Below are 40,602 nucleotides of genomic sequence, written 5' to 3'. Positions count from 1 at the left end.
GGTCGGCTTCGCCGACCGCTCCTCGAAAAATCTGGACCAAAAAGGCGGCGCGGCGAAGCCGCGCCGAACGAAACCGAGAGTGAATCGCAACCGCACCGCCGCGGCCGCACCGCCACGAGCGGCTACCATCTCGCTACGAGTCGATTGCCGTCTGCATCGCCACCTTTTCCAGCCTCACTCCGTTCGGCTGCAAAACCTGGAGGGAAAAGACCGCTGCCGCGCCGCTATCGCGTACTCGTCTGCATCGCCACCTTTTCCAGCCTCACTCCGTTCGGCTGCAAAACCTGGAGGGAAAAGACCGCTGCCGCACCGCTATCGCGTGCTCGTCTGCATCGCCTCCGAGTTGTACGCTCGGCCGGCGTTCCCGTCGGTGTCGAGGACGATGACGCCGGCGCTGGAGCCGGTGAGTTCCGCGAACTCGTCGATTGCGCGGTCCGCGGCAGCCTGTGCGTCCAGCCCGGATTCGAGGTGGCGGACCGCGCGCCGGGTGAGCGTCGTCTTCGCGATGTCCTCGCCCGCGCCGGTCGCGGACGCCGCGCCCGCGGGGGCGGCGTAGAATCCCGAGCCGATCTGGGGCACGTCACCGACTCGACCCGCGAGCGCGAGCCACCGGCCGCCCGTCGAGGTCGCCGTCGCGAAACGATCCCCATCGAACGCGACCGCGCCCACCGTGTCGTGGTCGTGCTCGTCGCCGCGACCCGCCGAGGGGGCTTCGTCGTCGGCTTCGTCGGGGCTCCCGCCGAACTTGTCTTCGAGCCACGCGACGTGTTCGAGCGGGCTGCCGTCGGGGTGGCTGTCGAGGTCGTCCCATTGCTCGCGCGACCGCTCCGTCCACAGGTCGACCTCGGTACCGACGCCGATGTCGTCTGCGAAGTCGACGGCGTGAACGCCGTTCAGGAAGACGTGCGGGGTCTCCTCCATCACGCCGCGCGCGACCGACACCGCGTGCTCGACGCCCGGCATCCCCGCAGCCGCACCCGCGTTCCGCCGGCTCACGGGTTCCCCGTTCGCTCGTTCGGCGGGACTGTCGCCCCGCCCGCTCGTCATCACGCCCGCGTCGGTGCGGATGATTCCGTCCGACTGCACCGCGCCGCCGACGCCCGCGTTGAACCGCTCGTCGGACTCGAGAATGCGCACCGCCGCCTCCACCGCGTCCACGGGGTCGTCCTCGCGTACGCCCGCGGCCGCCGCGTCATCCAGGACCACCTGTCGAGGCTCCGGCTCGTCGGGCGCGCCACCCGCGCCGCCGTGCACGATGACTTTCATGCGGAGTGGTTTCGAACCGGCGCTGATAAACCGTCGGCTTCCGGAAGACCGCCGCGTCGCGCGGAAACAGCAGTCCTTTTACGCGCTCCACGGAATTTTCAAGGCGAGATGAGCTACGATCAGATCGACGCTCCCACCGAGGGAGAGAAGATCACGTTCGACGAGGAGTCCGGTCTCGAAGTCCCCGACAACCCGGTCATTCCCATTATCTACGGGGACGGCATCGGGAAGGACGTCGCGCCCGTCGCGCAGGACGTACTGAGCGCCGCCGCCGAAGCGACCGGCCGCGACATCAACTGGTTCCGACTGTACGCCGGCGAGTCCGCCCGCGAGAAGTACGGCGAGAACCTCCCCGAGGACACCGTACAGGCCCTCAAGGACTACCGCGTCTCCATCAAGGGCCCGCTCACGACGCCCGTCGGCGCAGGCTTCCGCAGCCTGAACGTCGCGCTCCGCAAGAAGCTCGACCTCTACACGAACATCCGGCCGACCTACTACCTCGACGGCGTCCCCTCCCCCGTCTCCGACCCCGAGGAGATGGACATGGTGAACTTCCGCGAGAACACGGAGGACGTCTACGCCGGTATCGAGTGGGAAGCCGGCACCGAGGAAGTCGAGCAGGTCCGCGAGTTCGTCGAGGACGAGATGGGCTTCGACTCCACCATCCACGACGGCCCCGTCGGCATCGGCGTGAAACCCATCAGCGAGTTCGGCACCAAGCGCCTCGTCCGCCAGGCCATCGAGTACGCCATCGAGAACGACCGTGACTCCGTCACGCTCGTCCACAAGGGCAACATCATGAAGTTCACCGAGGGCGCGTTCCGCGACTGGGGCTACGAACTCGCCGAGGAGGAGTTCCCAGAGCAGACCATCGACGAGGACACCCTCTGGGAGGAGTACGACGGCGAAGCCCCCGAGGACAAAGTCGTCGTCAAGGACCGCATCGCGGACAACATGCTCCAGCAGCTCCTCACGCGCACGTCGAACTACGACGTGCTCGCGATGCCGAACCTCAACGGCGACTACCTCAGCGACGCCGCGGGCGCCCAGATCGGCGGCCTCGGTATCGCGCCCGGCGCGAACATCGGCGACGGCCGCTTCCTCGCCGAGCCCGTTCACGGCAGCGCACCGAAGCACGCCGGTAAGGACAAGGCGAACCCGAGCGCGCTCATCCTCTCCGGGAAAATCCTCCTCGAACACATCGGCTGGCAGGACGCCGCGGACCTCGTTCACGACGCCGTCGAACAGCAGATCTCCTCGAAGCGCGTCACCTACGACCTCGAACGCCAGGTCGAGGGCGGCGAGAAACTCGCGGCCAGCGAGTACGCCGACGAAATCATCGACCGGATCCACGACCTCGCGTAAGCGAGTCGTGGGTTAGCCGGGCTTCGCTCGGCGAAATTCACGAGCTGGCGTAAGCGAGTCGTGGGTAGCGGCGTCGGCCGATTCGACCCTGTTTTTCTTGAGGCTCGGCTGTGTAGTCGTGGGTGTGAGTGAGGACGACGTCTTCGAGAACGTTCCCGGTATCGAGGAGGATTTGGCGCGCGCCGAACAGCAGTTGACGGTGCGTGTCGAGCGTCGGACGTACGATAAGCCGGTGACGATAGTCGAGGGGTTCGAGGACGAGTCGGTGGATCTCTCCGCGCTCGCGTCGGAGTTGAAGTCGAACCTGGGCGCGGGCGGCACCGTCGACGACGGCGCTATCGAGGTGCAGGGCGACCACGCCGACCGTGTGCGCGATTTGCTGGAGGAGCGCGGGTTCTCCGTCGCGGAGTAGACCAGTCGAACGCCCGTCTCGACGTAACTCAGGAACACGATGTTGTCCGCGACGTAACTCCCATTCGCGCTCGTCGGCTGGGACGCCCGCGACTTCCTCGATTTCGTCCACGAGACGGACGGTGACGCCAATGTTCGGGAGAGCGCACGAGCGTGAAGTTTCGCGTCGAGCGCGGTCTCGTTCCCCTGCGGGGGCCTCTTGGATCCCTCGACGACGTCGAGAAGCCCGTCCGGTTCGGGGACGCCGGACGGGACGGGCTACAGGTCCGCCAGTAGCCCGGAGGACTACTGAGACTCGGTTAAGGTATCGGGCTATTCGCTCCAGTCGGGGTTCTCTCGGGGTGGACTGAACACGTCGATGCCGTCCACGGGCGTGTCCCCGACGGCCCGCGCGGCGTGCGGTTCGTCGGCCGGAATCACGTACGACTCGCCGGTCGTCACCACGTGCTCTTCGCCCTCGACCTCGAACGCGAGCGTGCCGTCGTACACGAACCCCACCTGCTCGTGGGGATGACTGTGCTCGGGGACGCTCGCGCCCGGCTGGATGTGGAAGTGCTGAACGCTCATGTTCTCGCCCGCGGAGAGCTCCGCGAGGTAGACGCCCTCGACGGCCTCGACGATGCGCTCCGCGGACAGGTCGTGCGTCTCCATACGTCCACGACGGCGGCCCGCCGCCCTAAACAGTTCGACTGAAGTGCCTTCCCGCTCCCGCTCGCGTATGGACGCACCCCACTACGTCGTGAACGCGGAGGCGGCCGTCCACCGTGACGGCGAGTACCTGGTCGTCGAGCGCGCGGCCGCGGAGGAGCACGCGGCGGGCGCGCTCGCGCTCGTCGGCGGGACGGTCGAGGTCTCGGAGGGCCGCGACGTGCTCGAAGCCACGGTCCGCCGCGAAGTCGAGGAGGAAGTCGGCGTCACCGTCGGCTTGGTGGCGTACGTGACGAACAGCGCGTTCGAGACGCCGGACGACCGCGTCGTCAACACCGTCTTCCTCGCGGAGTACGCCTCTGGAACCGCACGCCCCCGCGACCCCGACGAGGTCGCGGCGGTGCACTGGCTCACCCCGGATGAGGTGCGCGACCACCCGGACGCGCCCCAGTTCACCGCCGACTACGTCGACGCCGTGGACGCCCATCGTATCGAGCGCCGGCAGTCCTAACGTTCAAACCCCGGGAGGGCGGAGTTCGGTGCGTGTACGCCGTCGTCGGCTGCAGCGAGTGCAGCGCGCTCTGGATCGTCGAAGGCCGCCCCGAGACCACGGAGTGCCCGCGCTGCGGCTCCACTCGGCAGTTCTCGAAGCGCCGGAAGTTCGTCACGACGGAGGACGAGGACCACGCCCGCGAAGTCCGGTCGTCGATGCTCGCGAACCGCTCGGGGTACGGCGACGCGTTCGCGGACCTCGACTCGTTCGCCGAGATGGGGGACGCGGCCGAGGACGCGGTCGTGGACGACGACGAGTACCTCGAAGCCGCCGGTATCGACCCCGGCGAGGTCGCGGCCGCGGGCGACCGCGCCGAATCCGGTGGGAGCGGCGGGTCGGTGAGCAAGAAAGAGCGCGTCCGCGAAGCAGTCCGGGAACTCGACCAGCCAACCGAGGACGACATCGTAGACTACTGCACCGACCACGGCGTGGGCGCGGAGTACGCGCGCCGGACGCTCGAAAAACTCGCGCGCTCGGGCGAGGTCTCCGAGTCGCGTGGCGTCTATCGACTGCTCTGACTACGTGACAAGCGGGAATGTCGCCGCGCCCCAGGCGACGAGGCCGGCGAAGTAGACGGCGAACACGACGCGACTGGCGAGCGGGAGCGCGTCCGGCCGGTACTGCGCCGCGTTCCCGCCGCTGAATCCCGTTTCGGCGCCGGTGCTCGCGGTGTCGACGCCCACGTCCGTCCGGCCGAGCGAGAACGCCACGAGGACGCCGCCGCCGAGCACGAGCCCGATGGACACCCAGGGGAGCGCGACGCCCGCGAACGACGCTACGGCGAACAGGACGCCCGCGGTCGCGCCGGCCGCAAGCACGCCGTAGACGCCGACGACTTTCGCGAACAGACGCCAGTTCATGTCGTATCACGTCCCCGTGCGGACATAACGCCTTCGGCAGTCGGGCCTACAGGAGCGCGCCCGTGAGCGCCTGGTAGAGCGTCACGGCGAGCAGGAGCACGGTGAGAATGAGTTTGAGCACGCGGAGGTAGCGGACGCTCGGCGTGTCCGGGAGCGGGGTGCCGCCGCTATCGGTGGGTGGCTTCTCCGGCATACCGTCCACTACTGGTTTCGGGGAAATAAAGTCGCGCCGGACGCGCGGTGAAAGTGAAACTTATCGCCCGAGTTCCTCGTGCGCGGAGGAGAGGTTCCGCGACGCGAGCGCGGACACGAGGGAGAGTTCGCCGGCGAGCACGCCCGTCGCAATGACCTCCGCGAGCGCGTCCGCGTTCGCCCCCGCGGGGTCGCCGCCGCCCCGCACGCCGAGCACGTCCAGCGCCTCGGCCTGCGTCGGGAGTTTCGTCCCGCCGCCGACGGTGCCGACTTCGAGGCTCGCGAGGTTGACGCTCGCGTACAGTTCGTCCTCGCGTGCTTCGACGGTCGTGATGGTGTTCGAGCCCTCCACGACCTGCGCGATGTCCTGGCCGGTCGCGAGGAACATCGCGGCGACGACGTTCGCGGCGTGCGCGTTGAACCCGAGCGCGCCCGCCTTCGCCGACCCGACGAGGTTCTTCCGCGTGTTCGCCTCCTCGATGGCCTCCGGCGTCGTGTTGAACCGCTCCTCCACGACCTCGCGCGGAATGCGCACGTCCGCGGAGACGGTGCGGCCGCGGCCTTCGACGGCGTTGATGGCGGCGGGCTTCTTGTCGGAACAGAGGTTGCCGGAGAGCGCGACCAGTTCCGCGGGCGTCTCGGCCTCGACGAGGTCCGCGGCCTCGCCGGTGGCGATGGTGGCCATGTTCATCCCCATCGCGTCCTTCGTGTCGTAGGAAAAGCGGAGGAAGACGGAGTCGCCGACGACGTAGGGCGTGACGGACTGGAGTTCGCCGTGGCTCGTCGTGGACTCCGCGGCGTCCGCGAGCGCGTCCTCGTTCTCGCGCACCCACTCCGCGACCGCCTTCGCTTCCGCCACGTCGGCGACGCGGAAGACCGGCGCGCGCGTCATCCCGTTCTTCAGAACGCGAGCGGTCGCGCCGCCGCCCGCCCGAATCGCGGAACACCCCCGGTTGACGGACGCGACGAGCGCGCCCTCCGACGTGGCGAGCGGGAGGTAGTACTCGCCGTCGGCGGCCTCCCCGTTCACCGACACCGGCCCGGCGACACCCAGGGGTACCTGCACGCCGCCGACGAGGTTCTCGATGTTCGACCCGTGTACGTCCCCGGCGTCGAACGAGAACTCGCCCACAGCGTCGGGGTCGCTCTCGGTCTCCCGGCGGAGGAGTTCGCGGCGGGCGGCCGCCGCGGTCGCCTCGTCCGCGTGGTCTTCGAGTTCGTACAGCCGGAGCTCGCCGGACTGCACGCGGTCCGCGAGGTCGGAAACGTCACTCATACCCCGGGATTCCCCGGCGGCGACCCTAACGGTTGTCCTTCCCGGCCGCCCCGACGAACAGCTATATCACCCAGTAGTAAGATGGTGTGGTATGACCGTGACCGCGATGCTCTCGGTGTCGCCCGTGGACAGCCCCGACGTTGACTTCGACGCGGAAATCGCGAAGGCCGTGGATGCCCTCGACGACTACGACGTGCGCTACGAGACGCACCCGATGGAGACCACCATCGAATCCGAGTCGCTCAGCGAGGTGTTCGCCGCCGCGCAGGCCGCCCACGAAGCCGTGGACGCGAGCCGCGTCGGCACGACCCTGAAAATCGACCACTACCGCGAGGAGACGCTGGACGCCGACGAGAAAGTCGACCGCGTCGAACACCACCTCGGCCGCGACGCCCGCGGCGGCGAGTAGCCGTCTTTCCCGAACGTCTTTGCCCGCGGCCGCCCCACGCTCGGGTATGACAGCGGCCGCAGACCTCGTCCTCACCAACGGCGAGGTTCACACGCTCACCGACCCCGACGAGACGTACGAGGCAGTCGCCGTCCGCGACGGCGAAATCGTCCGCGTCGACTCCGACTACGAAATCGACTTCCTGAACGGCGTCGAAACCCGCGAAATCGACCTCGGCGGCCGCGTCCTCCTCCCCGGGTTCGTGGACGCGCACGTCCACATGGAGACCGTCGGCCGCCACCGCCTCCGCGGCGACCTCCGCGACGCCACCTCTCCCGCGGACGCCGTCGACATCCTCCGCGACTCGGACACCGGCGGCGAGTGGATCCTCGGGTTCGGTTTCGACGAATCCACCTGGGACGACTCGCGCTACCTCACCCGCGACGACCTCGACCAAGTCAGCACCGAGCGTCCCGTGGTCGCGTTCCGCGAGGACCTCCACACCGCCGCGCTCAACGGCGTCGCGCTCGACCGCCTCCGCGCCGACCTCCCCGAGAGCGACGTGCAGACCGCGGGCGGCGAACCCACCGGTGTCGTCGTCGAGGACGCCGCTGAAGTCGTTCGAAACGCCGTCGAACCCGGCCCCGCGGAGACCGCGGACCTCCTCCTCGCCGCCCAGCGAGACGCCCACGAGAAGGGCGTGACCAGCGTTCACGACATGGTTCGGCGCTCGCACGCCCCCCGCGTCTACCGCGAACTCGAAGCCGCCGGCGACCTCGCGCTCCGCGTCCGCCTGAACTACTGGAGCGACCACCTCGACGCCGCCCGCGAACTCGGTCTTTCCACCAACCACGGCAGCGAGTTCGTCCGCACGGGCGCAATCAAGACCTTCACCGACGGCAGCCTCGGCGGCCGCACCGCGAAACTCAGCTACGAGTACGCGGACGGCGACGGCTCCGGCCAGTGGGTCGTCCCGCCCCGGGAACTCCACGACCTCGTCCGCGACGCGGACGACGCGGGGTTCCAGCTCGCCGTGCACGCCATCGGCGACGAAGCCATCGAGGAGACCATCGACGCCCTCACGGAGACGGACGACCCGGCGGGCGCGCGCCACCGCATCGAACACCTCGAACTCGCGACCGACGACCAAATCGAGCGCATGGCCGACCTCGGCCTCGTCGCCTCGATGCAGCCGAACTTCCTCAAGTGGTCGCGCGAGGGCGGCCTCTACGACTCGCGGCTCGGCCCCGCGCGCCGCGACGAGAACAACCGCTTCCCCGCCTACCTCGCGGCCGGCGTGCCGCTCGCGTTCTCCTCGGACTCGATGCCCATCGACCCCCTGTTCGGCGTCCACCAGACCGTCAACCCCCCCGAGGAAACCCAGCGGCTCTCCGTCACCGACGCGCTGCGCGCGTACACCAGCGGCGCGGCCTACGCCGGATTCGACGAGGACAGACTCGGAACTGTCGAGGTCGGGAAGGAAGCAGACCTCGTCGTTCTGGAGGGGTCGCCCTGGGAGCGCCCCGGGTCCATCGCGGACATCGACGTGACGTACACCATCGTGGACGGCGAGGTCGTCTACGAGGACCGCTAGTCGAGCGGGTCCGCGGCCGTCCACGCGCGCTCGAACAGGTCGCTGAGGCGCACGAGAAGGTCGCCGTCCCGGACTTCGACCGCGCCGAGGCGGTCGCCGTCGTCGAGCGGGTGGGGGAAGTGGACGTACGCGCTGGCGTCGTCCACGAGGTCGAACGTGACCGCGAGATCGGTCGTCACGCGGATGTCGACCTCCTCTCGATCCCGGTACCGCTCGCGCACCCGTCGCGGCGCGCCGTCGAGCACGCGCTCGTCGATCAGCGCTCGAACCGTGTGGGTTCCCAGCGTTTCGTCGAACGCGCGCATCTCGGGTTCGTAGCGCTCCCACGGTGCGGCGGCGTACGGTTCGGCCATCGCGGACCGCACCGTCTCGTCCGCGTTCGCGAACGCCCGCCGGGTGAGCGAGACGGCCGCGTCGCTCCCGAGCGGCGCGGTCCAAAACCGGCCTTCCGATGGTGCGACTGCGGTGAGTTCGCTGCCGAGTTCGTCCGCGAGCCGCTCGTATCGCGCCGCGCGCTCGTCCAGTTCCCGCTGTCGCTCCGCGAGCAATCGGTCCGTCGCCGCCTTCGGGTCGACCGCGGTGTACCGCGTCGGGTCGTCCCCGCGGGACGTCACGAGGTCGCGGGCGGCGAGTCCGTTGAGCACGTCGTACACGCGTCCCATCGGCACGCCGCTCGCCTCCGAGACGCCGCGTGCGGTGAGCGGTCCACGTCCGAGCAGGCTCCGGTACGCCTTCTCCTCGTAGGCGGACAGCCCGAGTTCGGTGAGTCGGGACACGTCACCGGCTACGCCGGGCCGGAACGAAGTAGGTGGCGGTGTCAATGAACGAACTGGAAGTGGCGCGGCGTTCGAAAACAGCCTTGTTCCACCCGGCCCCACCTCAATTCATGCGTGCCCCGCTCCTCCTCGTGGCCGCCATCGCCGCCGAAGTCGTCGGAACGACCGCCCTCAAACTCTCGAACGGGTTCACCGACCCCGCGCCGTCGCTCGTCGTCGTCGCCGGGTACGGCGCGTCCTTCTACCTCCTCTCGCTCGTCCTCACCGACCTCCCGGTCGGCGTCGTGTACGCGACGTGGGCCGCGCTCGGTATCGTCGCCACTGCGAGCGTCGGCGTCCTCGTGTTCGACGAGACGCTCGACCTCGCGGGCGTCGCCGGGATGGCGCTCATCGTCGCCGGCGTCGTGGTTCTCGCCCTCTTCTCGGACGCCTACACGCCAGCGCACTGACTACTCAAGCAGCGACGCACCCGTCATCGCCGCCGGTTTCTCGACGTCGAGCAGCGAGAGCAGGGTCGGCGCGATATCTCGGAGCGCGTCGCCCACCCAAAGAACCATGCCGGTCGCGTCGTGAGGTCGTGTCAATGGCTCACACTGGATTCGTGGTGGTGGGTCGTGGGTGACGATGCCGTCGCCGCCTGCTGTGAGACGGCTCGGGACGGACGATACAGCGGGGAACGCGAGCGCGCGCTCGACCGGCTCAACGACCTCTACGTCGACGCAACGGACGCGAACCGAGAACGGATACTGCGCACGCTCTCCACCGTGGCGCAGGACGCGATGCGGTCGACGGAACGGCAGACCGCGCGCGAGACGCTCGTCGACCTCACGGCGGACTCCCCGCGCGCTGCAGCCACAGTGGAGACGCTGCGTGCGATAGCAACGGGCGACCGGCGGGGGCGTGACCGGCTCGACGCACTGAACGCGCTCGCCCGCGTCGCCGACGAGACGGCCGACCCGGGCGTTCGGGAGTCAGTCCGGGACGCGCTCACGGAGGTGGCGACGGGGGCGACGCGGCGGCGGGAACGCGAGCGCGCGCAGGACCTCCTTCACACTCTCGACGCGGGCGGTACGCCGAGCAGTTCGGGGTCCGAGAGTGGGGCCGACGCGTATCTCGCGCAGTCGCTCGCCGAACACCTTGCGGCGGCCGCCGACGACGGTCGGTCGAGTGCCCGGGAGCGTGCCGGGGAACTGCGCGAGTTCGTCGCAGAACACCCCGTGGAGGACGGCGCGTACGCGGACGTACTGGACGACCTCGCCAGTCTCGATTCGCAGCTGGCCGCCCTCTCGGATGCGCCGATGGACGAGGACCGCCGCCGCCGGATTCGGGCGGTCGCCGACCGGGTCGTTCGCCTCTACCGGCGCGCAGACGCCGACATCTGACACTACGGAGACAAAACTTAAGGGATACGCTACAGAGTGTCTAGCAAAACTGGGGCGATGCCCCCGATCCGGTGAGTACGATGCCATCAACGTGTCCACACTGCGGCGATACGGTACAGGGCGGGAACTTCTGCGGCTCGTGCGGCGACCCTCTCACGAAAGTGTGTCCGGACTGCGGGCAATCCTACGGCGGAGAGAAGGGGTTTTGCGGTCGCTGCGGGGTCGAGCTCGTCCTGCCGTCCGCCGCCGACGACGGCAGTCCGGCGGAGGGGCGGACGGACGGGTCGATGCGGCTCGCGGACAACGAACTCGCGAAACGCGTCGACGAGGACGTGCTCGGCGAGGGCGGTCTCATCGGCCGCCTCACGCAGAAGAAGAGCGTGCAGATAGAGGCCGGTAATCGGGCGTTACTCCTCGAACACGGCGAACTCGTGAAGGCGCTCGGCCCGGGCAAACACACGCTCGACAGTCTCGGAGAGCGACTGCTCGAACGCCGGCGCTCGAAGGACATCACGGTCGTGCTCGTGGAGGACGCCGACGTGCCGCTGTCGCTGACCGTGGACGACGTGCGGACCGCGGACGGGTTCCCCGTCTCCGTCACGGTCGACCTCGACGTGTCCCTCGATGACGCCGAGGCGTTCTTCCGCGCGGCGATGGCTGACCGGAACGCCGTCACGACGGAAGCCGTCAAGCGCCTGCTGGAGGACGCGCTCCGTGACGAGGTTCGCGCAACGCTCTCTTCGGTCGAACGCGACAACCTCTACGGGAACCGCGATGTCAAGCAATCGCTCCAGTCTGACATCGACGAGGAGTGCCGCGCGGTGCTCTCAGACCTCGGGCTCTCCCTCGTGCGACTCCGCGCGTTCGACTACGACGACGGCCGCGACGAGATTCGGTCGGACCAGCGGGACGTGGCGGTCCGGGAGGAACGCGAGGACATCCGGGACGACGAGTCCCGGCTCGACCGCCGCGAGCGCGAGCGCGAAACCGAGGATTCGGTCCACGAGACCAAACAGGAGTTCCGCGAGGAGTCCGCCGAGGCGTCGGCGGACCACGAACTCGAACGGCAGCGACAGGAACAGCGCCACGAGGTCGAGGACGCGGGCCGCCAACACGAACACACGGCCGAACGGGAGACCGTGGAGCACGAGGAGGAGTTGAAGACGACGCGGACGGAGAGCGAGGTGGAGCGCCGGGAGGTCGAGCACGAGCAGGACGTCTCGGAGATGGAGGACTTGCTCGATGTCAAGTCGAAGAAGGACGAGCAGAAGCTCGAGCGCGAGCGCCGCGAGCAGGAGATGGAGATGGACCGCGAGGAGCACGACCTCGACCTCGAAAAGGAACGCCTCGACGCCCGCGACGACGTGGACGCGCAGACGCTCGCCAGCCTCGACGATACCGATGACGGAATGACCGACCTGGCGAAGATGGACAAGGCCGAGAACCTCTCCGCCGACCAACTCGACTCGCTCGGCGCGCAGAACTCGGACGAGCTAGCGAAGGCGCGGCAGGAGGCGAACAGCGCCGAGAAGGAGCGAGAACGCGTGGAAGACCAGAAGGAGTTCCGGGAGGAGCTGAAGGAGATGGCGTCGGATTCGATGGACCGCATGGAGTCGACGACGGAGACCGCGATGGACCAGATGGGGGACGCGGCGTCAGCGGCCGCCGAGGACACGTCGGACAACGTCATCGTCAGCGGGGATTCGGGGTCGAGCGGCGGTGACACGACTATCGTGCAGGGGGGAGACCCCGGCGGATCGGATGGTGGGGCCGCCGAGCCGAGTGGCGGCCGGGAGACCGTGCTGTGCTCCGAGTGCGGCTCGGAACAGCCGCCTGGAAACAACTTCTGTACGTCCTGCCGCGCGGAACTCCCTCACTCCTCGTAGAACACGAACACGAGCAATTCGTCCTCGCGCCGGGTTATCGTCGTGTCGACCACGTCGTAGTGGGACAGGACGGTGTTGAGTTTGTCTTCCATCTCGGCTATTTTGGTCGCGTCGTAGTCGAACGATTGGATCTGAACTTGCATCCTCGAAACGTTCACGCCGTCCCCGGGTAAGCGTTCTCCCACCCTAGCTTTATCTATCACGTTATCAGACATTACTCTGTTACACAATGGCACGCAGGCTACCAGGGATTATCGAACGAGGGGACGGTGTCGACGAGGCACGCGCCAGCACCGAAGTCCTCGCGAGCGCATTCGACACGGCGGCAGGCGGGTTTTTCGAACGTCGCGCGAGCTACGAGGACGACATCGCGGACGCGGAGGACCGCCGCGACCGTATGCGAAAACTCGGCGCTGGCGGGGTCGCTATCGGCGTGCTCGTCCTCGTCGCCGGCGTCTTCCTCGAGTTCGCCCTTATCGGGGCGGTTGTCGGCGTCCTCACCGCCGCTGCCTCGGCGGCGTACGCGTACCGCGAGTACCAGAACGCCGAAGACGCCATCGAAGACGCCGAACAGAACCTCGCGGAGAACGAACCCGACGGGAGCGTTTCGTTCATCTCTCAGGTGACGTACCCGTTCCACCTCGTCCCGTACGGCGACCGACACATGATTTTCGACGGGCGGAACGCCGCGCCCGTCACCGACCTGGAACTCGCGAATGTCGACGGTGCCGCGCTCGCGGACGCGTCGAGCGCGCTCGCGGACGCCGCGAGCGTCTACGACGACGGATTATCGGACGCGGGCGTCCTCGACCCCGCTGTCGCGAGCGAAATCGCGCCCGGCGTGCGAGAGCACGGCCGATTGGAGAAACCGCTGACGGACGAGATCGACCGGATGGCCGCAATCGCGCGCGACCTCCACACTGAATCCGTGCAGGTTCGGGTGCACGCGAACGATACCGTGTCGAACAGCCTCTCGACCGCCGGTGACCAGGGAACGTTCCTGAACACGAACGAACTCCCGGCGGTGGAGACGACGAACTCGCTCGCGGAGAGCGAGAACGTCGTCTCGACGATTCGTGGACTCGAAGAGCAGGCGACGAGCGGCGACCTCCTCGACGAGGCGCGCGCTCACCGCGACCGCGTGGACTCCCTGTCACGCTCCGTCGCGTCACGCCTCCAGCAGAACGAGCGCGTACTCACCGAGCATTTCGACGCGTACGAGCGAACGCTCGACCAGAGCGTGAAAAAACACGTCGACGCGGCCGAGCACGCGGACCGCCTCGCCGCCATCGACGACGAACTCGACCTGACGAGCGAGATACTGAGCCCGGACTCCGGCAGTCTCGGCACAGCGCTGAGCGACCGCGACCTCGACCGACTCGATGTCGACGGCGAGGGGTCGTTCACGGAGCAGATACGCGCGGACATCGAGAACCGCATCCCGACACTGAACGACGACCTCGCGGACGCGTACACGACCGCGCCCGACATCGGACCGGACGGCACGTACGACCGAGCGTACGACGGTGACGGGACGCACAGCGTGCACCGCGACGGCGTCGTGTTCGGGGAGGTGTGGCGCAGCCTCTTCTACTCCTTCCGCGAACCGATCATGGACAGCGTGGACGACTTGGAGCGCGACGCGGAGGACATCCGGCAGAACAAAGAACAGAAGATGATAGACGTGAGCCAGTTCGAGCAGATGAAGGACGCGGCGGAGCGGGAGTACAGCACGGTGAAATCGGAGTACGAGGCGGCGCGAACCGTCGAGGAGGAACTCTGAGATGGCGGACGACACGCAGCCGGTGGAACTCACGAAGCGGAGTTCGAGCGACCTTGCCCAACGCATCGGGAGTCGCGTGGACGTGGACACGACCGGGCTCGAAAACCAAGTCAACTCGCTCGACACCACGGTCTCGGACGAACTGGAGCGCACGCGTCAATCCATCGAGTCCCTGCAGACCAACATCGAACAGCTGGAGAACCGCGTCACGCAGATAGAGCGGACGAAGGCGCGCGCGCAGCGGGAAGCGACCGCCGACCTGAAGGACGACCTGAAGGAGACGGTCGAGGAGAAACGCCGCCAGTACGAGGAGCGTATCAGCGACGTGCTGCGGGATTACCAGGAGAGCATCCGCCGGCTGAAAGACCGGTTCCTGAACTCGATATCGACGGAGAACGACGCGTTCGAGCAGGTGTCCGAGGAGTTTGCGGACGTCGTGAAACGCCGCGAGAGCGTGACCTCGGTGAGCGAGGACCTCGCCGAGCCAGCGACGGAGACGTACGACGACCGCCTCACAGCTATCTCGGAGAGCCGAACGGAGTTCATGGACGCCATCGACGATTTCCTCGCGCACCGCGAGGGGACCGCGAAAACAATCGACTCCCTGCAGACGTCGGTCTCCGGGGTGTCCGGCGCGCAGAGCGTTCACGTTCCGTTCTGGGTTGTCGGTATCGAGCGGAACGGCACGGAGGAGATACGGGTGTTACCGGTGCTGGAACGCGACAGCCCCGAGCACCGGCCGACGCGGTCGTCCCCGTACGCGAGCTACCTCTCCGAGCACGGAACGCACGCGTACGGCGACCTGACCGACACGGTCGCCGAGTACGTGCAGCGGGACGCGGTCCGGGACGGATTAGCTGATGAGGACCGCGCCTTCTCGGACGCGTCGGTCCTCCCGGACGACGCCACGAGCGAGCGGTTCCGCGAGGCGTTCGACGAGTACGAACTCCGGTCGCGGCGAACCGGGGTGAGCGCGGATGACTGACGAGTTCCGCGGGGCTATCACGTCCGATAAGGTCGAGACTGACAACACGAACTTCGCGACCGTGAAGGCCGACCAGACGTGCGAAGAGCCGCTCATTCCGCGCGAGAACGCGTTCCGGCAGCTGAACTGGCAGGTCACGCTGGAGAAGGGCGCGGTGTACCGGCCGCAGGAGGAAGTCGGTATCTACGCACAGGAGGTCGACTGCAAGTACGGCGTCCAAGTTGACGGGACCGTGTTCGGCCGGGACCGCGTCGTCATCGAACACGGCGGCGCACGCCACGCCGCGCTCGAAGGCGAGGACGACGACCCGGCGTTCGTCGGCGCGCGCGTCAGCGGGTCGGTCATTTCGGAGGGAGAGGTCGCAGTTGAGGCGGCCGACGCGAAGCACGACGACTGGACGGAACGCCCCGTCGTCGTGTACGGCGATATCGTCGCGTCCCACGTGACGGTTGACCGCCCGCTCGTCGTGTACGGGAACGTTATCGCCGAGAACACGGTGCGAGCGGACGCCCCGCTCGTCGTCCTCGGGGATGTGAAGTCCCGGGGGCTGCTGGAGGCGAGTTCGCTGCTCGCGTTCTCCGTCGTGGCGCGCGACGACGTGACGCTCGGCGCGGAGACTGCGGTCGTGAACCCTGTCGTCAGGTCGCTCGACGGCGATGTGGTGCTCGCGGACGAGGTCGCTGTGCTCGACTCCGCGACGCTCGCGACCGTGAGCGACGACGGCGACCTCGGCAGCGTCGCGGTCGGCCCCTGGATGCTCGAGGAGGACGACCTCTGGGCGGCCGGTGACTGTCTCACGAGCGCGGACGTGCGGGACGCGGGCGAGGGCGCGGTGGCGTCGCGAGCGTGGCGCACGGTCAACGAGTCCGAATCCGAGCACGCGTACGTCCGGTCGCTGCTCGAACGACACGTGCGGTCGTTCCGCGCCGACCCGCCGGACGTCGAACAGTTCCGGTACGGTGGGTACGCGGACCTCGGCGCGGAGGGCACGCCGACCATCGAGCACGCGGGCGAGGGCGACATCGTCGTCGGCGACCAGGAGAAGACGGTGTCGCAGGAGGAGTTCACTAAGATCGACCAGTCCACGACCGAGATTGACGAATCCACGACCGAGATTGACGAATCCACGACGGTCGAGGACTCCGTCGTGAACCGCTCCGACATCGGCGACGACGAGGGTGAGGAGTAGTGCCGTACTGCGCCGATCACGACCGCGTCTACACGGGGACGTGCCCCGACTGTGCGGGCGACGACCCGGAAGTCTCCGACCCCGGTGTCGGCACCGAACCGAGCGATGACGGCACGGGCGACGACGCGAGCGGCGTCGACGACCTCGTCGCGGACGCGCTCTCGAACGTCGACTCGTCGGGAAGCGGTGATGTCGTCTCGGGCGACCAGACGAAGTCCGTGGAGTCAACGACGTCGGTGTCCGTGGACGACTCGACGACTGTCACCGACGATTCGACGACCGTTACGGACGCGTCCACGACGGTGAGCGACAGCGTCGTGAAGGACTCCGCTATCGGCGGGGACGGCGACGGCGCGACCGTCGAGGACTCCGTCGTCCAGAACTCGCGCGTCGGCGCGACCGACGACGGTCCTCGTGAATCCGCCGAGCCGTCCGGAAGCGACGCGGGCCAGTCGTTCTGCGTGTACTGTGGAACCGACCTCGGCGGAGCCGCGACGTGCCCGGAGTGCGGGCGCGAGCAGTGAGCTAGTCCGCGCTGAGACAGAGCCCGTGTCCCTCGACATCGACGACCGTTCCGTACCCGTCCGCCGCGAGCCGGTCGAACGCGCGGCGGACGACGCGGTCCGCGTACCCGTCCGCTGCGACATCCGCGAGGCGGACGTGGGTCGCCGACGGGTCGGTGACGCGCTCCCTGACGGCGGCCGTGCACTCGTCGATGCGCTCGTCGTCCACGCCGTGTTCGAAGAGGTGGCTGTTCTCGTCGACGACCGGGTCGCCGTCGTCGTAGTGGAGCGCGCCCTCGCGGAGGTCGACGAGGCAGACGCTGACGCTCGCGCCGAACCGCGACCGCGGGGTGTCGCCGGTAACCGTCTCCCGGGCGTCAGCGCTCCAGCCGGTCGGCGACGCGACCGCGACGAGGTAGTGCGTGTCGTCGCGTTCCGCGTCCTCGACGACGGGCGCAAGCACGTCAAGTACGTCTCGGAGGCCGGCCGGGCGGTCGTCGAACCCGCTGTCAACGTAGGCGTCGAGGGACGCGTGGCACGCGACCTGTACGACTAACGTCGGGTCGCGCGCGAACGAGAACACGCCGTCGTTCCCGAGTTCGTAGCGAACGTGGCGGTTCCGCGGCATCGCGTCCGGGTCGACATCGCGGTTCTCGAAGAACCGGCGAGCGTCGCGTACGGCGCTCTCGCCCGCCTCGTCCGCGGGCGCCGTTACGGAGCCGTCCGGGGTAACGAGGGTGTCCGCGTCCCGCATCGACGTGTCGAACCGGCCGAGGTAGTCGAGTTCGAACACGCGTGCGAGCGACGCCGACACGGGCGCGACGGTTTCGCCGGGGGTGGCGGCGGTGCGGCGGTCGCGTTCGAGCGCCGCGCGCGACCGCGCCGCCGTCAGGTCGCGTCTCGCGTCGTCGAGACGCTCTCGCTCCGCGTCCACGACCGCGCCCGCGTCGGAGTCCTCGGGCACGGAGAGTGCGTCGAGGTCGCGTCTCGTGTCGTCGAGTCTCTCGATGCGCTCGTTCAGCGTCTCGACGTAGCTGTCGAGCGCGTCCGCGTCGTCCGCGCTCACGCGCCCGTCGAGCGGTTCCGTGGCGGCACGGCGCTCCGCCGCCGCGTCCGCGGTCGCCCGAACCGCCGACTCGACCTCGTCCATCGCGCGAGTGAGTCCGTGTGACTCGACGTACGCGAACACGCCCGCCCGAACCGTCTCCAGGCGGTCGTGGTAGCGGTCGGCCAGCCGGTCCATGACGTCACGGTGGACGTCGTCGGCGGTCAGGAGGGCGTCGAGGTCCGCGAGCTGCGTGTCGTGGTAGTCCCGGACGAGTTCGTAGAGCTCGCCGTCCATGCGTTCGATTCTATCCGCCACGCCGTCGGGGTCGAGCGCGTCGAACGCTTTGTAGCGGTCGAAGTCCGCGACTGCCTGAAGCTCTCGGTCCGAGAACTCGCTGTCAAGCGGGCTGGGACGCGATTCGTCGTCGAAGCTCGCTGCGAGGAAGAGCCGGGCGAGCACGATGTCGGCGCGGATGCGAGCACGCTCCGCGTCGGTGAGGAAGTCCGCGTGCGGGCCGGTGAACGCTGCCACGAACTCGCGTTCTTCGTCCGCGAGCCGTTCGTACCGGTCGACGCGCTCCGACGCTGACCAGTCGGCGAGCGCGTCGAGGTCCCTGGATACCACGGCGTCCACGGACGCGGTGATGTCGTCGATGCGGTCGGTGGGACTCGTCATCTCCTGAACTCGTCGGAGTGTCCACGCCGACGCGCAAAAGTGTTCCCCGCCACCGACCCCTCACCGGAGAAACAGTTAAGGAACGGGACAGGCCAGCTAGACACGACACCGGGTACCACACCGGCTGATACGTCATGAATCTCCAAGGCTGGGTCACCGAGACGTTCGGCGGGTCGGGGGCGACGATACTCGACGAGTCGGTGTACGGCGACGACGAACTCCGCAAGGACGTTATCAAGCTGGAACACCGCCTCGAAAAGCTCGAAGGCGAAATGGACGACCACGCGACCACCTACCGCACCCTCCTCGAACAGGGCGCGGACGCCAGCGACCTCCGGCGGACGAAGTACGCCCAGAAGGCGAAGTTCGAGAAGAAGAAGTACGCCATCAAGAAGAAGCAGTACCGGGCGAAGAGCGTGAAACTCGGGACGCTGCTCTCCGTTCAGGGAATGCGGGAGATAACGTCCTCGCGCGACGAAGAGGCGCTTGCGGTCGATGACGCGCTCGAGGACGCTGACGCCGCCGAAATACAGTCCGAAATCCTCGACCGGATGGCGGAGTTCGGCGTCGAAGTCGAGGACTTACAGGAGATACAGTCCGCGCTCGACGTCCCCATCATGGACGCGGAGATCGCGATGGACACGGACGAAGAGGAGACGCGAATGGAGCAGCTCGCGGCGGCCGATGTGTCGAGCGAACAGATAGACATCGAGGACGACATGGATGTGGACGCCGAGTCGATCGACCTCGATTCGAACGACGCGCTTGACGACCTGTAGATGCTCGGGGACGGCGCGCAAAAGGAAGTGCTCGTGAAGCGGTACCGGGAGCGCCGCTCGATGGCCGACCGCGCCCGCGAGACGGGGAACGGAGAGCGGGCGCGCCGCCGGTACGAGGAGTGTGCGCGCCTGCTCGACGCTATCGCGGACCTGGAGGGGAGCGAGGAGATGGCTGCCGAGCGGCGGTCGCTCGCGGAGAACCTTCGGACCGCGGCGGATCAGGTTACGGACCGGTCCGACGGTTCGACTGACCGGTCGACGGGGTCGGAACCGATTGATGGAGACGCCGACACGGCGGATGCGGGCCGATTCCTCTCGGATCCGCCCTCGCTCGCGTTCGACGATGTCGGCGGGATGGCTGCGTTGAAGGACCGGCTGCGCGAGCGCGTCGTCGAACCGCTCTCGAACCCCGAGCTCTACGAGACCTACGACCTCGGCGTGGTGAACGGCGTCCTGCTCTACGGTCCGCCCGGGACCGGGAAGACGTACGTGACGCGGGCGCTCGCCGGCGAACTCGGCTACAACGTCGTGGAGGTGACGCCCGCGGACGTGACGAGTTCCCTGGTCGGGGAAGCCGCGGATAACGTCGCGGCCGTGTTCGAGACTGCGCGCGCGAACCAGCCGTGTCTGGTGTTCATTGACGAGGTGGACGCCGTCGCGGGAGCGCGGTCGGACGGCGCGCGCGCGACGCAGAGCGAGCGGCAGATGGTGAACCAGTTACTCACGGAGCTCTCGGAGATACAGGGCGAGGACGTGGTCGTCGTCGCGGCGACCAATCTCCTCGACGCTGTCGACGATGCCATCACGCGCTCGGGGCGTTTCGACGAACGCATCGAGGTCTCGCCGCCGGACGCGGCGGCGCGCGAAGCGATTCTCCGCGTCCACCTTCGCGACCGTCCTGTCGCTGACGACGCGGACGTCCCAGCGATCGCGGCGGACACCGAGGGGTACGTTGCGAGCGACATGGAACTCCTCGCCGCGACGGCGGCGCGGTTCGCGCTCGCGGATGCTCGGGAGAGCGGGCGCGTCGAGGAGATAACGGACGCGCACCTTCGGGCGGCACTTGACGATGTAGACCCGAGTCTCTCCTAGCGACGCCGCCAGTCGTCGTCCTCCCGTCCGAACGTCCGGATGTGGTATGCGTACCCCCAGACGAACGCGAGCACGACGATGACGGCGACGTGCATGGTGACGGCCGCCGCGGACGATCCGAGCGGCCCGAGCGGGGACTGAACGGCTGCGACTGTAGCGTCGACGAGTCCCGCGCCGCCGACCAGCGTTGCGACGAGATCGGAGAGCAGACCGCCGACGACGACGGTGGCGAGCGCGGCCGCGGCGTGCGACGCGCCGGAGCGGTGCGGCATACGTGGGGGTCGATTTCCGATACCAAAAGCGTCCCGCCGCCCCGCTTGGCGGACTACCGCTCGAGCGGGTGGACGCCGCTGTCGGTCGCGACGAGGACGCGGCCCTCGTCGGCCGCGAGGTCCCGCACCGTTGCGTCGACCGAGGACGACCACGCTGTCGTTCCGTCAGGGGCGAACGCGGTCACGTCACCATCCGCGGTCGCCACGACCGCCGCGTCGCCAGTCGTCTCGACCGCGACCGGGTCGGACACGTCCGTCGTCCAGGCCTCCGCGCCGTCGCGCACACCCGTCACGCGGTCGGTTGTCGCCGCGACGACCGTGTCGCCGACACTCGCCAGACCGATTGCGTTCTCGACCGGCCCCACCGACGTGACGCCGTCGGCGTCGACCGCCGTGATGTCGTCCGTCCGGGCGGCGTACACGCCGCGGCCGGTCGGGGCGAGCGCGCTCGGGGCGGCGTCGAGGTACGCGTTCCACGCGACATCCCCTCGGTCGGGCGCGAGCGCGGCGACCCGACCGTCCTCGCTCGCCGCGACGACCGCGCCGTCCGCGACGACCGGGCCGGCCGCGGTCGGCTTGCTGAACTGGTGGGGGAACACCCACGCGTCCCCGCCGTCGGCGTCGAGCGCGGTGACCTCGCCGTCCGCGCTCGCGAGATACGTTCGGTCGCCGCGACACGCGACGCCGACGTACGAGCCGGGTGTCCGCCACTGTTCCCCGTCGTCGTCCACTGCGACCGCCGCGTCGTCCGTGAGGCAGACTACGCGGTCGTTCGCGGCCGCCACCGCGCTCGCGGCCGGTCCGACGGCGTCCGCGGCGACCGTCGGCGCTGGCTCGTCGTCGTCGTCGCGCACGTCCGCGTCGTCCGTACCGCCGTTCGTCGGGTCCGCCGCGTCTGTCTCGGCGGTCGCCGCGTCCGCCGAGACAGACTCGGATACGGCCGGTTCTGCCTGCGCTGATTCGGTCGAGTCAGCCGTCGTGGGGGCGTCCGATGTGGCCGCCTCGGCCGTCGTGGACGCTGCCGACACGTCCGGGTCCGACGACCCGCTCACCGACCGGTCCGCTGAGTCCGGTCCGGTGTTCTCGTCGACGCCCTCGCTCGCTCGCTCTGCCGTCTGAGCAGGTGCGCTGTCTGGGGCACCGCGGTCCCGGCCGTTGAACGGTCCCGCTTGGTACGCGAGGCCGAGCGCGAGGAGCGAGGCGAGTATCGCCACCCACGATGTGGCCGCGAACCCGAGGTCGAGCAACGGTCTGAGAACGCCGAACACGCCGAGACCGACGGCGGCGACCCACGCGCCCTGCGAGCGCCGGGCGAGGCCGTAGGTGACCGCGGCGAACACGCTCAGTTCGAGGTAGATGGCGAGAATGTTCGAGAGTTGGACGCCGAGCAGATCGACGAGCACCCACGGGATCGGCGTCGCGGGGACGAACCAGAGGTCAGCGGGCACGTTGACGGTGAACGCGATGAAGAACGGTTCGGCCGCCACGCCGGCGGTGAACGCCGCGAACACCGCGGTGAACCGCCGCGTCGGCGACCACGCCGCGGGACTGGAGAGAGCGAGCGTGCCCGCGTCGAGCGCGCGGACAGCGTACGTGGCTCGCGCCGCGCTGACGAACGCGATGAGACCGAGGACGCCCGATACCAGGGACGCGCCCGTCGTGAGGAACGGCGTGAGTGTTCCGACGAACGCGACGGCGGTACCCGCGACACCGGCGTACCAGTTCCCCCGGCGCAGACCGTACCCGGTGACGCCGTAGAAGAACGCGCCGAAGTAGGCGGCGTAGCCGACGAGTTCGGGCGGAACACCACCCTGGAGCGAAGCGAGCGCGTCCTGATAGAGCAGTCCTCTCTGAGCGGATTCGACGACGAACACGAGCGGCGTCGTCGGTAGGAGGTCGCGGAGGAAGAAGAACGTCTCCAGGGAGAGCGCCCCGGTGACCGCGACGAGGGCGTGGAACGCGGCGACGGTGAGGAGCGCGTTGCTGCCGCGCGCGACGACGTTCGGGTTGTTCGACAGTTGGTCCGTGATGGTCGACGCGACCGACCCGCCACCGAATCCGCTTGACGCGCCTGCCGCGCGGCTGCGTGCGTTACTGCTGAGAAGACGGCGGGCGAGTCGGAACGGGAACGTGATGATTCGGATGAATAGGCCGAGTATCCACCGAAGTATCTTGAGTGTAAATAGCACACACGCAGAACGCCGACAGTCCGAGTTATACTTTTCCCCGGTCAGGAGAGGAGGGGTTCGCCCGTCATCTCCGGCGGGAGCTCAACGTCGAGCAGCGAGAGCAGGGTCGGCGCCACGTCCCGGAGCGCACCGCCCTCCTGAACGGTGTGGCCGCCGTCGTCGCCGTCCGGGGAGAGGTAGACGAAGGGCACGGGGTTGAACGTGTGCGCGGTGTGCGGGTCGTCCGGGGTTCCCATGTCGTCGGCGTTCCCGTGGTCGGCGGTCACCAGCACGTCCGCGCCCGCGGCTTCGAGTTCGGCCGTGAGCCGGTCGAGTTCCGCGTCGACGGTCTCGACCGCCGAGACCGCGGCGTCGAAGTCGCCCGTGTGGCCGACCATGTCCGCGTTCGCGTAGTTCAGCACGAGCACGTCCGCGTCCAGCCGGTCGAGCGCGGCGTCCGTCACGCCCGCGGCGCTCATCTCCGGCTGGTGGTCGTAGGTCGGGACGTCCGGACTCGGGACGATTTCCCTGCTTTCGCCCTCGAACTCGACCTCCCGGCCGCCGTTCAGGAAGTACGTCACGTGCGGGTACTTCTCCGACTCCGCGACCCGGTGCTGGGTCAGCCCCTGCCCGGCGACGACCTCTCCGAGCGTGTCGTGCGGCTCGGGCGCGTCGAACGCCACCGGGAAGTCGAACGTCTCGTCGTACTCGGTCATCGTCACAATCGGCACCTCGGGCGGACTCGTCTCGAACGCCCACTCCGGGTTCACGGAGCCGAGCATTCGGACGAGCTGGCGCGCGCGGTCCGCGCGGAAGTTGAAGAACACCACCGCGTCCCGCTCGCTCAGCGCGTCCCCGCCCCGAACGATGGTGGGTTCGACGAACTCGTCGGTGTCGCCGCGCTCGTAGGACTCCTGAACCGCCGCGACCGCCGACTCCGCGCGGTGCATTCCCTCTCGCTCGACGATGGCGTCGTACGCCGATTTCGTGCGCTCCCAGTTCTGGTCGCGGTCCATCGCGTAGTACCGCCCGGAGACGCTCGCCACGTCGCCCGTCCTGTACTCATCGACGACCTCCTCCAGCGTTCGGAGCACTGACTCGCCCGACTTCGGTTTCGTGTCCCGGCCGTCCGTGAACGCGTGCGTCGTCGCCGGAACATCACGAGAAGCCGCGGCCTCGATGAGTGCGTGCAGGTGTTCGTGGTCGGAGTGCACGCCGCCGTCGGAGACGAGGCCCATGAAGTGCACGCGGCCGCCCGTCTCCGCGACATGGTCGAGCGCGCTCGCGATGGCGTCGTTCTCCCCGAGTTCGCCGGACTCGATGGCGTCGTTGATGCGGGTGTACTCCTGGAGGACGACGCGGCCCGCGCCGATGGTGAGGTGGCCGACCTCGGAGTTCCCCATCTGGCCGCCGGGGAGTCCGACGTTCCGGCCGTGCGTCTCCAGCGTGCCGTACGCTCCCGCGTCGGCGAGCCGGTCGAAGTTCGGCGTGTCCGCCGACTTCACGGCGTTCAGCCGGTCGTGGTCGCCGAGCCCCCAGCCGTCCAGGATGACGAGCGCCGCCTTCATACCGAAGCGTGCGCTCCACGGGGGGACGTGTCTTTCGCCATCGCGCTCGCACCGGCGGGGTTTTTGGCGTCGAGGGACGGAACGCGAGTATGACCCTCGACCCCGTCCACTTCGACGGGATTACCGACCTCGTCCGGCGCGTCAGCCACGACATCGACGAGGACGAACACCGCGACCAGGCCGTCGCGGCGTGGGACGCCTACTTCGACCCGCTCTACCGCGACGACGAGGAAGTGCTCGCGCCGCTCGGCGACCTCCGACGGTACGCCGTCGACGTCACGGACGCGGGCGACCAGCCCGACCAGTTCGAAACCGTGCACGGCCTCGACTCGGGGACTGTGAACCCGCGGACGTTCAAGAACGGCCTCGTCCTGGACATCGCGCAGGCCGCAATGGGCGTCTGCCCGAGCGACACCGACACCCACCGCGCGCGCACCGTCATCACCACCGTCCACCCGACCGACGACAGCGTCACTATCAGCGCGACCGACGACTGGCAGAAACAGGACGAGGGCTACTGGCGCGGCCAGATATTCGAAGCGCCGCGCGTCAGCCGGGACGAAACCGCCGTCGTTCACGGTCTCTCCCTCTACCTCGCCGAATCCGAGCACGCCCTCGAACACGCCGACCGCGTCGGCGACCTCCTCGTGCTCGACGGCCCGCTCTACCCGAAAATCATCGCGAACTGGCTCGACCAGGCGCGCCCGCTCTCCGACCTCCCCCTCGAAGACCCGCTCGTCCAGTCCGTCATCGGGAACTACGTCGACCTCGTCGAGCGGTTCGTCGACCGTGGCGTCCCGCTCGCCGGGTTCGTGAAGAACGTCCAATCCAGGGGTATCGTCAACACGCTCTCGGAGAAGACGAACGCGCCCTGGACCGACGACGCGGCGTTCTTCACCAAGCTGCTCGAACGCCGCGACGGCCGCGACAGGAACACGGACGACCTCACGTACACGAACTGGTTCGTCTCCCGCACCGGCTACGACCGCGAGTTCTCCACGCTCGGCGACCGCCTCAGCCTCGACCTCGACCTCGACCCCGAAGCCTACGAGGTCGCGTTCTTCGTCGTCTACGACCCCCGAACCGACGTGCTGTTCAAGGTCGAACTCCCCCGGGCGTTCGCCGCGGACGACGCGTGCCGGAAGCGCGTGACGAACCACGTGCTCGCCGAAGTCGCGCGAGAGGTCGGGCCGCCCGAGGCTGTCGGGAAAGCGGACGAACTCGCGCGCATCGGCATCACGGAGAAAACCGAACTCGTCGGCGCGCTCGAAGACGCGCTCGACACCGAATCGCGGTCGACGTACGACGACGAACGCTGGGGTTAAGCCTCGTACTCCCGGACAGTCGAAATCTCGACGGTTTCGGGGTCGACGCCGACGCGCGCGAACTGCGTTCGGATGTGCTCGCGCGCCGCCTCCAGCGCGCGCTCCCGGGTGTCGAACCCGCGCGGCATCGGCGACTCGAACGCCACCCGGAGCTCCTCGCCACCGATTTTCTGGGTGACGCCGCCGCTCTCCACGGCGTAAAACTCGTCGCACACCCAGACGTACGCGGCGTCCTCGTCCGGCGCGCCCTCGAACGACGGCGCGTCCTCGCCGCGCTCGTAGAGCGTCCCGGTCAACGTCGTCCCACCAGCGGAGCCTTCGACGAGTAACATACTCGAACGGAGGGCTGCGAGCGATAAAAACCGCGTGGCAGGGAAGGTTTTAGCCCGTGGCCGCCCACCGGCGAGACATGAGCGACCAGGACCTCGGGGATTTCTCGCCGTCCGGAACCGCGGACGGCCGAGCCGAGACGCACCACGACGCCGCCGACGCGGACGCGAACACGGACGCGGATGGGGGCGAGGATGCGGACGCGTTCACGCGTCCCGACCTCGACAGTGCCGGCGGCGGCGACGGTATCGGGGTGCTCGCCGTCTCCCAGGGCCTCCGCATCAGCGAGGAGGAGGGGGAGACGACCATGCGGGCGTACGTCACCGCGGAGAACCGCTCGGACATCCGCATCGGGAAGTACGTGCTCGCGGACTACCCCGGCCCCGAGTCGCTGTTCTGCCGCATCAAGGGCCTGGAGTACGCCCAGCGGTTCCACGGCGACGACGCGAACGAGATTCACGCGCGGCGCGCGATGCGCTCGGACGGCATCGAGGAGGACGACTACCGGTTCCTCGCGGACCTCGACCCGCTCGCCGTCCTCTACCCCGACGACGGCGACCTGAAACGCCGGATGCCCGACCGCGTCCCGAAACCCGAGACCGTCGTTGAGGAGGCGACCGAGACCGAGCAGATCAAGACCGGGCTGAAGATTCCCGAGGACGGCGTCTTCCTCGGCCACCTCTCCGTCGGCGGGGAGAAAGTGCGGACGGCCGCCCGGCCGCCGACCATCGACTACCGCGTGAAGGACGACTACCGCGACGGAGACCCGCTCGCGTTCCGGCATACGTTGATCGCCGGTGGAACTGGGTCCGGGAAGACGCACACGTCGAAGAACGTCCTCCGGCAGTACCTCCACGAGGAACGGCGGTACGAGATGGCGGACGGCGCGGAACGACGGATGGCGGTCGTGCAGTTCGACCCGCAGGACGAGTACGCGCAGATGCACGACGACAATCCCGCCGCCGACCGGGAGGACGCGCGGCGCTGGGAGGCAGACGGCCTCGCGCACGGCGGGCACGACGACACCGTCGCGTTCGTCCCGAAAGTCGGGGACGCCACGTACGCGGCGAGCCACCACCACGCAGAACAGCGCGCGTTCACCGTGCCGTTCTCGATGGTGCGCTCGCGGCCGTGGCTCGTCGCGTCCAGCGACCTGAACGACAACCAGTACAGCGCGCTCACACTCCTCCTGAAGCGGTTCTTCCGCCAGTACGGGAACGAGGGGACGTACGCGGAGTTCACGTCCTTCCTCGACGACCCCGCGCTGAAGGAGGAACTCGACGAATCCGGACGCGTCCACGAAGCCACCTACGAGGCGGTGATGCGGCGCGTGCTCGGGATGCCGAGCGGCGTCTTCGACCAGGACGCACCCCCCATCACCGACCTCGTGCACGAGTTCGTGCGTCCGGGGGGCCTGTCGGTAGTCCCGACCTACCACGTGAACGACACCCGCGCGACCGAAACCGTCGTCCTGGCGCTCGCGAGCCTGCTCGTCGACCAGAAACTCTCGAACGACCCCGACTTCGACCGCATCAAGGAAACGCCGCTCCTCGTCGGAATGGACGAGGCACACAACTTCCTCGCGGACGCGGACAGCGTGCAAGCCAAGAACGTCATCGGGAAGTTCACTGAAGCCGCGAAGCAGGGACGGAAGGAACGCCTCGGCCTGTTCCTCATCACGCAGGACCCCCAGGACATCGCGGACCCCGTGTTCAAGCAGGTGAACACGACCGTCGTCCTCAACCTCGGGGACGAGGACGCCATCAAGAGCGTGAACATCCCGAGCAATCTCGAAGGAAAAGTCCCGTACATGGAGACGGGCCAGATGGTCGTCTACTCGCCCGACAACTCCGAACCGGTCGAAATCGTCGGCCTCCCCACGTGCCTCACTCGGCACGGCCGCGACTGACCCCGGCCCCTATCTTTTTCGGGGAGCGTGACGAATCGCGGGACATGTCGAAGATACTCGTCCCCATCGACAGTTCCGAACAGTCCACCGACGCGCTCGAATACGCGCTGGAGGAGTTCCAGAGCGACGACATCACGCTGATTCACGTTATCGACCCCATCGAGGCCGGCTACACGGCGCAGGCGACCGTCCCCGGCTACAGCGAGGAGTGGTACGAGCAGGCGCAGGAGGACGCGGAGACGCTCTTCGAGCAAGCGCAGGAGACCGCGGACGAATACGGCGTCAGCCTCGACACCGTCACCGAAGTCGGACGACCCTCCCGGACCGTCGTGGACTACGCCGAGGAGAACGACTTCGACCACATCGTCATGGGCAGCCACGGCCGCAGCGGCGTCAGCCGCATCCTCCTCGGTAGCGTCGCCGAATCCATCGTTCGGCGCTCCCCGGTCCCGGTCACTATCGTCCGATAGCGCTCGTTTTGCGTGCAGGCGACCCGCCGCGTCCACGAGGTCTGGGTCGCACAACCGCGCGAACCCCGTGGCCGTTCTCACAGCACGCCCCCGACTGGTCTCGCCCTCGTATATGAACGTTCACCTCCTTCCTGCGTAGTAGCTGTCCACGGCCTCCGCGAGCGAGCGGCGTTCGCGCAGCGAACGAAGCGAGGGAGGGGTGCTTTCGTCGTAGCGTTTGCCGAGCGCGCCAGAGGCGCGCGGAGCGCAAAAGGTACGTTAGAAGATGTTCGCCTGCCGGTACACGCTGATTCCCTGGCCGGTGATTTCGTAGGGTTTGGTTTCGCGGGAGTGGTTTGCGTCCCGGATTTTCTGGATTTCGACGGCGAGTCGGGTTTCGCGGAAGTCCTCGGGGCGGATGTATCGGAGGAGGAAGACGGCGTCGGTGAGGTACTCGATGATGCCGTGGCGGGAGGCGTACGGGTTGTTTTCGGCGGCTTCGCTGGTGAGCATGGTGGTGACGCCGGCGTTCTTGAGGGCTTTGGTGAAGTCGTAGATTTCGGTGCGGCGGGTGGCCTGGTCGTCGTACATCATTTCGAGGAGGCTGACTGAGTCGAGGACGAGTCGGGTGGCGCCGAAGTCCTCGACGAGCCGGGGGAGTTCGTTCCGGATGCTGGTGAGCGAGTTCGCCATCTCGATTGGGTCGAGGTCGATGATGGCGAGGTCGTCGTTCGCGATGTGTTCGGCGAAATTCCAGCCTTTCTCGTTCGCGCTGTCGACGATGCGTTCTTCGGTTTCTTCGAGCGTGATGAAGACGGCGCGTTCGTCGTTCTTGAGGGCGTGGTTGAGGAATTGGAGGCCGAACGTGGTCTTTCCGGTGCCGGCGCTCCCGATGGCGACGATGAGGCTGCGTTCGGGGACGCCGCCCTGCACCATGTTGTCCAGTCCTTCAATGCCGAGTTCGATGCGGGGGATGTCGGATTCGTACGCTTCCTCTTCGAAGTCAGCCTCCCCGTCGCTGTTGTCGAGGTCGAACCCGAATCCGCCCTCGCCACCGCCGAACGCGGTCTCGAAATCACCACTCTCGGCACTGCCGCTGCCACTGAACGCGGCTTCGAAGTCGGCGCTCTCGTCGCCACCACCGCTGAATGCGTCCTCGAACCCGCTTTCGTCCTCGTCCTCCGCTGCGGCGGTTCCGCTGCCGAAGGCGGCCTCGAAGTCCGCGGTACTCGTCTCCGTACTCGACGCGGTCTCGTCCTCGCTGGCGTCGGTCTCGCTCTCGTCCGGCGCCGCGTCGGACGCTCCGTCGCCACCGAACGCGGCCTCGAACGCTTCGGACTCGGGCGATGCGTCCGGCCCCGATTTGTCCTCGGCCGTTTCTTCGGATTCCGCGTCTTCCTCGGACTCGTCCGTCTCGAACGCTCGCTCGAACCAGTCCTCGTCCTCAGCCACCCGTCTCACCCCCGTGGCTGGTCGCGTCGGCCGTCATACTTGAATGAGGCGGTCAGAACGCAAAGTAGTTTTGCCCTCGTGGAAGAACGCTTTTCCCGACCCCAGCGAGAGTAGCGGGTGATGGGTTTCTTCGACGACCTCGCCGCCCGCATCGACGCCACGGACAGCGTCGTCTGCGTCGGCCTCGACCCCGACCTCGACCGGCTCCCCGACGACGTGCAGGAGAAGGAGTTGCCGCGCTGGGCGTTCAACCGCCGAATCATCGACGCGACGCACGAGCACGCGGCGTGTTACAAGCCGAACGCGGCGTTCTACGAGGGTGCCGACGGCTGGCGGAGCCTCCGCGAAACCGTCGCGTACGCTCACGGGAAGGGTGTTCCGGTCATCCTCGACGCGAAGCGCGGCGACATCGGGAACACCGCTCGCCAGTACGCCGAGGTCCTCGACTACGCGGACGCCGTCACGGTCAACCCCTACCTCGGCCGGGACAGCCTCCAGCCCTTTCTTTCCCACGAGGACGCGGGCGTGTTCGTGCTCTGCCGGACGTCCAATCCGGGCGGGAAGGACTTCCAGAACCTCGAACTCGCGGGGTTCGACGAGTACCTCTACGAGCACGTCGCGCGTCGCGCGAGCGAGTGGAACGAGAACGACAACGTCGGCCTCGTCGTCGGCGCGACCAGCACGGACGAACTCGAGGGCGTCCGCGACACTGTCCCCGGTCTTCCCTTCCTCGTGCCCGGCGTCGGCGCGCAGGGCGGGGACGCCGAGGCGGCGGTCGAGTTCGGGCTGAACGACGACGGTGTCGGGCTCGTGAACTCCACGCGCGGCATCATCTTCGCCGGCGAGGACTCCGAAGAGTGGGCGTCCGCGGCCGGGCAGGCCGCGAAACGCCTCAAAGACCGCCTGAACCAGTACCGCTAGCGGGGTTCGCCCCAGTCGTCCGGCGACCCGCCCCGGTCGCTGTTCCCGCCGCGGCCCCCCGTTCCGTTCGTCTCGCGGTCACCGTACTGTCGCGCGCATTCCGTGCAGAGCCCGGTCTCGCGGTCGTAGTGCTCCCTGCAGACGACGCGGCCGCACTGGTCGCAGGCCTGGCGTGCGTCCGCGCTCTCACAGACCTGACAGACGCCGGTGACGCTCATACCGAATGTACGCGAACCGCCGGCTTCAATCCCCGGGACGAACCCCTCGTGTGACATACTGTATCGGTCGTACAGACGGCCGATACGAGCGCTCTACCTCCGAAGAAAGTTTATAAGCGGGTGTCCCCAATCCGTTCTCATGGGTCTCGACCAGCCCCTCCTCGACCGCGCTATCGAGCACGGCGAGGAGGAGGGCGGGAACGTCGAGTTCAAGGAACGCCTCGCGCGCGACATCCACCTCGCGGACGGCCGGATGGAGAGCCTCGTGGCGCAGCTCCGCCACCGCGTGCTCTCCGGGGACGGCGAAGCCCTCTACGTCGTCGGCGTCACGGACGACGGCGGCGTCGCGGGTATCGAACCCGACGCCTTCTCCGAGTCGCTCGACGTGCTCAGCCTCCTCGCCGAGGAGGCGAACGCCCACATCGACGACGTGGTGACGCGCGGCACCGACGACGGCGGCCTCGTCGGCGTCGCTACGGTGCGCGACGGCGGCCAGCTCGACGGCGGCGACGACCACATCATCGTCGGCACCGCCGGACACGTCGACCACGGGAAGTCCACGCTCGTCGGGTCGCTCGTCACCGGACGACCCGACGACGGCGACGGCGACACCCGGAGTTTCCTCGACGTGCAGCCACACGAGGTAGAGCGCGGGCTGTCCGCCGACCTCTCCTACGCCGTGTACGGGTTCGACGCCGAGGGCCCGCTTCGCGTGGACAACCCGAGTCGGAAGTCGGCCCGCGCGGCCGTCGTGGAGTCCGCCGACCGCATCGTCTCCTTCGTCGACACCGTCGGTCACGAGCCGTGGCTCCGCACCACGATTCGGGGACTGGTCGGACAGAAAATCGATTACGGCCTCCTCACCGTCGCCGCGGACGATGGCCCGACGAAGACGACGCGCGAGCACCTCGGCGTCCTGCTCGCCACCGACCTCCCGACAATCGTCGCCGTCACGAAGACCGACCTCGTGAGCGACGAGCGCCTCCTCGAAGTCGAACGGGAGGTTGAGAAACTCCTTCGGGACGCCGGCCGCAGTCCGTTGCTCGTCGACCGCTACGGCGTCGCCGCTGCCGTCGACGAAATCAGCGATACTGTCGTGCCGCTCGTGCGGACGAGCGCGGTGACGATGGACGGCCTCGACACGCTCGACCGCCTGTTCGAACACCTCCCGAAAACCAACGGCGGCGGCGAGGACTTCCGGATGTACGTCGACCGCACGTACAGCGTCACCGGCGTCGGCGCGGTCGCCTCGGGCACGGTGAAATCCGGGACCGTCGAGGCGGGCGACGAACTCCTGCTCGGCCCGCTCGCCGACGGCTCCTTCACCGAGGTCGAGGTGCGGAGCATCGAGATGCACTACCACCGCGTCGATAGGGCGGAAGCCGGCCGCATCGTCGGCATCGCCCTGAAGGGCGTTCAGGAGGCGGATATCGAGCGCGGGATGGTGTTGCTGCCGCGGGACGCCGACCCTGCGCCGGTCCGCGAGTTCGAGGCGGACGTGATGGTTCTCAACCACCCGACGCGCATCGACGCCGGCTACGAGCCAGTCGTCCACCTCGAAACCGTCAGCGAGGCCGTCCAAATCCAGCCGGACGGCGGCCAACTCCTCCCCGGCGACTCCGGGAGCGCGCGCGTCCGCTTCAAGTTCCGCCCCTACCTGGTGGAGGAGGGACAGCGGTTCGTCTTCCGCGAAGGGTCGAGCAAGGGCGTCGGCACCGTGACCAGCGTCCGCTGATGGAGTTCACGTTCGACGCCACGGAGCTGGTCGCCGGACTCGCGCTCACCGCCGTCACCGCTGCAGGCGTCTCCGTTATCGCGCCCGGGGCGTTCGCGCTCGCGGCCGGACTCGCGCTCGGCCTGCCGTTTTTCGCGGCGGGCGCGGAACTCACCGAGCCGTCGCCGCGGGACCGCCTCGAAACCGCGACGACCGCGCTCGTCGTCGGTATTCTCGCTGCGCTCCTCGCCGGAGTTCTCCCGCAGCCCGCGCGAATCCCGGTGGTCGTGGGCGCGACTTACGTCTCCGGGTCGCTCGTCGCGGTCACGCGATAGCCGCCGGCCGTCGATTCCGCGAGCCCGAACAGCACCGCCCAGTCCAGCAACCGTTGGACGCGCTCGCCCCACTCGTCCTCCCAGTCCGCCGTCTCCCGCTCCCATCGCGGCACCGCGTCGAACGCCGCGAACACGTCCTCGGCGTTCCGTGCGTTCTCCCCGAGCGCGTTCAGGACTTCGCGCGCGCCGTACACGCCGTCGCGGAACCGTCGCGCGAGCGTCTCCCGATTCGGCGCGTCGTGGACGCGCTCGAACCCCTCGTCGGTCTCGCGCGCGAGCGAGAGCGCGCGCAGGAAGGCGAGCCAGTCCGAGGCGTCGCCGCGGTCCTCAACATCTGTCTGGGCGACGACGCGCTCGCAACAGTCGCTTTCCGTCCGCGGGTCGGCCGGCACCGTCGCGTGAACCGCCCACAGGTCGTTGAGGGAGTCGGGCGCGGGCGGAACGGGCTTGTGTCGCACTACAGGAAACTCTCCGCCAGCAGATCCTCGCGGGTGTCGCCGAGCGCGTACGTCGGGCCGCCGACGACGTTTATCGTCACCTGCGCGGGCGCGAAGTAGCCCTCGGCGACTTCGCTCATCTCCCAGTCCGCGTCCGCGAACACGGCCCGGGAGGGCGCGTCGTACTCGCTCGCCGTCGACGGCAGCGCGTCGAACGCGTCGCTGTCCTCGCGCACCGTGAAGTGAGCCTGGCCGCCGTGCACGACGCTGTCGGTCGTGCGCGCGATGGCTTCCTCCTCGCCGCCCGCGACCGGCGCGACCGGCGCGCTCCCCGTCGCGGAGAGCACCTTCTGCGGGTCGTAGCCCGCCTCGAACAATCGGAACAGCGCCATCTCGGCCGGGCGTGCGGCCGCGGAGACGCTCCCCGCGATGCTCGCGGTCGCGTACGTCGGCAGGTAGACGCCGTCCGTGTTCACGCCCGCCTCCTCCGCGATTCGCTCCGCGACAGCCTCCGTCGGGAGGCTGTCGGACTCGATACTCAATACTGTGAGGTCGAACGCGTCAGTGTACCCGAGCGCGCGGAACTCAGCCTCGTCCGCGACCAGCGCGCGCGCCGGCCCCGACCCCAGCCCCTCGAAGCCGTCGAGGGAGAGCTGCCAGCCCGCCTTCTGCGAGCACAGCAGCCCCAGCCCGGGCCGATCGCACGTGAGTTCGACGTGCGGGAACGCCGCGCCCGCGACCTCGTCCATCCGCGTCTGCACCGTCGCCAGCCCCGCGGTCTGGAGTTCCGCGAGCAACAGTCCGGCCTCCATCCCGCCCTCGAAGTCCACGCCGAAGTCGAGGACGGTCGCGCCGTTCTCCAGGTCGAACGCCCCGATGTCCAGTTCGTCCGCGAAATCCAGGGCTTCGTCCGCTAGCTCGATGGCCATCCGATTGACGCTCTCCATACCCAGCGCGTTCGCCCGTCTCGCGTAAAGGGTTTCTCAGTCCCGCTCCCGGCGCGCCGGCCGGCCGAGCGCGTCCTCGACCGAGTCGACTTTCTCGCGTGCGCGCTGGTCGCGACCCCGCTTGTCGTCTATCTTCAGGAACGTGCTCACGCGGTCGCCCGGAACCGCCTTGTGCGCCGCCCCAACCGCGTCCAGCAGCGCGTCGATGTCATCCGCCTCGATAACGGTCCCCATCGGGTTCGTCTCGTACGACACGTCGTACTCGTCGAGCGCCGCGACCGCCTTCGCCACGTCCTCGCCCATGCTTCCCTCCCGAACCGGCGCAACGCTCAACAGCGCGATGACTGTCATACTCGAGCGTTCGGCGGCGCGCTACTTAGCGTCTGGCCGCAGACGCTCCCCGTCCGAACACTTCGGCGGTACGAGCGCGCACCGTTCTGCTAGCCCCACACATACTACTACACAACTCGAATAATACGCGCCCCTCTCAGAGCAATTGATTGCAGTGAACCGCCTCGCGGTCAAGGCCCGAGACACTCGGCCTGCTCAGCCAGCAGAAGTGCGCTGGCTGGGAGTTGAACAGCGTCAGACTCACTGCGCTCGCCTGACTGGCTCAAATCCCGCTATCACATTCACACCTACTATCACACGCCGAGCGAGAGACGGCTCGCTCGACGGTATGCGTCTGAGAGAAGTGCGCTGGCTGGGATTTGAACTTCAGTCACTCCGCTCGCGTTCGCTCGCTTCGTTCCTTAGTTCAGAATCCCCGTGAGCGATTTCACTGCTCACTTCGTTCGCAGTAGAAATGCGCTGGCTGGGATTTGAACCCAGGTTGTGACCATGGCAAGGTCACGTGATACCACTACACTACCAGCGCGCGTTCTTCGCATTCGAATCGAGGGGGGCGCTACAAATAAGACTTGCGAAGCGAACACGGCGCGGGCGTCGACCCCGACGCCCGCTAGCACATGAAACGGGCGTACGGGGCCGTGTGAAGCCGTCTCAGTCCGTCGGGGAGAACGCCATACTTTTAAGGGTCCCGTCGGTAGTCGTGGTACAGTCTCGTGTCGAGACGAAGAAGCGATACGGCATGACAGTCAGCGTACTCGTGCCGTCGTCCCTCGTCCGGGAAGCCGAGGACAAACGCGAGGCAACTCGCAAACTCGGCTACGTGGCCCGCGCGGCCGCGGTCTTCCGGGCTGACCGCCTCGTGGTCTTCGACGACCCCGAGGGGGAAGAGAAGTGGGGCGGCGGGTTCGTCGAAACCGTTCTCCGGTACGCCGCGACCCCGCCATACCTCCGAAAGGAGGCGTTCGGGACGCGGAGCGAACTGGAGTACGCTGGCATCCTGCCGCCGCTCCTCGTGTCGGCATGGACCGGCTCCGAATCGAGCGGTTCGGGGTCGAAACGACAGGGAATCGTGACCCAGGTCGGACCTGAAGGGCGCGTCCGGGTCAATTGCGGCATGCAACACCCGATCTCCCTCCACACGCCTCCCGGTATGGAGGTCGTGGAGGGGGAGCGCGTGACCATCAGGGTCTCTTCGCGACGACCGGTCCGAGCGAAACTCCTCGACGAAACCCCTCCAGGGTTTCAAGTGGTTCGCTCGAACCTCGGCGACGAACTCGACCGTCCCGACGCGGGCTACCGCGTGGCGACATCACGGCACGGCACGCCTATCTCGGCGTCGTCACTGCCGGACGTCACGCGCCGCGTCCACCAGGACGGACTGACCGTCGCGTTCGGCGCTCCCGCTCGGGGACTCCCCCCGATGCTCGGCGTGTCCGAATCAGCGGTCGAGGAGGCGTCCGCCGACTCAGCCACCCACGCCCCCGGTGGGTTCGACACCTGGCTCAACGTCATCCCGCGTCAGGGCAGCGAGGTAGTGCGAACGGAAGAAGCTCTGTTCGCCGCTCTCAGCTGTCTCACGCTCACGGAGTGATACGATGCCACAACCAAGTCGACCACGAAAAGGCTCGATGGGCTACGGCCCCCGTAAGCGGGCAGCAAGTGAAGTGCCGCGCTTCAACAGCTGGCCGACCGACGACGGGCAGCCGGCCCTGCAGGGCTTCGCCGGATACAAGGCAGGCATGACTCACGTCGTGACGGTTGACGACAAAGCCAACTCTCCCACGGAGGGTATGGAGCAGTCCGTCCCCGTCACGCTCGTTGAAACACCCCCGATGCACGCGGCCGCGGTGCGCCTCTACGAGGACACGCCGTACGGCCAGAAGCCGCTCACGGAAGTGTGGGCGGCCGACCTCCACGAGGACCTCGACCGCGTGCTCTCGACGCCGGACGAACCCGGCGACCGAGACGCACTCACTGAGGCGCTCGAAGCCAACGACGTGGCGGACGTGCGTGTCATCACGCACACCGTTCCGTCCGAGGTCGCGAGCGTCCCGAAGAAGGACCCCGACGTGATGGAGACGCGCGTCGGCGGCGGCTCCGTTCAGGACCGCGCCGACTTCGCACTCGACCTTCTCGACGACGGCAGTCACGAACTCGGCGACGTGTTCCGCGCCGGCGAGTTCCTCGACGCCGCGGGCGTCACGAAGGGCAAGGGCACCCAGGGCCCCGTCAAGCGCTGGGGCGTCCAGAAGCGCAAGGGCAAGCACGCCCGCCAGGGATGGCGGCGTCGCATCGGTAACCTGGGCCCGTGGAACCCGAGCCGCGTTCGCTCGACGGTCCCCCAGCAGGGCCAGACTGGCTACCACCAGCGCACCGAACTGAACAAGCGCCTGCTCGACTTCGGCGACGACGCCGCGGCGGACGACATCAACGCCGACGGCGGGTTCGTCAACTACGGCGAAGTCAGCGGACCGTACGCCCTCGTGAAAGGATCGCTCCCGGGCCCGGACAAGCGCGTGCTGCGCTTCCGTCCGGCCGTCCGGCCGAACGAATCACCGCGCCTCGATCCCGAGGTTCGGTACGTTTCCAATAGCTCGAACCAAGGATGACACAGGCAACAGTACGCGGCCTGGACGGCGAGGACGCCGGCACGCTCGACCTTCCGGAGGTCTTCGAGACGCCGTACCGGCCGGACCTCATCAAGCGTGCGGTGCTCGCCGCCCAAGCCAACCGAAAGCAGTCGTATGGAGCGGACGAGTTCGCGGGACTGCGAACGTCCGCGGAGTCGCCCGGGAGCGGTCGCGGGATGGCGCACGTCCCCCAGACGAACGGACGCGCCGCCCGCGTTCCGTTCGCCGTCGGTGGGCGACGCGCACACCCGCCGAAGGCGGAGAAAGACCACTCGCTCGCGGTGAACGACAAGGAGCGGAAGGCGGCCGTCCGGAGCGCCATCGCGGCGACCACGGACGCCGACACCGTCGCCGAGCGCGGCCACGCGTTCGACGACGACCTCGACCTCCCGCTCGTCGTCAGCGACGACTTCGAGGACCTCGTGAAGACCAAGGAGGTCGTGAGTTTCCTCGAATCCGTCGGCGCCTACGCTGACGTCGAACGCGCGGACGACGGGAAGACGGTGCGGGCCGGCCAGGGGAAACTCCGCGGCCGCAAGTACCGCGAACCCACGTCCGTCCTGTTCGTCACGTCCAGCGAGACCGGGCCGTCGAAGGCGGCGCGCAATCTCGCCGGCGTCGACGTCGCGACCGCACGCGAGGTGAACGCGGAAGACCTCGCGCCCGGCACGGAACCCGGACGGCTGACCGTCTGGACCGAGAGCGCGGTCGAGGAGGTGGCCGACCGATGAGCGGACTCATCGACTACCCCCTCGTCACGGAGAAGGCGATGAACGACATGGACTTCCACAACAAGCTCCAGTTCGTCGTGGACATCGACGCCTCGAAGCCCGAGGTCCGCGACGAAGTCGAGGAGCAGTACGACGTCACTGTGGAGTCCGTCAACACGCAGGTGACGATGGACGGCACGAAGAAAGCCATCGTCCGGCTCTCCGAGGAGGACGACGCGCAGGACGTCGCCTCCCGCATCGGGGTGTTCTAAGAATGGGACGAAGAATTCAGGGTCAGCGACGCGGGCGCGGCGGGTCGACCTTCCGCGCGCCGTCGCACCGATACAAGGCTGAACTGTCGCACAAGAAACCCGAGAGCGACGTGCTGTCCGGCGAGGTCGTCGACGTCGAGCACGACCCCGCGCGCAGCGCGCCGGTCGCCCGCGTCGAGTTCGACGACGGCGACCAGCGTCTCGTCCTCGCCAGCGAGGGCGTGGGCGTCGGAGATACCCTCGAAGTCGGTGTCTCCGCGGCCGTCGAACCCGGGAACACGCTCCCGCTCGCCGAAATCCCCGAAGGGGTTCCGGTGTGCAACGTCGAGCGTCAGCCCGGCGACGGCGGGAAGTTCGCGCGTTCCAGCGGCGTGAACGCGGACCTCATCACGCACGAGCGTGACGCCGCGGTCGTCCAGCTGCCGAGCGGCGAAGTCAAGCGGCTCTCCCCCGACTGCCGCGCCACCGTCGGCGTGGTCGCCGGTGGCGGCCGCACCGAGAAGCCGTTCGTGAAAGCGGGGAACAAGCACCACAAGATGAAATCGCGCGGCACGAAGTGGCCGCGCGTCCGCGGTGTCGCGATGAACGCCGTCGACCACCCGTTCGGTGGCGGTGGCCGCCAGCACCCCGGTCGTCCGAAGTCCGTCTCGCGGGACGCCCCGCCGGGACGGAAGGTCGGGGACATCGCGTCGAAGCGGACCGGCCGAGGAGGCAACTAACATGAGTACGGAATACCGCACCGGCCGCGAGGGTGAGTTCACCTACCGCGGCTACGACCTCGACGAACTCCAGGACATGAGCCTGGACGAAGTCGCGGAACTGCTGCCCGCGCGTACGCGGCGAAGTATCACCCGTGGCCTGACCGACGAGCAGGAGAAGGTCGTCGAGAAGGCGCGCGAGAAGTCGCCGGAGGAGACCGCGAACAATCCGATTCGCACGCACCTCCGCGACCTCCCCGTTCTCCCGGAGTTCGTCGGCCTGACGTTCTCCGTCTACGACGGACACGAGTTCGAGCGCGTCGAGGTCGAGCCCGAGATGATCGGGCACTACCTCGGCGAGTTCCAGCTCACGCGCACCTCGGTCGAGCACGGGCAGGCGGGTATCGGCGCGACCCGCTCCTCGAAGTTCGTGCCGCTCAAATAACAATGGGGATCAACTACAGCGTCGACACGGACCCGGAAACCACCGCGAAAGCGATGCTCCGCGAGGAGCCGATCAGCCTGAAGCACTCGAAAGCGATCTCGAAGGCTATCAGGGGCAAGACGGCGAGCGAGGCCGAATCCTTCCTCGACGCCGTCATCGCGGAAGAACAGTCCGTGCCGTTCAAGCAGCACAACAGCGGCGTCGGCCACCGAAGCGACATCGACGGCTGGGACGCCGGTCGCTACCCGGAGAAGGCGTCGAAGGCGTTCCTGCGTCTTATCGGGAACGCGAAGAACAACGCCGACCAGCAGGGGTTCGACGCGGACACGATGGTCGTCTCCCACATCGCCCCGCACAAGGTCGGGGAGACGCAGGGCCGCAAGCCCCGCGCGATGGGACGTGCGACCGCGTGGAACACGCCCGAGGTCGACGTCGAACTCGTCCTCGAGAAACCAGACGAGGTGAGTGAATAATGGCAGACGAAGTCGAATTCATCGAACAGGGCCTTCAGCGCTCCCAGATAGACGAGTTCTTCGGTGAAGAGCTCGCGCGCGCTGGCTACGGTGGCATGGAACTCGCGCCCACCCCGATGGGAATCCAGATCGTCCTCAAGGCCGAGAAGCCCGGGATGGTCATCGGGAAGGGCGGGAAGAACATCCGGAAGATCACGACGGAACTCGAGGAGCGATTCGACCTCGAGGACCCACAGATCGACGTGCAGGAGGTCGACGAACCCGACCTGAACGCGCAGATCGTCGCGGACCGTCTCGCCAACGCGCTCGAACGCGGCTGGTACTTCC

General features: G+C 68.1%; 47 protein-coding genes and 1 tRNA gene (1 of these 48 running past the window's edge). 30 read left to right on the top strand and 18 right to left on the bottom strand.

Annotated elements, in window-relative coordinates; translation table 11 throughout:
* Positions 1 to 312: 312 nt before the first annotated feature.
* Positions 313 to 1,266: an isoaspartyl peptidase/L-asparaginase gene (locus tag U3A55_RS08420; RefSeq protein WP_330991046.1), complete on the bottom strand. Its 954-nt coding sequence runs from the start codon at positions 1,264 to 1,266 to the stop codon at positions 313 to 315.
* A gap of 108 nt (positions 1,267 to 1,374) precedes the next feature.
* On the opposite strand from U3A55_RS08420, the gene icd reads away from it, so the two are divergent.
* The 3 genes from icd (at position 1,375) to U3A55_RS08405 (ending at position 3,318) form a co-directional block, all read left to right on the top strand.
* Positions 1,375 to 2,631, top strand: a complete 1,257-nt coding sequence (gene icd, locus U3A55_RS08415) for an isocitrate dehydrogenase (NADP(+)) (protein ID WP_330991045.1) — start codon at positions 1,375 to 1,377, stop codon at positions 2,629 to 2,631.
* Between the two features lie 124 nt (positions 2,632 to 2,755).
* A complete protein-coding gene (locus tag U3A55_RS08410) occupies positions 2,756 to 3,043 on the top strand; it encodes a translation initiation factor (RefSeq protein ID WP_330991044.1) in 288 nt (95 codons plus the stop codon).
* A gap of 152 nt (positions 3,044 to 3,195) precedes the next feature.
* Positions 3,196 to 3,318, top strand: coding sequence for a hypothetical protein (locus tag U3A55_RS08405; RefSeq protein WP_330991043.1), 123 nt, complete (start codon positions 3,196 to 3,198; stop codon positions 3,316 to 3,318).
* Between the two features lie 36 nt (positions 3,319 to 3,354).
* Here the strand turns inward: U3A55_RS08405 and U3A55_RS08400 are convergent, their stop codons facing one another.
* Entirely contained in the window at positions 3,355 to 3,693 is a 339-nt protein-coding gene (locus U3A55_RS08400; protein ID WP_330991042.1) for a cupin domain-containing protein, read from the bottom strand.
* Positions 3,694 to 3,760: 67 nt separating this feature from the next.
* Here U3A55_RS08400 and U3A55_RS08395 point away from each other — a divergent pair, with 67 nt between their 5' ends.
* Together U3A55_RS08395 and U3A55_RS08390 are read left to right on the top strand one after the other, a co-directional pair.
* Positions 3,761 to 4,201, top strand: coding sequence for an NUDIX hydrolase (locus U3A55_RS08395; RefSeq protein ID WP_330991041.1), 441 nt, complete (start codon positions 3,761 to 3,763; stop codon positions 4,199 to 4,201).
* A gap of 32 nt (positions 4,202 to 4,233) precedes the next feature.
* Complete coding sequence (locus U3A55_RS08390; RefSeq protein ID WP_330991040.1) at positions 4,234 to 4,761, top strand: DUF5817 domain-containing protein; 528 nt, start codon at positions 4,234 to 4,236, stop codon at positions 4,759 to 4,761.
* Here U3A55_RS08390 and U3A55_RS08385 read toward each other — a convergent pair whose 3' ends face one another.
* The 3 genes from U3A55_RS08385 to hmgA are packed head-to-tail and all read right to left on the bottom strand — an operon-like array spanning position 4,762 to position 6,571.
* The gene (locus tag U3A55_RS08385; protein WP_330991039.1) at positions 4,762 to 5,103 is read right to left on the bottom strand and encodes a hypothetical protein; all 342 of its coding nucleotides are present in this window, start codon (positions 5,101 to 5,103) and stop codon (positions 4,762 to 4,764) included.
* A 46-nt stretch (positions 5,104 to 5,149) separates the two neighbouring features.
* Positions 5,150 to 5,296, bottom strand: coding sequence for a hypothetical protein (locus U3A55_RS08380; protein WP_330991038.1), 147 nt, complete (start codon positions 5,294 to 5,296; stop codon positions 5,150 to 5,152).
* Positions 5,297 to 5,356: 60 nt separating this feature from the next.
* Positions 5,357 to 6,571, bottom strand: a complete 1,215-nt coding sequence (hmgA, locus tag U3A55_RS08375) for a hydroxymethylglutaryl-CoA reductase (NADPH) (protein ID WP_330991036.1) — start codon at positions 6,569 to 6,571, stop codon at positions 5,357 to 5,359.
* A gap of 91 nt (positions 6,572 to 6,662) precedes the next feature.
* On the opposite strand from hmgA, the gene U3A55_RS08370 reads away from it, so the two are divergent.
* A complete protein-coding gene (locus U3A55_RS08370) occupies positions 6,663 to 6,980 on the top strand; it encodes a thiamine-binding protein (RefSeq protein WP_330991035.1) in 318 nt (105 codons plus the stop codon).
* Between the two features lie 46 nt (positions 6,981 to 7,026).
* On the top strand, positions 7,027 to 8,553 hold the full coding sequence (locus U3A55_RS08365; RefSeq protein WP_330991034.1) for an amidohydrolase: 1,527 nt from the start codon (positions 7,027 to 7,029) through the stop codon (positions 8,551 to 8,553).
* On the opposite strand, the gene U3A55_RS08360 is transcribed toward U3A55_RS08365, so the two are convergent.
* On the bottom strand, positions 8,550 to 9,329 hold the full coding sequence (locus U3A55_RS08360) for a TrmB family transcriptional regulator (protein WP_330991033.1): 780 nt from the start codon (positions 9,327 to 9,329) through the stop codon (positions 8,550 to 8,552). The two genes, U3A55_RS08365 and U3A55_RS08360, sit on opposite strands and share 4 nt — an antisense overlap.
* Before the next feature lie 110 nt (positions 9,330 to 9,439).
* Here U3A55_RS08360 and U3A55_RS08355 point away from each other — a divergent pair, with 110 nt between their 5' ends.
* The 3 genes from U3A55_RS08355 (at position 9,440) to U3A55_RS08345 (ending at position 12,597) form a co-directional block, all read left to right on the top strand.
* Complete coding sequence (locus U3A55_RS08355; protein WP_330991032.1) at positions 9,440 to 9,778, top strand: DMT family transporter; 339 nt, start codon at positions 9,440 to 9,442, stop codon at positions 9,776 to 9,778.
* Between the two features lie 165 nt (positions 9,779 to 9,943).
* Entirely contained in the window at positions 9,944 to 10,711 is a 768-nt protein-coding gene (locus tag U3A55_RS08350) for a hypothetical protein (RefSeq protein WP_330991031.1), read from the top strand.
* A gap of 80 nt (positions 10,712 to 10,791) precedes the next feature.
* Positions 10,792 to 12,597: an SPFH domain-containing protein gene (locus U3A55_RS08345; RefSeq protein ID WP_330991030.1), complete on the top strand. Its 1,806-nt coding sequence runs from the start codon at positions 10,792 to 10,794 to the stop codon at positions 12,595 to 12,597.
* Here U3A55_RS08345 and U3A55_RS08340 read toward each other — a convergent pair.
* Complete coding sequence (locus U3A55_RS08340; protein ID WP_330991029.1) at positions 12,585 to 12,740, bottom strand: hypothetical protein; 156 nt, start codon at positions 12,738 to 12,740, stop codon at positions 12,585 to 12,587. The genes U3A55_RS08345 and U3A55_RS08340 overlap by 13 nt on opposite strands.
* Before the next feature lie 86 nt (positions 12,741 to 12,826).
* On the opposite strand from U3A55_RS08340, the gene U3A55_RS08335 reads away from it, so the two are divergent.
* Genes U3A55_RS08335 through U3A55_RS08320 form a run of 4 tightly spaced genes read left to right on the top strand, consistent with a single transcriptional unit; the run spans position 12,827 to position 17,078 of the window.
* Entirely contained in the window at positions 12,827 to 14,380 is a 1,554-nt protein-coding gene (locus U3A55_RS08335) for a hypothetical protein (protein WP_330991028.1), read from the top strand.
* Position 14,381: 1 nt separating this feature from the next.
* Complete coding sequence (locus U3A55_RS08330; protein ID WP_330991027.1) at positions 14,382 to 15,365, top strand: hypothetical protein; 984 nt, start codon at positions 14,382 to 14,384, stop codon at positions 15,363 to 15,365.
* Complete coding sequence (locus U3A55_RS08325) at positions 15,358 to 16,554, top strand: hypothetical protein (RefSeq protein ID WP_330991026.1); 1,197 nt, start codon at positions 15,358 to 15,360, stop codon at positions 16,552 to 16,554. Before U3A55_RS08330 ends, U3A55_RS08325 begins: the two co-directional genes overlap by 8 nt.
* The gene (locus tag U3A55_RS08320) at positions 16,554 to 17,078 is read left to right on the top strand and encodes a hypothetical protein (protein ID WP_330991025.1); all 525 of its coding nucleotides are present in this window, start codon (positions 16,554 to 16,556) and stop codon (positions 17,076 to 17,078) included. The genes U3A55_RS08325 and U3A55_RS08320 overlap by 1 nt, the downstream gene beginning before the upstream one ends.
* 1 nt (position 17,079) lies before the next feature.
* Here U3A55_RS08320 and U3A55_RS08315 read toward each other — a convergent pair whose 3' ends face one another.
* Entirely contained in the window at positions 17,080 to 18,780 is a 1,701-nt protein-coding gene (locus U3A55_RS08315; protein WP_330991024.1) for a hypothetical protein, read from the bottom strand.
* A 134-nt stretch (positions 18,781 to 18,914) separates the two neighbouring features.
* On the opposite strand from U3A55_RS08315, the gene U3A55_RS08310 reads away from it, so the two are divergent.
* On the top strand, positions 18,915 to 19,559 hold the full coding sequence (locus tag U3A55_RS08310; protein ID WP_330991023.1) for a hypothetical protein: 645 nt from the start codon (positions 18,915 to 18,917) through the stop codon (positions 19,557 to 19,559).
* On the top strand, positions 19,560 to 20,651 hold the full coding sequence (locus U3A55_RS08305) for an ATP-binding protein (protein ID WP_330991022.1): 1,092 nt from the start codon (positions 19,560 to 19,562) through the stop codon (positions 20,649 to 20,651).
* On the opposite strand, the gene U3A55_RS08300 is transcribed toward U3A55_RS08305, so the two are convergent.
* The 3 genes from U3A55_RS08300 to gpmI are packed head-to-tail and all read right to left on the bottom strand — an operon-like array spanning position 20,648 to position 24,659.
* Positions 20,648 to 20,923, bottom strand: a complete 276-nt coding sequence (locus U3A55_RS08300) for a hypothetical protein (protein WP_330991020.1) — start codon at positions 20,921 to 20,923, stop codon at positions 20,648 to 20,650. The two genes, U3A55_RS08305 and U3A55_RS08300, sit on opposite strands and share 4 nt — an antisense overlap.
* 53 nt (positions 20,924 to 20,976) lie before the next feature.
* The gene (locus U3A55_RS08295) at positions 20,977 to 23,112 is read right to left on the bottom strand and encodes an outer membrane protein assembly factor BamB family protein (protein WP_330991019.1); all 2,136 of its coding nucleotides are present in this window, start codon (positions 23,110 to 23,112) and stop codon (positions 20,977 to 20,979) included.
* Positions 23,113 to 23,153: 41 nt separating this feature from the next.
* Positions 23,154 to 24,659, bottom strand: a complete 1,506-nt coding sequence (gene gpmI, locus U3A55_RS08290; RefSeq protein ID WP_330991018.1) for a 2,3-bisphosphoglycerate-independent phosphoglycerate mutase — start codon at positions 24,657 to 24,659, stop codon at positions 23,154 to 23,156.
* An 89-nt stretch (positions 24,660 to 24,748) separates the two neighbouring features.
* Here gpmI and U3A55_RS08285 point away from each other — a divergent pair, with 89 nt between their 5' ends.
* A complete protein-coding gene (locus tag U3A55_RS08285; RefSeq protein ID WP_330991017.1) occupies positions 24,749 to 25,984 on the top strand; it encodes a DNA double-strand break repair nuclease NurA in 1,236 nt (411 codons plus the stop codon).
* On the opposite strand, the gene U3A55_RS08280 is transcribed toward U3A55_RS08285, so the two are convergent.
* Positions 25,981 to 26,316: a DUF7113 family protein gene (locus U3A55_RS08280; RefSeq protein ID WP_330991016.1), complete on the bottom strand. Its 336-nt coding sequence runs from the start codon at positions 26,314 to 26,316 to the stop codon at positions 25,981 to 25,983. The two genes, U3A55_RS08285 and U3A55_RS08280, sit on opposite strands and share 4 nt — an antisense overlap.
* 77 nt (positions 26,317 to 26,393) lie before the next feature.
* Here U3A55_RS08280 and U3A55_RS08275 point away from each other — a divergent pair, with 77 nt between their 5' ends.
* Positions 26,394 to 28,223 carry an ATP-binding protein gene (locus U3A55_RS08275; protein WP_330991015.1) on the top strand — a complete coding sequence of 610 codons (1,830 nt, stop codon included), beginning with the start codon at positions 26,394 to 26,396 and terminating at the stop codon, positions 28,221 to 28,223.
* 44 nt (positions 28,224 to 28,267) lie between these two features.
* Complete coding sequence (locus U3A55_RS08270; protein WP_330991014.1) at positions 28,268 to 28,693, top strand: universal stress protein; 426 nt, start codon at positions 28,268 to 28,270, stop codon at positions 28,691 to 28,693.
* A 258-nt stretch (positions 28,694 to 28,951) separates the two neighbouring features.
* On the opposite strand, the gene U3A55_RS08265 is transcribed toward U3A55_RS08270, so the two are convergent.
* Positions 28,952 to 30,124, bottom strand: coding sequence for a KaiC domain-containing protein (locus tag U3A55_RS08265; RefSeq protein WP_330991013.1), 1,173 nt, complete (start codon positions 30,122 to 30,124; stop codon positions 28,952 to 28,954).
* A gap of 120 nt (positions 30,125 to 30,244) precedes the next feature.
* Between U3A55_RS08265 and pyrF the strand changes: the two genes are divergently transcribed.
* Complete coding sequence (pyrF, locus tag U3A55_RS08260) at positions 30,245 to 31,045, top strand: orotidine-5'-phosphate decarboxylase (protein WP_330991012.1); 801 nt, start codon at positions 30,245 to 30,247, stop codon at positions 31,043 to 31,045.
* Here the strand turns inward: pyrF and U3A55_RS08255 are convergent.
* On the bottom strand, positions 31,042 to 31,263 hold the full coding sequence (locus U3A55_RS08255) for a hypothetical protein (RefSeq protein ID WP_330991011.1): 222 nt from the start codon (positions 31,261 to 31,263) through the stop codon (positions 31,042 to 31,044). The two genes, pyrF and U3A55_RS08255, sit on opposite strands and share 4 nt — an antisense overlap.
* A gap of 139 nt (positions 31,264 to 31,402) precedes the next feature.
* Here U3A55_RS08255 and U3A55_RS08250 point away from each other — a divergent pair, with 139 nt between their 5' ends.
* Positions 31,403 to 32,998, top strand: coding sequence for a GTPBP1 family GTP-binding protein (locus U3A55_RS08250; RefSeq protein WP_330991010.1), 1,596 nt, complete (start codon positions 31,403 to 31,405; stop codon positions 32,996 to 32,998).
* On the top strand, positions 32,998 to 33,312 hold the full coding sequence (locus tag U3A55_RS08245) for a hypothetical protein (protein ID WP_330991008.1): 315 nt from the start codon (positions 32,998 to 33,000) through the stop codon (positions 33,310 to 33,312). Before U3A55_RS08250 ends, U3A55_RS08245 begins: the two co-directional genes overlap by 1 nt.
* On the opposite strand, the gene U3A55_RS08240 is transcribed toward U3A55_RS08245, so the two are convergent.
* The 4 genes from U3A55_RS08240 to U3A55_RS08225 all read right to left on the bottom strand — a co-directional run bounded on the left by U3A55_RS08240 (position 33,276) and on the right by U3A55_RS08225 (position 35,573).
* Positions 33,276 to 33,770, bottom strand: coding sequence for a hypothetical protein (locus tag U3A55_RS08240; protein WP_330991007.1), 495 nt, complete (start codon positions 33,768 to 33,770; stop codon positions 33,276 to 33,278). The two genes, U3A55_RS08245 and U3A55_RS08240, sit on opposite strands and share 37 nt — an antisense overlap.
* Entirely contained in the window at positions 33,770 to 34,696 is a 927-nt protein-coding gene (gene mch, locus U3A55_RS08235; protein ID WP_330991006.1) for a methenyltetrahydromethanopterin cyclohydrolase, read from the bottom strand. The genes U3A55_RS08240 and mch overlap by 1 nt, the downstream gene beginning before the upstream one ends.
* Positions 34,697 to 34,732: 36 nt before the next feature.
* Positions 34,733 to 35,047, bottom strand: coding sequence for an MTH1187 family thiamine-binding protein (locus U3A55_RS08230; RefSeq protein ID WP_330991005.1), 315 nt, complete (start codon positions 35,045 to 35,047; stop codon positions 34,733 to 34,735).
* Positions 35,048 to 35,502: 455 nt separating this feature from the next.
* Positions 35,503 to 35,573 (bottom strand) — tRNA-Gly (locus tag U3A55_RS08225).
* 213 nt (positions 35,574 to 35,786) lie between these two features.
* Here U3A55_RS08225 and U3A55_RS08220 point away from each other — a divergent pair.
* The 8 genes in view from U3A55_RS08220 to U3A55_RS08185 are tightly spaced (at most 4 nt apart) and all read left to right on the top strand, a layout consistent with a single transcriptional unit that may run on beyond the window.
* Complete coding sequence (locus U3A55_RS08220; RefSeq protein ID WP_330991048.1) at positions 35,787 to 36,638, top strand: putative RNA uridine N3 methyltransferase; 852 nt, start codon at positions 35,787 to 35,789, stop codon at positions 36,636 to 36,638.
* A 4-nt stretch (positions 36,639 to 36,642) separates the two neighbouring features.
* Positions 36,643 to 37,656 carry a 50S ribosomal protein L3 gene (locus U3A55_RS08215; RefSeq protein WP_330991004.1) on the top strand — a complete coding sequence of 338 codons (1,014 nt, stop codon included), beginning with the start codon at positions 36,643 to 36,645 and terminating at the stop codon, positions 37,654 to 37,656.
* Positions 37,653 to 38,408 carry a 50S ribosomal protein L4 gene (rpl4p, locus tag U3A55_RS08210; protein ID WP_330991003.1) on the top strand — a complete coding sequence of 252 codons (756 nt, stop codon included), beginning with the start codon at positions 37,653 to 37,655 and terminating at the stop codon, positions 38,406 to 38,408. Before U3A55_RS08215 ends, rpl4p begins: the two co-directional genes overlap by 4 nt.
* Positions 38,405 to 38,659 carry a 50S ribosomal protein L23 gene (locus tag U3A55_RS08205; protein ID WP_330991002.1) on the top strand — a complete coding sequence of 85 codons (255 nt, stop codon included), beginning with the start codon at positions 38,405 to 38,407 and terminating at the stop codon, positions 38,657 to 38,659. Before rpl4p ends, U3A55_RS08205 begins: the two co-directional genes overlap by 4 nt.
* Before the next feature lie 2 nt (positions 38,660 to 38,661).
* Positions 38,662 to 39,378, top strand: a complete 717-nt coding sequence (locus tag U3A55_RS08200; RefSeq protein ID WP_330991001.1) for a 50S ribosomal protein L2 — start codon at positions 38,662 to 38,664, stop codon at positions 39,376 to 39,378.
* Between the two features lies 1 nt (position 39,379).
* Complete coding sequence (locus U3A55_RS08195; RefSeq protein ID WP_145846446.1) at positions 39,380 to 39,802, top strand: 30S ribosomal protein S19; 423 nt, start codon at positions 39,380 to 39,382, stop codon at positions 39,800 to 39,802.
* A 2-nt stretch (positions 39,803 to 39,804) separates the two neighbouring features.
* Positions 39,805 to 40,275 (top strand): 50S ribosomal protein L22, encoded by a 471-nt coding sequence (locus U3A55_RS08190; protein WP_330991000.1) that lies wholly within the window; start codon positions 39,805 to 39,807, stop codon positions 40,273 to 40,275.
* Positions 40,275 to 40,602, top strand: partial view of a 30S ribosomal protein S3 gene (locus U3A55_RS08185; protein ID WP_330990999.1) — the 5' portion only. 659 nt of this gene lie beyond the right edge of the window; 328 of the gene's 987 nt are visible here — the first part of the coding sequence; it begins with the start codon at positions 40,275 to 40,277; its stop codon lies off the right edge, out of view. Before U3A55_RS08190 ends, U3A55_RS08185 begins: the two co-directional genes overlap by 1 nt.

The sequence above is a fragment of the Salarchaeum sp. III genome, from assembly GCF_036418315.1.
Taxonomy (GTDB): domain Archaea; phylum Halobacteriota; class Halobacteria; order Halobacteriales; family Halobacteriaceae; genus Salarchaeum.
The sequence above is the reverse complement of the archived record's forward strand: the minus strand, read 5'-3'. Positions and strand labels throughout refer to the sequence as shown.

Bases quoted from the DNA above. Each gene is read 5' to 3' on its own strand.
- U3A55_RS08345 (WP_330991030.1), top strand. From the start codon at position 10,792: ATGCCATCAACGTGTCCACACTGCGGCGATACGGTACAGGGCGGGAAC.
- U3A55_RS08255 (WP_330991011.1), bottom strand. From the start codon at position 31,263: ATGAGCGTCACCGGCGTCTGTCAGGTCTGTGAGAGCGCGGACGCACGC.
- U3A55_RS08420 (WP_330991046.1), bottom strand. From the start codon at position 1,266: ATGAAAGTCATCGTGCACGGCGGCGCGGGTGGCGCGCCCGACGAGCCG.
- U3A55_RS08200 (WP_330991001.1), top strand. From the start codon at position 38,662: ATGGGACGAAGAATTCAGGGTCAGCGACGCGGGCGCGGCGGGTCGACC.
- U3A55_RS08380 (WP_330991038.1), bottom strand. From the start codon at position 5,296: ATGCCGGAGAAGCCACCCACCGATAGCGGCGGCACCCCGCTCCCGGAC.
- U3A55_RS08310 (WP_330991023.1), top strand. From the start codon at position 18,915: ATGAATCTCCAAGGCTGGGTCACCGAGACGTTCGGCGGGTCGGGGGCG.
- U3A55_RS08395 (WP_330991041.1), top strand. From the start codon at position 3,761: ATGGACGCACCCCACTACGTCGTGAACGCGGAGGCGGCCGTCCACCGT.
- U3A55_RS08315 (WP_330991024.1), bottom strand. From the start codon at position 18,780: ATGACGAGTCCCACCGACCGCATCGACGACATCACCGCGTCCGTGGAC.
- U3A55_RS08330 (WP_330991027.1), top strand. From the start codon at position 14,382: ATGGCGGACGACACGCAGCCGGTGGAACTCACGAAGCGGAGTTCGAGC.
- hmgA (WP_330991036.1), bottom strand. From the start codon at position 6,571: ATGAGTGACGTTTCCGACCTCGCGGACCGCGTGCAGTCCGGCGAGCTC.
- rpl4p (WP_330991003.1), top strand. From the start codon at position 37,653: ATGACACAGGCAACAGTACGCGGCCTGGACGGCGAGGACGCCGGCACG.
- mch (WP_330991006.1), bottom strand. From the start codon at position 34,696: ATGGAGAGCGTCAATCGGATGGCCATCGAGCTAGCGGACGAAGCCCTG.
- U3A55_RS08230 (WP_330991005.1), bottom strand. From the start codon at position 35,047: ATGACAGTCATCGCGCTGTTGAGCGTTGCGCCGGTTCGGGAGGGAAGC.
- U3A55_RS08365 (WP_330991034.1), top strand. From the start codon at position 7,027: ATGACAGCGGCCGCAGACCTCGTCCTCACCAACGGCGAGGTTCACACG.
- U3A55_RS08205 (WP_330991002.1), top strand. From the start codon at position 38,405: ATGAGCGGACTCATCGACTACCCCCTCGTCACGGAGAAGGCGATGAAC.
- U3A55_RS08215 (WP_330991004.1), top strand. From the start codon at position 36,643: ATGCCACAACCAAGTCGACCACGAAAAGGCTCGATGGGCTACGGCCCC.
- U3A55_RS08400 (WP_330991042.1), bottom strand. From the start codon at position 3,693: ATGGAGACGCACGACCTGTCCGCGGAGCGCATCGTCGAGGCCGTCGAG.
- U3A55_RS08335 (WP_330991028.1), top strand. From the start codon at position 12,827: ATGGCACGCAGGCTACCAGGGATTATCGAACGAGGGGACGGTGTCGAC.
- U3A55_RS08220 (WP_330991048.1), top strand. From the start codon at position 35,787: ATGACAGTCAGCGTACTCGTGCCGTCGTCCCTCGTCCGGGAAGCCGAG.
- U3A55_RS08250 (WP_330991010.1), top strand. From the start codon at position 31,403: ATGGGTCTCGACCAGCCCCTCCTCGACCGCGCTATCGAGCACGGCGAG.
- U3A55_RS08340 (WP_330991029.1), bottom strand. From the start codon at position 12,740: ATGCAAGTTCAGATCCAATCGTTCGACTACGACGCGACCAAAATAGCC.
- U3A55_RS08280 (WP_330991016.1), bottom strand. From the start codon at position 26,316: ATGTTACTCGTCGAAGGCTCCGCTGGTGGGACGACGTTGACCGGGACG.
- gpmI (WP_330991018.1), bottom strand. From the start codon at position 24,659: ATGAAGGCGGCGCTCGTCATCCTGGACGGCTGGGGGCTCGGCGACCAC.
- U3A55_RS08285 (WP_330991017.1), top strand. From the start codon at position 24,749: ATGACCCTCGACCCCGTCCACTTCGACGGGATTACCGACCTCGTCCGG.
- U3A55_RS08190 (WP_330991000.1), top strand. From the start codon at position 39,805: ATGGGGATCAACTACAGCGTCGACACGGACCCGGAAACCACCGCGAAA.
- U3A55_RS08245 (WP_330991008.1), top strand. From the start codon at position 32,998: ATGGAGTTCACGTTCGACGCCACGGAGCTGGTCGCCGGACTCGCGCTC.
- U3A55_RS08300 (WP_330991020.1), bottom strand. From the start codon at position 20,923: ATGCCGCACCGCTCCGGCGCGTCGCACGCCGCGGCCGCGCTCGCCACC.
- U3A55_RS08385 (WP_330991039.1), bottom strand. From the start codon at position 5,103: ATGAACTGGCGTCTGTTCGCGAAAGTCGTCGGCGTCTACGGCGTGCTT.
- U3A55_RS08355 (WP_330991032.1), top strand. From the start codon at position 9,440: ATGCGTGCCCCGCTCCTCCTCGTGGCCGCCATCGCCGCCGAAGTCGTC.
- U3A55_RS08325 (WP_330991026.1), top strand. From the start codon at position 15,358: ATGACTGACGAGTTCCGCGGGGCTATCACGTCCGATAAGGTCGAGACT.
- U3A55_RS08270 (WP_330991014.1), top strand. From the start codon at position 28,268: ATGTCGAAGATACTCGTCCCCATCGACAGTTCCGAACAGTCCACCGAC.
- U3A55_RS08305 (WP_330991022.1), top strand. From the start codon at position 19,560: ATGCTCGGGGACGGCGCGCAAAAGGAAGTGCTCGTGAAGCGGTACCGG.
- icd (WP_330991045.1), top strand. From the start codon at position 1,375: ATGAGCTACGATCAGATCGACGCTCCCACCGAGGGAGAGAAGATCACG.
- U3A55_RS08370 (WP_330991035.1), top strand. From the start codon at position 6,663: ATGACCGTGACCGCGATGCTCTCGGTGTCGCCCGTGGACAGCCCCGAC.
- pyrF (WP_330991012.1), top strand. From the start codon at position 30,245: ATGGGTTTCTTCGACGACCTCGCCGCCCGCATCGACGCCACGGACAGC.
- U3A55_RS08275 (WP_330991015.1), top strand. From the start codon at position 26,394: ATGAGCGACCAGGACCTCGGGGATTTCTCGCCGTCCGGAACCGCGGAC.
- U3A55_RS08195 (WP_145846446.1), top strand. From the start codon at position 39,380: ATGAGTACGGAATACCGCACCGGCCGCGAGGGTGAGTTCACCTACCGC.